This window comes from Ruegeria sp. AK4 (assembly GCF_056541025.1).
On sequence record NZ_JBQFXS010000015.1, the window covers coordinates 1 to 57671 of the forward strand.

Genomic DNA, 57671 nt, shown 5'->3' on the forward strand with positions numbered 1-57671 from the left:
CAAAGGATACTGAACAGGCATCTCCCAACCCGCAAAATCAACCAGCTTGCCACCCAACTCAACATGCAAAGCGTAGAGAGGCGTGCGTTTCAATTCGGTCATTTTCTCAACCTTTCATTCAGCGGGATCGGTCGCGAACGACCATGACGGTGCAATGCGCGTTGCGCACGACACGGGCCAGGTTCGGACCAATCTCATAATTCGGGAAATCGCCCTTGGTCGACGCCATGACGATCAGATCAAAGCCTTCCTTGTAGGCAAGCTTCAGGATTTCGCGGTAAACGCTGCCTTCTTCGACATGAACCGGCACGTCCGAGGCATTGGCATGGTCCAGAATGGCCTGAACCGCACCCCGCACGTGGTCTTTGGCGCCAGCGCCATAGTTGGCGGGCAGGTTCGGCAGTTGGATGATCTCGGGGATGACGGCAACCGCATGCAGTTCGGCACCATAGAATTTTGCCTGTTCCAATGCGACCGGCAGGGCCAGTTTCCACGAGCGGTCGTCGGTGTGATCGATGGGCAGCAGGATTTTCGTGGCCATCACGTCTCTCCTCGAAATATGGAATTCTGTTTCAAAGGCGGGGGGCCGGGTTGGCCCCCCGATTTTTTCAGGACCGAATTATTCGGCTGGTGAGCCACCCGGTTCCTCGGATTGGCCGCCCGAGGCAAAGAACTCTTTCGTCAGTTTGAAGACGATGGGGCTCAGCAGGGCCAGGGCAATCAGGTTCGGGATGGCCATCATGGCGTTCAGCGTATCCGCCAGCAGCCAGATGAAGCCCAGATCCGCCGTCGCGCCGAAGTAGATCGCAACGATCCACAGCACGCGGTAGGGCATCAGCGATTTGACACCCAGCAGGAACTCGACGCATTTCTCGCCATAGAACGACCAGCCCAGAATGGTGGTGAAGGCAAAGATCGACAGCGCGATTGCGATCAGGTGACCACCGCCCGGCAGCGAGTTTGCGAAGGCCAGCGAGGTCAGGGCCGCGCCCGATTCACCCGATGTCCAAGCACCCGAAGAGATGATCGCCAGACCGGTGATCGAGCAGACGATGATGGTGTCAATGAACGTACCCAGCATCGCGATCAGGCCCTGGTTGACCGGACCTTTGGTCTCGGCTGCGGCGTGTGCGATCGGGGCGGAGCCCAAACCGGCCTCGTTCGAGAACACACCGCGTGCCACACCAAAGCGGATGGCGGCCCAGACGGCTGCGCCCGCAAAACCACCTTCGGCGGCCGAGGGGGTGAACGCGTAGGTGAAGACCAGCGACAGTGCGTGGCCGATATTGCCGATGTTGATCAGCAGAACCAGCAGACCGGCGATGATGTAGGCAATCGCCATGAACGGAACCAGCTTACCGGCAACCGCGCCGATGCGGGTGATGCCGCCCAAAATAACGGCAGCGGTCAGGACCATCAGGACCACGCCGGTGACCGAGGTATTGACGCCGAAGTTCGATTCCAGAACCTGCGCCACACCGTTGGCCTGCACACCGTTGCCGATGCCGAAGGCCGCAATTGCGCCGAAAAGGGCGAAGGCCACGCCCAGCCATGCCCATTTCGCGCCGAGCCCGTTCTTGATGTAATACATCGGGCCGCCGACAAAGTTGCCCAGCTCGTCCTTTTCACGGTACTTCACCGCGCAGACAGCTTCGGCATATTTGGTGGCCATGCCCACCAGGGCGGTCATCCACATCCAGAACAATGCGCCCGGACCGCCCAGGAAGACAGCAGTGGCCACACCGGCGATGTTGCCCGTACCGATGGTCGCCGACAGCGAGGTCATCAGCGCGTTGAACGGGCTGATCTGCCCTTCGCCCTGACCCTCGCGGCCTTTGAACAGCAAGCTGAAGCCCGTGCCGATGCGCAGGATCGGCATGAATTTCAGCCCCACCTGCAAGAAGAAGCCGACGCCCAGAATGAGAACCAGCATCAGCGGCCCCCATACGACGCCATTGATGGCCCCTACGATTGAATTTAACGCTTCCATGGTATCCCTCCCATTTGCGTTTGGTTATGCCCCGGTCGCGAGCGCCCGCTGGCGGGCCTGCTTGAGGGCGGCAAAGTCTTCGTCCGCGTGGAACGACGAACGGGTCAGCGGGGTTGCCGACACGTGCAAAAAGCCCTTGGAGCGTGCGATCTGCTCCAGCTGGGCGAATTCTTCCGGTGTCCAGAACCGGTCGATCGGGTGATGTTTCGGGGTCGGTTGCAGGTATTGACCGACGGTCAGGAAATCGACCTGTGCCGCTCGCAGGTCGTCCATCACCTGCCGCACATCATTCAGGCTTTCCCCCAGCCCCACCATCATGCCGGATTTGGTGAAAACCTGTGGATTGGCGCGCTTGGCGTCGTCCAGCAGCCGCAGCGAGGTGAAATAGCGCGCGCCGGGCCGCACTGTCGGATAAAGATGCGGGACGGTTTCCAGATTGTGGTTGAATACGTCCGGGGCGGCGTCGAACACGATGTCCGCCGCGGCGCCCTTGCCCAGAAAATCGGGGGTCAGAACCTCGACCGTGGTGCCGGGGTTCTGGTGGCGCACGGCGCGGATAGTCCGGGCGATATGGTCTGCGCCGCCATCGGCCAGATCGTCCCGGTCCACGGATGTGATCACCACGTGACGCAGGCCCAGTTTCCTGACCGCCGCCGCGACGCGGCCCGGTTCGAACACATCCAGCGCGTCCGGACGGCCCGTCGAGACGTTGCAGAAGGAACAGCCGCGGGTGCAGACCTCGCCCATGATCATCATGGTGGCGTGGCGCATGGACCAGCATTCGCCGATATTGGGGCAGGCGGCCTCTTCGCAAACCGTCGCCAGATTGTGGTCGCGCATCAAGCGGCGGGTCTCGTAATACTCGGCGCTTTCGATCTTTTTGCGACGAATCCACTTCGGCTTGCGCGGTATGGCGCTGTCGGCCTTTTTGGCCTTTTCCGGGTGGCGGGGGCGCAGCTGGAGGGTCATCTGGCTGGTCCTTTACGCGTGGATGGCACGGCCCATGGCATCAAGGCAGGCTTCCTTGACCGCCTCGCCCATGGCCGGGTGTGCATGACAGGTGGCGGCCACATCAGCGACGGTTGCGCCTTTGGTCATGGCCAGAACCAGTTCGGCGATCAGGTCGCCGCCATGGGCACCGCAGATATGGGCGCCCAGAATCGTGCCGTTCGGATCGGCCAGAACCTTGACCGCGCCATCGGTTTCGCCAGTTGAACGCGCGCGCGAGTTCGCCATGAAAGCGAATTTGCCGACCGCGTATTCGGTGCCAGCCTCTTTCAGAGCCTCTTCAGTCAGGCCGACCGAGGCAACTTCGGGGTCGGTATACACAACCCCCGGCACAGTGTTGTAATCGACATGGCCACCCTGCCCCGCCAGCATCTCAACGCAGGCGACACCATCTTCTTCGGCCTTATGCGCTAGCATCGGGCCGGGGATGCAGTCCCCGATTGCATAGATGCCGGGAACCGATGTGCGGAACCTGTTGTCCACCTGAACAAAACCGCGCGGGTCCAGGGCTATCCCCAATTCCTCCAGCCTCAGCCCGCGCGATACGGGTCGGCGACCGACAGCGATCAGGACCTTGTCAGCCTCGATCACCTCTTCCTTGTCTTTGCCAACCCGATCCAGAGCAAGCGTCAATCCGGCCTCGGTCTTTTCGATAGCCTTCAGCGCGCGGCCCAACTGGAATTTCAGCCCGCGTTTCGCCAGCGCCCGTTGCGCCAGCTTTGCAATCTCACCATCGATGCCGGGCAGGACGCGATCCAGATATTCGACGACAGTGACCCTGGCCCCTAGACGCGCCCAGACCTGACCAAGCTCGAGCCCGATGACCCCTGCCCCGACGACGACCAGATGCTCGGGCACCGTCTCAAGCTCAAGCGCGCCGGTGGAACTAAGGATGTCACGCTCGTCAATCTCGATCCCGTTCAGCGGTGTCGGTTCGGACCCGGTGGCGATCAAGATGTTCTTGGCCTCATAGATGTCGTCACCGACCTTGACCTGCCCATCCGCCGGGATGCTGGCCCAGCCTTCGATCAACTCGACCCCATTTTTTTTGAACAGGAATCCGATCCCCTTGGTCAGATCGCCGACGATCTTGTCCTTGCGCCCCATCATTGCGGGCACGTCGATGCTGGCCCCTTCGACCGCAATGCCATGGGAGGAGAGATATGCAAGTTCGGCATATTTGGCCGAAGAGGTCAGCAACGCTTTCGAGGGGATACACCCCACATTCAGACAGGTTCCGCCAAGCGCCCCGCGCCCTTCGACACATGCTACTTTCATGCCCAGCTGGGCCGCGCGAATGGCCGCGACATAGCCGCCCGGACCACCGCCGATGACGATCAGGTCATAGATGTTCATGACTTTTCTCTCAGTAGATGGGGTGTGCCGCACACAGGGCGCGAACCTTGTCGCGGGTCTGCGCTTCGATGGTTTCATCACCCTCGGGCGTTCGGGCCAGCGCATCCAGCACATCGCCGATCATATGACCGATCTGGCGGAACTCATCGGGGCCGAACCCGCGGCTGCACCCGGCGGCGGTGCCCAGACGAATACCGCTGGTGACGGTCGGCTTCTCGGGGTCGCCCGGAACACTGTTCTTGTTGCAGGTAAACCCTGCCCGTTCCAGCGCCGCTTCAGCATCCTTACCGGTGACGCCAAGCGGCCTCAGATCCACCAGCATCAGATGGTTCTGGGTTCCACCCGATACGATGTCGCATCCGCGCGCGATCATCACCCCGGCCAGTGCCGAGGCGCTGTCCACCACGCGCTGCATATAGGTTTTGAACTCGGGCTGCAGCGCCTCGCCAAACGCCACGGCCTTGCCTGCGATCACATGCATCAGCGGGCCGCCCTGCAGGCCTGGAAACACCGCCGAGTTGATCTTTTTCGCCAGCGCCTCGTCATTGGTCAGGATGATCCCGCCGCGCGGGCCGCGCAGGGTCTTGTGGGTGGTTGACGTCACCACATGCGCGTGACCGACCGGCGACGGATGCAGGCCCGTGGCGACCAGACCTGCGATATGGGCCATGTCAGCCAGCAGCCAGGCCCCGACCTCATCCGCGATTGCGCGGAAGCAGGCAAAGTCAATCTGCTGCGAATAGGCCGATGCGCCTGCGATGATCATCTTGGGCTTTTCCGCCCTCGCCAGCGCTTCGACCTGATCATAGTCAATCAGCCCGGCATCGGTCAGACCGTATTGAACCGGGTGAAACCATTTGCCCGACTGCGCCGGTTTGGCACCATGTGTCAGGTGCCCGCCCGCATCCAGCGACATGCCAAGGATCGTGTCACCGGGGCTGAGCAAAGCAAGCTTCACTGCCCCGTTGGCTTGCGCGCCGGAATGCGGCTGTACATTGGCGAAGGCGCAGCCGAACAGCTTTTTCAGACGCTCAATCGCCTCGGCCTCGACTTCGTCCACAAATTCGCACCCGCCGTAGTAGCGGCGACCGGGATAGCCTTCGGCATATTTGTTCGTCAGCACGGATCCCTGTGCATCGATCACGGCCTGCGAGACGATGTTCTCGGACGCGATGAGTTCGATTTGTTCCGCCTGGCGCTTGCCTTCACGCGCAATCGACGCAGCAATGATCGGATCAGTCTTCGTGAGTGACGTTGTGAACATGATTTCCTCTCGCGGCATATGTTACGTACAAGGGATTTTGTTTCCTATAGTGGAATTATGTCCATTATGGCAACACAATTCTCGGAAATGTGAAGTTGTGCACGACAGGGGAATTAGCTAACCTACAGCAAAGAATGGAGATTTTAATGCCAGACGAAGCTCCGAACGATGTTTCCGGGCCGGCAGATCACGACGATGGGGCGGCTTTGGGCCGGTCGATCCGCGACGCGCGCCGCGCAAAAGGCTGGACTTTGGAGGAAGCCGGACGTGCTGCGGGAATCGGGCGGTCCACCCTTTCGAAGATCGAAAACAACCAGACGCGGCCCAGTTTCGACATCGTTCGGCGGCTGACACAGGCCCTTGATCTGAGCACTCCGCAACTGTTCCTGCAGTCGGGCCAGACGGGCATTTCGGGACGCCGCGATTACACTCCGGCGGGTGCAGGCGAGATACGGGATACATCCACTTACCTGCACGAACTGCTTTGCCCCGAGTTGACCAGCAAACGGATGCTGCCATACATCGCCACGATCAAAGCGCGCGACGTGTCCGAATTTGAAACCTGGATCCGCCACAGCGGCGAAGAGTTCTTGTATGTGATCAGCGGAGAGTTGATCTTTGTTTCCGAACACTACCGACCCTTGCCGATGAAAGCGGGTGACTCGCTGTATTACGACAGCAGCATGGGGCACGGTTGCATCTCGACCAGCAAGGATGACGCCAAGGTTCTGTGGGTTTCACTGGAATAGTCCAAGGACGGCTTCCGCTCGGAAGGGTCTGAGAGACGAGCGCTTTGTCACAACAGACGTCGTGTTTCTTTCAACAAACATGTCCGCGATGCGGCCCCGGTTGGAACAATATCACTACCGGGACGGAGGTTTGAACAAGTCCTTGCGCAGGGTCGTCAGAGCACCCGGATCGATCTTGGCCTGAATCACCGTGGTCTGATTTGCAACGATGGCCGCGTTCAGCGCCGGACCCAGTTCGCCGGGACAGCCGACCCAGATACCTTTGCCGCCGCACAGCGCGGCGAATTTGTCATAGCGGGGCGATGTGATCTCGGCCCCCAACAACCGCCCACCATAAAACTCTGCCTGATAGGCTTTTTCGGCCCCCCATGCTTCGTTATCCAGAACCACGATGACAATGGGCAATCCGTGCTGAATGGCTGTCTGAATCTCGATCATGGTATACCCCACCGCGCCATCGCCCATCACGGCAACGACAGGCCGATCCGGGGCAGCCGCTTTTGCACCGATCGCGGCGGCCAGACCAAATCCCACCAGGCCGAAGTCCAGCGGTGTGATCAGCGACAGGGGGTCGTAATGCGCCAGCCGGTCCGCGGCTTGCAGGCATGTGTTGCCTGTGTCCAGCGTGACGATGGCGTTTTCCGGCAGCGCCGCCCGAATCTCGGCCAAGGCGCGGCGCGGGTGCATCGGTAGGGTGGCGATCTGTGCCTCTTCCGCGCGCTCGGCGGCAAGGCTGGCCATGTCTGCCCTGAATGCGCTGCGCCATCCCTCGGCATCGGGCTTCGTAGCGGCTTTGGTCAAAGCCTCTGCCGTCAGGCGGGCATCGGCCTGCACCGCGATCTCGGCCGGGAAGTAGCGACCCACCGCGGACCCATCAATGTCGACATGGGCTATCCGGGTTTCCGCCCCGACATAATCATTGCTGTGGAAGGTCGAATTGAAGCCAAGCCGCGCGCCCAGCGCCACCATCACGTCGGCCTCTCTGGTCAGACGGCTCGCAACACGATTGCCACGGGGTCCCGCCTGACCGGCAAACCACGGATGACCATGGCGCATCACATCCGCATGACCGGTTGAGGCCACAACCGGCACCTCTAGTGCCTCGGCCAAAGCGGTCAGGGCATCACGCCCCTTGCCCCATTTGAAACCGCCACCGGCAAAGATCACCGGACGCTTCGCCCCGCTCAGAAGCGCGGCAATCGCCGCTACGTCTTCCGGCGCGGGCGGACCGGGCCGGGCTATGTTGACCGAAGCCGGGTCAATCGCCGGCAATTCGGCCGCAAAGAGGTCACGTGGAACATGCAATACCACCGGCCCGCGACGGCCCGAATTTGCAAGCCGGATCGCATCTTCCAGCATCGGCACCAGCCGTGACGGGTCGGAGACCATGACCGAGCGTTTGCAGATCGGCGCAAACAGCGCCACCTGATCGACCTCCTGAAACGTGTCCTTGCACTGATCAGCCCGCGTGATTGCGCCCGCGATGACCACCATCGGAGAATAGGCCAGATGCGCCTCGGCCACGGCGGTGACGATATTGACCACGCCCGGCCCGGCCTGCGCGCCCAGCACAACGCCCGGTTTGCCGGTCATCCGGGCCCATGCATCGGCCATATGCCCCGCCGCACGTTCATCGCGCGCACCGACATAGGCGACCTCGCCACCCTGATACATGGCGTCGTAGAGCTCGAGCATCGAGCCCCCGAGCAGACCGAACACGGTGTCGATCCCGTTGGCCTTGAGCACGCGATAGACGGCCTCGCCGCCGGTGATGTTGGTCATGGGTCTAGTCCTCGGATCGGGGTCTCAGGTTCTGCGGGTCAAACGTGGCGGCGTCGTGAACGGTCACGGGAATGGCACGGTTCAGGATCTGCACGCTTAGACCCTGGCGCGGGGTGTCTTTGCGCACGAACAGCCACCCCAACGATTTGCCCACCGTGTAGCCGTACCCGCCCGAGGTGGTCAGACCGACGGGCGTGCCATCCAGCAACACAGGCTCGCGGCCGTGAATGTCGACGTCATCTGCATGGAGTTCCGCATAGAATAGCTGCCAGGCCGGGTCGCGGCCCAAAAGCGCGTCCTTGCCGATGAAATACCGCCCTTCGGCGCGTACGAACCGATCGAGCCCAACGTCGAACGGACCGACATCCGTGGTCAGTTCACCGCTTGCGCGATAGGCCTTTTCCATCCGCATCCCGTTGAACGCGTAAGAGCCCAGATCGACCAGCCCATGCTTGCTGCCCGCTTCGAACAGAGCATCATAGAGCGCGCCGATCCGGCCCAGCGGCGCGTGCAATTCCCAGCCAAGCTCGCCGACGAAAGACACGCGCAGCGCATAACAGGGTATGCCCGCCACGGTGATCTCTTGCCCGGACAGCCAGGGGAAGGCAGCGTTGCCAAGATCAGCCCGCGTCAGTTCCGCCATGATCCGGCGCGAGGCCGGGCCGGACAAGGCCAGCATCCCCCAATCCGCGCTGCGGTTGATCATCCGCACGTCTTCACCGGGCCGGATATGGGACCTGATCCAATCAAAATCCGGGTTCGCCCGTGCGATGGCGGAGCCTGTAAAGTATCGATCCTGAGCGATGCGCCAGATTGTGATCTCGGTCTCGAACCGTCCTTTTGGCGTCAGCAAGTGGTTGAGGCTGATCCGCCCGTCCCGCGCCGGGATCGTGTTGGCCGACAGCCGGTCGAGCAAAGCCCCTGCGTCCTTTCCCGTAATCTCGAACTGCGCAAAGGCGCAGAGATCGATCACACCGGCAGTGGCGCGTGTGGCCCTGGCCTCGGCCATGGCGTTTTTGTGCCAAGTCTGACGGCCCCAGCCGATCTGTTCAACTTCGCCCACCTCACCGAAATAGCGCGGGCGTTCCCAGCCCGCCACCTCGCCAAACACCGCGCCCTTGGCGGCCAGACGGTCATAAAGCGGGTGGCGCCTCAGGGGGCGCAGGCTATCGAATTGTTTGCCGGGGCATGGCGTATCATGGCGGCGCATGAATTCGTCCTTAGTACGCTCGACAATGAACTGGTCGGTGCTGAAATCGCCGTAACGGCGTGGGTCCATGCCGCGCGTGTTGATCGGGGTTTCGCCATGCACCATCCAATCGGCCAGCACTTTGCCGGCCCCACCGCCCCACGCCAGCCCTATCGAAGACCCGCAAGACAGCCAGACATTCGGCGCGCCCGACGGCCCCACCAACATACCCCCGTCCGGCGTATGGGTGATCGCGCCGCGCACCACACGCTTGATCCCCAACTCGGCCAGAACGGGCATCTTGTCGAACGCCACCATCAGGAAGTCGCCAATCGAGTCGTAATCGGCCTCGAACAACTCATTTTCGGCTGCCCAGGGCGCGCCTTGCGGCATTTCCCAGATGGTGGGGCAGACATGGCCCTCGTATATCCCGATCAGACCCGATTTCTGCTCCTGCCGGATATAGCCGCCAAAGGCATTGTCGCGCATGACAGGTAACTCGGGGCGGTCCAGGAACTCGGGTACCGTATCGGTGACCAGATAATGATGCAGGCACGAAACGCTGGGGATTTTCAGCCCGAACCATTCGCCCACCTGATTGGCATAGGAACCTGTAGCGATCACCACATGTTCGGCCATCACATCGCCCTTTTCCGTCGCCAGACGCCACATGTCGCCCCGGCGCGCCGCCCCCGTGACGCGGTTGTGCCGCTCGATCCTGGCCCCGCGTGCGCGCGAGGCAGCGGCCAGCGCCATGGTGACACCGGATGGATCGATATGCCCGTCTTCAAAGGTCTGAACAGCCGTCTTGATGTCCGAGGTTCGGTAGAACGGATTGCCCTTGGCCACGTCATCCGGCCCGACCAGTTCCATCGGCAGGTCGAGCAGTTTACCGACGCCCATGATCGACTTCATCCAGTCGACCTCATCATCCGTCGTCGCGATCCGGAATCCGCCAACCTCGTGCCAGCCGATGCTTTGCCCGGTCTCCGCCTCAACGCGCTTGTAGGTTTCAATCGAGGTCTTGTTGATCCAACCCGCGATCCGGCTGCCCACCGCATGCGCGATCTGCCCGGCCGCGTGCCATGTCGACCCGCTGGTCAGTTCCGCTTTTTCGAACAGGATCGTATCGGTCCAGCCGTTTTCAGCCAGTTGGAACTGGGCTGCAACGCCCATGATCCCGCCTCCGATGATGGCGACCTGAGTGGTGCGGGTTGTGTCGCTCATCGGAACGCCTCTTTGGCGGGTTTAAGCGCCGCGCGGGCGGTGTAACGGGTGCAGGCGATTTCCACCTCAACCGGCCATGTGCCATCAGCGGTGGAAGATTTTTCGTCGAAAAATCCCGGCGTGCCCGAGATCATCGCCAGCGCGACAGAGCGGCCAAATCGATAGCTCCATGCGGCGGACGTGATTTGGCCCACAACCTGACCCTCGTCGTAGATTGGCTCATCATGGATCGGGATGGCGTCGGGGTCGTCAAACAGCAGCGAAACGATCCGGCGCGCGGGTGTGTGATCCTGCAGCGCCCTTTCGCCCACAAACCCGGAGCCCATGGCGCAGAACGCAGCCAAACCGGCCTCATGCGGTGTGGTGCCGGGGGTCAGTTCATGCCCGAAAGCGCGGAACCCGCTTTCGATCCGCAGGCTGCCGCTGGCGTATAGCCCTGCATGGCTGGCCCCTGCGGCCAGCAAAGCCTCATACGCGGCCATGGCCATATCGGCGGGAATGTAAAGCTCATAGCCTTCTTCGCCGGTGAAACTCAGCCGCCCGGCCCAACCGCGTGCCAGACCGATTTCGACCGGCGCAAAATGAAAGCGTTTCAGGTCGTGAAAAGGGGTGTTGGAAGTCGCTTGCAAAACCAGACGGGCCTGTGCCCCGGCCAGCCCCAGAATGGCATAGCCGCTGGTCACGTCAGTGAATTCAACCCGGAAATCGCCTCGGGTTTCGCGCATGCGCTTTAGGTCACGCACAACCTCTCCCGCGCCGACGATGAGCAAATAAGTCTCGGGCCCGTGACGCTGCACCGTCAGGTCGCTTTCCACGCCACCGCCTGCGTTCAGGATCTGGCTATAGGCAATGCGTCCCACGGCGATATCCATCTCGGCCGCGCAAAGACGGTTGAGAAATGCGCATGCGTCCGGTCCTTGCACCATGATTTTGCCAAAAGCCGATTGATCCAGAATGGCTGCACCCTCGCGGCAGGCCTGAACCTCCTGCCCCACTTGCGCGCGCCACGCGGGCACACCAAAGGTCAAAGGCAGATGCGCCGTGTTGCCGCCGAAATGCACCGCCCGTTCCCAGCCTCCGCGCGGTTCAAACCGCGCCCCCGCCGCAACCAGCCCGGCATGAATGGGGGATCGGCGCTGGCCGCGGGCGCTGGCCATCGCCCGTCCCGGATAGGGGTTGTCGTAATGGCGACCCAGAACCTCGGGGATGCGGGCCTCCAACGCGCCCAATACGTTCATCTCGGGGCTGAAGCGGCGAATGTCGGCCTCGTTCAGCTCCATGGTCGGTTCGCCCGCGATGATCCATTCGGCCATCGCCTTGCCCGCGCCGCCAGCCAGCGCAATACCTGTCGAGTTCATGCCGCCCATCAGGAACAGGCCCGGGACCTCGGGGCTTTCGCCCAGCATGAACTGGCTGTCGAGGGTGAAGCTTTCCGGCCCGTTGAGCAGCATCCGCACCTCGGCCCGTTCCAAGGCGGGTATCCGGCGCAGGGCGTTTTCCATCATCGGCATGAAGTGGTCCCAATCCTCATCCAGCAGATCAAAGCTGAAATCCTTGGGCAGACGGTCCAGCGGCAGGCCCTTGGCATTGGGCTCGAAGCAGCCCACCAGCAACCCCTCGACATCGTCGCGGGCATAGAGGAACGCGTCCTGATCGTTCAGCGTCGGCAGATGAGTGCCTTTGCCAAGCGCCTGCACCTCGGCCAGCGGTTTGGTCAGGATGTAGAAATGTTCGCAGGCATAAAGCGGCATATGCGCGCCCGCCATCGCAGCCACATCGCGGGACCAGAGGCCACAGGCGATCACCACCTCGTCGGTATCGATCACATGGTCCCCAACCGCGACGCCCGAGATGCGCCCGGCCTTCTTTTGCAAGCCCGTCACGACGGTGTCTTCAAAGAACCGCACCCCGCGCGCCCGCGCGCCCTTCGACAGCGCCAGCGCCACGTCCGACGGGTTCACCCGGCCATCCGCCGGGGACCAGACCGCGCCGATCACTTCATCTGTTTCGATCAGCGGCCACAGCTCTTTCGCGCGGGCCGCATCGACGACTTCGGCCTCAAGCCCAAAGGCGCGGCCCAGACTGACCTGCCGTTTGATATTGGTCAGCCGATCCGCATTGGTGGCCAGCGTCAGAGATCCGGTCTGGGTCCAGCCGGTGGCCTGGCCGGTCTCGCGCTCCAATTCCCCATAGAGGTCAATCGAATAGGTGATCAGCTTGGTCAGCGTCGCCGAGGGCCGCAGGCGGCGCACCAGACCGGCGGCGTGCCATGTCGTTCCGCTGGTCAGTTTTGAGCGTTCCAGTACCACGATGTCCGTCCGCCCCTCGCGGGCCAGATGATACGCGATCGAACAGCCGATGACGCCGCCACCGATGACAACCGTGCGGGCGTGCTTTGGCAGAGACCTCATGCGGCGATCACCCCGGTCTGGATCAGATCGCCCAGAACGGCGTCGAAAATCCCGACCGCTTCGTCGATCAGGTCAGGGGTATGGGTGCTCGAAGTCACGCATGAAGTGAAGGACATGAAGTCCACACCCCGGTCCAGCAACCCGCTGCGCAGGCCCTGAACCAGTGCAGGTGGGACGGTGCGGATTTGCGCGGCGCTCAGCCCGTCTATCGACGTGCCTCCGAAATTCAGATGGCAGGTCGAACTGTCGCCATAGGCCAGCGCCGGCACGCCGCGCCGCGCAAACACCGCGTTGAACCCGTCGCGCAAGCGCGCGGCCATGGCGTCGGCGCGGGCCTGCACTTCTCCGGTCGACAGCAGTTTCATCGCAGCAATCGCACCTGCGGCCACCACAGGTGCCGCGTTGAACGTGCCCTTGTGGCTGACCGCCGGGGCAAGCCCGTCAACCGGTTGGCCGGGGTCCAGCAGGTCCATGATATCCGCGCGACCCGCGATGGCCCCGCCAGGCAGACCGCCGGTGACAACCTTGGCCATGGCGGTCAGGTCCGGCACAACGCCATCGCGCGCCTGTCGCCCGCCGGGGGACCAGCGAAAGCCGGTGATCACCTCATCAAATATCAGCACCTTGCCCAGCTCTTCCGCCAGCGCGCGGATACCGGGCAGGAACCCGTCCGGCAGAGGGACCGAGCCATAATTTGCCCCCGACGCCTCGACAAAGATTGTGCCGATGCCGTCATCGGCCTCCAACGCGGCGCGGATCGCATCCAGCGCGGGCGGGACGACCACGGTCAGATCGGCAATCGCCTGCGGCACACCCAGCGAGGGCGGCGTATCGGACCCGGGTTTTGAGCCTTTCAGAAGCAGGTCATGCCAGCCGTGGAAATGCCCGTCGATCCGCAGCACCTTGTCCTTGCGGGAATAAGCGCGGGCAACCCGCAAGGCCAGCATCGTGGATTCCGTTCCCGAACCGGTAAACCGCACCTTATCGGCCGAGGGCACCAGACGGTGAATCCAATCGGCCCATTCGATTTCCAGCGGGTGGCAATCGCCGGTATAGGGCGTTTTGGTCAGTTGCCGCGCGACGGCTTCCATCACTTCGGGGCAGGAATTGCCCAACAGCTGACTGGCTGAACCCAGTTTGAAATCAATGTAGCGTTTGCCCTCAACATCCCATTTCTCGGCCCCTTTGGCGCGGTCGATGTATATCGCATGCGGGGCCTTGTAGCGCAGTTCGTGACTGACGCCGCCGGGCATGATCCGGCGGGCACGCGCCGACAGTGAAGCATTGGTCCTCATGGGGCCCGTCCGATCTGATCCCGGCTGATCCTTATGTTGAAACGTTGGCGAATGGCGCGGTCCATCGCGTCGAGAATATGCGCCGGGAAATGTCCCGCCAGCAGTTCGCGCGTCTTGCTTCGCGCGACATCGCCTATCGGGCGTGCGCCATCCTCCTCCCACTCGCGCGGGGTGCGGCGGTCGCCCAGATGAGGATAGAAGTAATCAGACTTCATCCGCCCGAATGTATGGCGGTGCCCAAGATAATGCCCCTCGCCCCGGCACACTTCGGCAATCACATCGGCGCCGATGTTTTCGGGCGTGACCTCGACCCCGCGCACCGTCCGCAGGATATTGCCCAGCATGTCATTGTCGGTGACATACGCTTCTAGCGCGACGCCCAACAGGCTGGCCTGCATGCCGCAGGATTGCGTGATCAGGTTCGATCCGGCATGCGCCGCCGAGGCGACGGCCAGATTTTTCTCACTGCCATATTGCGCGTCCAGCGTCTTGGAATCGGTGATCCCGGCAATCGAAGTGGTCGGCAGGTCGTAATACCGCCCCATCTGCGCGGCTGAGGCCATCAGGATCGCCTGTTCGCCACCGCCAGCGCACATCGAGCCGGTGCGCAGATCGGCCACAAGCGGCTTGGGACCAAAGAGGGCCGCCACATCCGGATCGACAAGCCGCGCGAACACCAGACCTGCAAGAGTTTCGGCAATCGCCTGCACCAATGACCCCGCAATTGTTGCCGGGCTGGTCGCCCCCGCTTGCCCGGCACTGATCAGTTGCACCGGGAATCCCGCCAGAATGGCGGCCTCCAACGTGTCCAACGCCTCTTCCGCGAAGCGCATGGGCGGGACGACATGGCAGACCATCACGGTCAGGAAGGGCCGGGCTCGGAACGCATCTTCACCGCCGGCGATCATGTAACAAAGCTCGGCCAGTTGCGCGACGTTCTGCGGCTGAGACACCGAAACCGATACGTGTTTCGAAGTGCCCATGAGGCAGGCATAGGCGGTATTGAGGTCCATCTCGGCCACGTCTTCAATATCCGTGGCCACGATGGAGCGGCTGAAATGATGGATGTTCTCCATCGCATCCACAATCCGCGCGGCATCGTAAAGATCCCTGGCGGTGCCATTGCGATAGCGCCCGTCCTCGATATCGAAAACCCCCGGCGCGGCCCCGCCCGAACTCATGTGCACGCGCGACCCCGAGATATCCAGATCGTGCCCGGGGTCCTGACCGTATAGCACTACATCGCGCCGCGCCTCGGCCACTGTGCGCAACACCAGATCCCTTGGAAACAAAAGCCGTTGATCTTCGGTCCAAATCCCGCCCTGCGCGCAGACCTTTTCGATCATGGAAGCCGAAGCCTGGCTAAGCCCCAATGTCTCGAGCAAATGCAAGACCGCTTCGTTTACATCAGCCAGCGCCCGATCATTAAGCGGCCGAAACGCACCCCCGGACAGGCCCGGCCAAACCGGGGGCGAGGCGTCCTCTTCCGGTACGGATTGATCGAGCCTTGAGGCGCGACCGCGGCGGCGGGCTCTGGCGGACATAAGCGATCCTGACGCAAGTTCTTCACCCCCCATGCTAAAGCCTTTGCAGCAAGCGCAACAAAAACAAGATTCTCTTGCATCAGATGAGTAAAACTCATTTATTTCCCATATGGCCGCCCTTCCCTCTCTTTCCGCCCTGCGCGCCTTTGATGCCGCGGCGCGCCTGGGCAGTTTCCGCGCCGCTTCGGAAGAGCTTCACGTATCCCCCACCGCCATCAGCCATCACATTCGCGGGCTTGAGGCGCATCTGAAACTGACCTTGTTCGCCCGGTCCGGTCGACAAGTTGCGTTGACCGACGAGGGCGTACGCCTGGCCGAAGAGGTCACCAAAGCGTTTCGCATCCTGGAACGCGCCATTCTGGATATCTCGGAACAATCCGATCACACCAAGGTTCGCATCGCCATGGGCCCCAGCTTTGCCACCCGCTGGATGCTGCCGCGTCTGACAGAGTTCAATGCGCATTTCCCCCAGATTGATCTTGAACTCGTACAGACCCCGCTGCTGGTGTCGCCACAGAACGTGGACGCCGACATTTTCATCACCTGGGGTGACGGTTTCTGGCCCAACATGGTTGCGGATCGCCTTGTGGGCGTCATGACCGCGCCAGTGGCCAGCCCCGATCTTTTGGATCGCCTAGGCCATCCGGCGGAACCATCGGAACTACTTGGTTTTCCCCTGATCCATCAACGCGACGCTGTCGGCTGGCAATCGTGGTTTGCCTACAACGGAGTTTCGTTCGACGACGCCCTGCCCGGTCCGATGATCGAGGACACGAATGTCTTGCTACAGGCCGCGATCTCAGGCCAGGGCGTGGTGATGGGATGGCGCCCGCTGATTGACAGTGAGCTGGCCAACGGCACGTTGGTCCAGCTTTTCGAGCCCGTCTATAGTGAAATTCGGGCCTATTACCTTGTTCGACACAAACCCGACGCGAGGCAGGACGTCATCGACGCAATATGCCGATGGTTGTTGGGGCAATGTGAACCAGAACGAGGTCTATACTTGGGCGGTTGAGCAATCGGGCACTTTGTCGTAAACGTCAGCTTTCACCAAGAGTATCGTCAAACCTGGCATTATAGCGAATGGCTGCTTCCATCCCCGATTGCCATATGCAACGGCCAACTCTTAGCTACCATTAAAAACAGGATGCGCGCTGCCGTGGCGCGTCTGAACACGCCCAGTTTCGTCAAGTCGCGACGTGAGATACCTCTTTGTCCGGCGAGTATATGTCCAAGATGTTCCAATGCCCGGTCGTTGGTGTCGGGTTGTTGATCATTGGCACATCGAGCACGGTTGGCTTGCCACTGGCGATTGCCGCTTCCAATGCAGGCAACAACTCGTCAGCAGCGCTGAGTCTGTGCCCTTCCGCGCCATAGGCTCGCGCTATGTCTGCATAGCCCGGTCCGTTTGTGGGTGCGGCGGCTGATCCGGGGAACGTGGTTCCATAGGTCAAACCGTAATGCGCTTTTTGAAGGCCGGCGATGGTGCCAAAAGCGTTGTTGTTCATAACCAGCCAGATGATGCCCAGATCAAGTTCGACTGCTGTTGCCAGCATCGACGGGTTTTGACCGAAGCCACCATCGCCGACCAGGCTGAGGACAACGCGATCAGGTGCTGCCAGTTTCGCGCCGACCGCGCCCGGGGGGCCAAAACCCATCGTGGCGAACCCACCCGGGGTCAGGATCGAACCCGGCGTCAAAATATCGAACTGCTGTCCGACGCCGTTCTTGTTCCAGCCTACATCGGTCGTGATGATGGCATCCTCGGGCAGCGCCTTGCGGGTGTCGGCCAGAATACGCTCGGGCATCATTGGAAAGGCCGATGAGGTCGCCATTTCCACGTTGCGCGCTTTGAAGTCGGTCCGGAAGTCAGCGATCTTCTGTTCCAGCGCGGGGCGGTTGAAGCCGTCCGGATAAATTTCGCGGGCGACCCGATTGAGAAAGCGCAAAGCGGCCTTGGCGTCCGCAACGACGCCGATCTCGGTGGGATAGTTCCGGCCGATCTCCTGCGGTTCGATGTCGATATGAATGACCTTGGAGCCGGGAATGTTGAACGTGTAGCCGGGATACCAGCTGGAGCAATCGGCCTCTTTGAACCGGGTTCCCACGGCAAAGATGTAGTCCGCATTCAGGCAGGATTGATTGACCAGTTCAGTGCCCCAAAACCCTGTCATTCCCAGCACCAGCGGATGGTCGTCGCGGAGCGCGCCTTTGCCCATCAGGGAATGCGCGACCGGCAGGCCCATGTGTTCAACGAACGCGCGCAACTCCTCGCTGGCTTGCGCCAGAAGGATGCCGCCCCCGACATAAGCGACCGGGTTTTCGGCTTTAGCCAACGCTTCGACAATCTCTCGCGCGGTTTCATCGTCAATCGACGGTTTCTTGAGCGCGCGGGTGTTGTCGCGGATGCGGTCGAAGCTGTCCGATGGGATCACCTCGGAAAAGATATCCATGGGCACGTTGACCAGTACCGGCCCGGGCTGACCGCTTTCGGCCAGATGGAACGCCTTTTCCAGAATTTCGGCCATCAGGTCTGCCCGATCCACCCGCCAAGCGCGTTTCACGAAGGGGCGGTAAATCTCCCATTGTGCAGCATCCGCGTGCAGGTTCACTTCCTGATGCGGGTGTTTGCCGTAGTAATGCGTGGGAATGTCACCCGCGATCACCACCATCGGGATACAGTCCAGCGCCGCATTGGCGACCCCGGTGGCACAATTGGTCAACCCCGGAGAGAGATGAGACAAAACCACCGAGGCCTTGCCCGTCACGCGAGCATACGCATCCGCCGCGTGGCTGGCGATTTGTTCGTGTCGTACTGTGACAAAATCGATAGGACTTTCCGCCAGCGCAGCCAGAACCGCGATGTTCGTGTGCCCGCACAGGCCAAATACATGCTTGACCTCGCGACGTTCGAGAAAGTCTACGACGTGTTCAGCGACTGTTTTGCCTTCCAGTTTTGCCCCGTCCATCACGCGACCTCCTGCCCGTAGAATTCACCGAACAGGTCCGGCTCCGAGGGGCGATCCTCGGGGATCGGACGGCTGACCCAGGTGTAGTTCATCATGTGTTTCATGGTGACGTTTTCATTGGTGATGTTGCCGCCCCAGATGCCGCAGCCCAGGCTGCTGGTCATGGGCATGCCATTGGTCCAGGCGCCTGCATTGGCCTTGGACTGAGGCTGCCGCACCATCATGCGACTGACCGGAGCCAGACGCGCCAACCGGTCGATGTGATCGTCATTATGGCTATAAATCCCGCAGGAATGGCCCTTGCCCCCGGTGTTGTAGATCTGGCGGACAGTGTCCAGCGCGTCATCGAACGTTTCGAAGTTATAAAGCGCCATCAGCGTGGTCAGCTTTTCCTTCGAGAACTTGTGCTGCGGCCCGATTTGCCCCTGATTTTCAACCATCAGGAATTTGCGATCTTCGGGAATGCTAAAACCGGCGACTTCAGCTGTTTGCTGAGGCGGACAGGCGATGGTCGGGAAGGTGCGGTTGCCCTTCTCATCCCACATAGCAGCTTCGAGCATGGCCTTCTCTTCATCCGAACACAGGTAACCGCCTTCGGCCTCAAGCGCCTTGATCATATCGTCGTAGACCGAACGCTGGATAACGATGTTACCGTCGGCCGAGCAGCCGGACCCAAAGTCAGAGGTCTTGGAAATGCGCGTGTTCTGCGCCGCAATGTCCAGATCAGCCGTTTCATCTATGACGATGGACGAATTGCCCGCGCCGACGCCATAGGCCGGACGCCCTGAACTGTAGGCCGCTTTGACCATCGGCTTACCGCCCGTTGCCAGCGTCAGGTCACAAATCTCCATCAGATGTTGCGTCAATGGGATCGACGGTTTGCGGATCGATTGAAACAGATCCTCGGGCGCGCCTGCTGCTCGACAGGCTGCGCGCATGACCTCGACCATTTCATAGGTGGTATGGGCAGTGCGCGGATGTGGGCTGAAGATGACCGCATTCCGGGCGTTCGCGGCGGAAACGCCGGTCACCGGTGGGGTCATCGCCGGATTGGTCATCGGGATCAGGGACGCGATCACGCCGGCAGGTTTGGCATATTTCACCAGACCTTTTTCCTCATCAACCTCTACAATTCCGGTCGATGGGGTACGCAGGACATCGCGCAAAACCATATGGATTTTGAACCGCTTCGCAGGCCGCCCTTCGCGATCTCCGATGCCGCTTTCGTCCACGCCTTGCTGGGCCAGCCGCGTGAAGGTTTTCTCGTTCCCCGCATACCATGCGATGGCCTGGGACAGGCGGTCCAGCCTGTCCTGATCCCAATCCTCGATCTCGGCCATGGCAGCGCGGGCGCGTGCCAGCATATCACCCGCGAGTTGTCGGTCGTTTTCAGTGAGCTCTTTGCCCATGGTGAACCTCTTGGTGTTTTAGAATGGCTGCATCAGGCATACGGCGCTGTGACCGCGCCGCGCCGAATGTTCGCTTGGCGTGGCTGAGACAGCGACGCGCGTGTTCTTCATATCCCAACTCGGCAACGCGGCTTTGGTTGGGCAGTTCGATGGAATAGTCGACGGGTGGCATCCGTTCGATGATGCCGGTGAAATCAATCCATCCCTCACCGGGATATAGCCGCGCATCACGGGCCAGCTGGATCATGCCCTCGCGCGTATCGGCAATGCCGGGCAGGCAATCAGAGATATGCAGGAAGTGAAACAGGTCCGAGGGGACGTGCAAGAGCTCTCCGAGATCCACACGGCTGAGGTGCAGATAAAGCGTATCGACCAGAATACCGCCATTCGGCTGATCAGAGGCGCGGACAATGTCCAGTGCCTCATCCAGCGTGCGCAGGCGGGAGAAGCTTGGGAACTCCAGGTCCACTGTTAGCCCGTAGGGCGCGGCCAGTTCGCAGGTTTCAGAATAGACGTCGATCAGGAAGTCACGATCATCGCGGGTATTGGTCCACGCGCTCATGATCATGCGCTTGGCACCCAGTTCCCCGCCGATCTCCAGCGAGCGCTCAAAACCGCGCGGGTCCACGTCTTCGGTAATGCGTGCGATCTCGATATCCAGAACCTTCAGGCCGGTGGTCGCAAGCGCCGTTTTGGTGGCCTGCACCTGTGCCATGTCGATCGGGGACTGAGTGAATTCGCCGGGGACATGCATCGGAATGAACCGGGGGCTGACGGCATCGTACCCCGCCCGGGCGGCGATATAGACGAGCTCGGGTGGCGTGCAGCCGATCAGCGTCAGATGCGCCAAGGAATAGAGAGAGGGGCGTGTGCCAACCTCTTCGGGGTTCACCATGAACGGCAGCTCCATGCGTCTGCGAATCTCAATTTCATCACATGTAGTACAAAATATCTGATATTTTTAAAAATATCAACTCTGAATACTGCTCAGCAAACGAAAACGCCCGGGCACTGGCCCGGGCGCGTATAACCTTTGTGTCTGCAAAGCCTTAGATCGCGGCCCAGTCGCCTCCGGCCTGGTGAGAACGCACAGAGGCATCAATAAAACGGACGCCGTCTGCGCCTTGACTGACACCGGGATAGGCAAGCCAATCGGCCGGAACAGCGACACCATCCCGGCGTGCAGCCACTGCCATGGCAAATTCGGTATAGAGATTGGCCCAGGCTTCGATGATCCCTTCGGGGAAGCCGCGCGCGGTACGGATCAGACGTTCCGCGCCGGGGCCGATGCCATGCCCGTGACCTCGGCTTATGATGCGGTCCGGCTCACCGAACCGGTTGAACTTCAGCTGTTCCGAATGCTCTAAATCCCACTCGAGACCTCCTTCGCTCCCGAAAATCCGCAACCGCAACCCACCCCGATTTCCCGGGGCAAGACGTGTCGCAATCAGGGTTCCCGGAACCTCGTTATGATAGCGGGTGAACATGTACACCGTGTCTTCCAACGGCTTAGGCGCACCGCAGACATGAAACTCGGCCCGCAGGTTGGTCATCGGCAGGCCCGAGACAAAACTGGCGAGATGCGCAGCATGGGTGCCGATATCGCCGACACAGCTGGTCGGACCAGAAATCTTGGGGTCCAGCCGCCATTTGACATGAGGCGCATCAGCCACATCTTCGGGCGTCATCCAGTCTTGCATAAACTCAACATGGATCTGGTTGATCTTGCCGATGCCGCCTTCGGCCACGATGTGTTTGGCTTGCCGGATCACTGGAAAACACGACATCGCATATCCGACGGCAAAGACCTGTCCCGTGCGCGCGGCAATCTCTTCAAGCCCCTCGGCTTCGGCGACTTCGTTGGTCAGGGGCTTGTCGCACAGCACGTCAATGCCTGCTTCCAGAAACGCCTTGGCCGCGTCGAAATGAACGTGGTTCGGGGTAGTGATCATAGCGGCATCCACCCCATCCGCGCGCGCTGCCTCGGCCTTTGCCATCTCGTCGAACGACGCATAGCACCGGTCTGCCGGCAGGTACCACTCAGCCCCGCGCGCTTTGCTGCGCGCGGCGTCAGAACTGAGCGCGCCTGCGGCGACCTCCCACCGGTCGGTCATCCGGGCAGCCGTTGCTTGCGTGACCGAGATACGTCCACCACCAACAACGCCCAGCCGCAAACGGCGAGACAGGCGGGGGAAAGGGCCGTCAAAGTTCAGGTCTTCGGGTAAAAGTCTCTCAACCATTCTGAACCTCCATTTCCGGAATCCGTACGCCCTCGGGCAGTATTTCGACTGCCATGAATATGCCGGGGGTGATTGTCTCGTATTGATGCCAGGGATAGATGCCTTCGGCGTCATACATCGGCCTGTGCGTCGTGCCGGGGGCCATGAATTCTTCGAGGTAAAGGGTCTCGACGTCCCGTTCGCGGCATTGCTGCATTTTGCCAAAGCCAACAATTTGCGTATGCACTTCGCGAAACCCCGGTACCGGGCAGAACGGATGATCCTTATGCAATCCGACATTCAGCGGCACCGAGCCGGAATGGTACATGGTCAGCCCAACGTTACCCACGAAGACCTTTGGCGACATGTAGTGGCTGACACCGCGCAGACGCTGCTCTTGGCGAACATCGAAGGCCGACGGCCACGTATCTTTCACCCGCGCGAATAGCTCGCTGTCATCACCATGGGCGTCGAAACCGTGGACAATGACTGCGCGCTCCACGCCGTTAAGCGTGCTGTCTTGCACGATAACGGAGGAGAGCGGTGCAATGTTCTGATCCTCGACAGAGAGATCCAGCCGCCCAAGGTTCAGAACAATTGCGCGACCCTCGACAGATACTCTGTCTTCATCGGTGATGTGCTGGACGCGGAAAAATGGCTGGGCAAAGTCGAGTGTCTCAATCGGCATGAACCAATTCCTTCCTCTCATCGTTAAGGAAATCGACCGGCAGAGGCGCAGGTGCCGCGAAACGGCTTTCTATCGTCTGGTAGGCGCCGAATTTCGGCGCCCGTTCAATCGCGTCCATGACCTCAAACACGTGGTAGGCAAGCGCTCCACTTGCACGGGGTTGGCGTCCTTCTTGCACCGCCAGAGCCAGGTCCAAAAGGCCGAGCCCGCGGCTGTCTTCATTGAACCCGTGTTTGTTTTCGACCACCTTCCAGTCTTCGCGACTGGTTGGACGAGGCTGATGAGACCAGCGCGAGGTGTCCCGCGTTTTCAGCCAGACATCCCCTTGAAAGATATTGGCACCATGAACCGGGTCAGAGTCAGGGATGCAGATGGTGCCGTTTTCGCCGTAAATCTCGAACCGCGGCGTTTCGCTATCCCAAACGTCAAAGCTCATGGTCATCGACCCGATGGCACCGGACGAGAACTGCAACAGGCTTAGCGAATGCGTGTCGACCTTGACATCCATCCATTCGCCGTTGCGTGGGCCGTTTTCGATCATCCGCTGGTCAAATGTCCGCCGCGCCATTCCTGCAACGCGGTCGACGGGACCAAGGCAACAGATCATGGCGGTCAGGTAGTATGGGCCAAGGTCCAGCAAGGGCCCTCCACCGGCCTGATAGTAGAAATCCGGGTTGGGATGATGGCGCTCAGTCCCGTGGGTACCGACATGGGCAAAAACCCCTGTTGGTTTGCCAATGGCACCCTCGTCGATCAAGCGCCGAACGGTCTGCCAGCGACCGCCCAGAAAAGTGTCGGGCGCGCAACCGACCAGTAGCCCCTTTTCAGAGGCCATGTGCACGATCGCCTTGCCATCCGTTCGATTCATAACCAGCGGCTTCTCGGAATAGACGTGCTTGCCAGCCTCCAGCGCACGCAGGCTGATTTCGGCATGGGCCGCCGGAATTGTGAGATTCAGAACGCAGTCAATTGTCGGATCGGCGAACACCTCATCGGGTGTGCAGGCTTTGGCTATTCCAAATTGATCCGCTTTGGCGCGGCTTTCCGAAGGATCAAGGCTTGCACAAGCCACGACCTCGACGCTCGAAAATTTTAATAGTGTTTTTAGATAGATATCGCTGATACGACCACAGCCGATGAGGCCGACCCGGAAGGATTTCGATGTCTCACCTGTCATCATTCCTGTCTTCGTAGAGGGGTAAGTAATTCGGGGGCATGGGACCTTTATTGCGACCGCCCTGGTTCATCTGCTCCCACGCATGGGCGAGAATTCCGACCGAGCGGGACAGGCAGAATAGCCCCCGCGACAAGGGCGCGGGAAAGCCAAGCTCGCAGAAGATCACAGCGGTCGCGCCATCGATATTCATCGCAATCGGCCAACCGCCGCGTTGACGGCCGAGTTCGGCCTGAACCTCTACGCCGATATCGGCAAACCGGCCAGAAACCGTGCCTTCTGCCGCCGCATCTCGAACAAGTTGCATTAATCGTGGTGCGCGTGGATCGACGGGTTTGTGAAACCGGTGCCCAAAGCCCGAGACGATCTTGCCGTAGGTCTCGCGCCAACTGTCCAAGCCATCCCGAACAGCGTCATTCAGCGAAGCTCCCGCATCCATGCGGACTGCGATATCATAGTACAGCTCTGCGCACTGCTCTCCTGCCCCGCCATGCACGTCGCCCAGCATGTTCACCGCAGTCGCCATCGCATTATTTAGACCAACCCCACAGGTGGCGGCCATACGCGCAGCCGCAATCGAGGGGGCCTGCGGACCGTGATCCACGCCTGCGACCAATGCGGCTTCGAACAGGCGCGCTTGCGCGTCGCTGGGCAGATCGCCCCGCACCATCAGCCAGATCATCTGCGGGAAGGATACGTTCCCAATCAGGTCTTCTATGGCGTTTCCGCGAAAAGCGATCTGACCAGGCTTCATGTCGATGATGGAGGTACGCCACCATTGGCGAACGGCGCGCTCATCGCTTGTCATCTGCGCGGTCATTGCGTTTGCACCTCTTTCACCGTCTGGGATTTGCTTTGCGCTGCGAGACGAATGGGCGCGTTGCGCGCGCCGTAACCGGCATAGCCCATGCGGCGCTCAACGATTTCAAAGAAGAAGCCGTTAAAGATGGGGCAACTGTAGATCTGAAAATACTCGGCACCCGCCGCCCGGTCATAAAGGATATTTCCCCCACGCAGTTGAGCGATCAGATCGTCTTCCAATCCGAAAGTCGCTTGCAGATCAGCGTAGTAGTTTTCCGGGATAGGCAGGCTGGGAAAGCCGGACTTGAGTAACTGGGCTGAGGTTTCAAATATATCGCCCGACTGAAAGGCGATGTGCTGAACGCCGGCCCCTAAGCCATCTTCAAGGAATGATGCCGCCAGTGTTCGGCGCCCTATTGCCCCGTTCAGGTTCAGGCGCACTTCGCCTTCGGGACTCTCGATAGCCTGGCTTTGCACGCCGCCGGACGGGTCTGCAACGTTTACGATTGGCGACTTCGCCATCTCAAAAGTAGAAATGTAGTAGAGCAGCCAGCTTTGCATCTCATCGTGACGCATTGTCTGTGCCAGATGGTCGATGCGGCGCAGACCGGCGGGCTGGGTCGCTTTGGTTTTGGCAACCGGCTCGAACTCGATATCCCACACCCGATGCAGATCGGATTTCTCATCGATGAAATGGACAACATTGCCACCAACGCCCCGAATGGCCGGGATATCCAGTTCCCCTGTTCCCACCGGTTGTGAGAAATTCGGCGCGCCCAACGCGGTCGCTCGCTGAACCGTCTGATCCGCATCTTTGACACGCAACCCCATGTCACAAACCGAGGGGCCATGACCCAGAAACGCCGAATGGGCAAAACCTTCCTTTTCGGTATTCACAACGATGTTTATCGCGCCCTGCCGCCACAGCTCGACGGACTTGGTGACGTGCTTGCGCTCCATCCGAAAACACATGGCCGAGAGCATATCGGCCAGCTGCGCGCCGCTTAACTCATCAGCTGTAAATTCGACGAACTCAAAGCCTGAAGCATAGATGCGCTCCGGCAGGTCCGGGATGCCCAAATCGGTTCCCGGCTCGGTCCGCGAAACCTCATACAGAAGGTTCACCAGCGACCTGTAGCTGTCTCGGGCCAGTGTTCGGCCACCGGGCTGCGGTGCCGTTTCGTTGACGCGCGCAATGGACCAGGGCCCCTCGTACCCGGCGCGGGCCAGCACCCGCACGAAGCCCGCAAGGTTCAGCGACCCGAGCCCCGGCAGAAGCCCGAAATGCCGTTTGAGCCTACGAATATCCATCTCAAGCCGGGGTGCATCGGACAGCTGCACATGGAACAACCGCTCTCCGGGAATGTCCCGAAGTCGGGCGGGTTTGGACCCGTCGGCAAGCGAGAAGAAGGAATTCAAGGCCAACCCCAAACGGGGGCTGTCGATGGCTTCAACCACGCGTAACGCTTGCTCATCCGAGTGAACAAGGCCCGACCATGGCAAGCCCATATAGGCCAGACGCAAACCCATCTCTTTCGCGATCTGGGTCGCCTCGCCAAGGTCTGCGACTGCCTGTTCTTCGGTGGCAGCGGCATCGACCTCGAACGCGGACCCGATTAGTAGCAGATCGGTACCAAGCTCGCTCATCAGATCGAGTTTGCGCTTCAGCCGATCAAAGGCGCGCTCTCGCCCACCGTCGGACTGGCCTTCGAGGTTATGAAAGGGTTGCAGCAGGCAAATCTTCAGGCCGAGGTCTGATGCAATGTTCCGGATCTGCGATGGCGGCCCGTCAAAAGCGGTCAAATCCGGTTCGTGTAATTCGACACCCCCGAACCCCGCTTCAGCGATGGCACTCAGTTTTTCAGCCAGATCACCGGGGATCGACGTTGTCGAAACCGAGAGGCACATTATCCCTGATATCCAAACATACGCGGCAACCACAGGACCAGATCCGGCATCAGCATCATGATCACCAAGGCGAAGATGAGAACCGCGAGGAAAGCCCAGATTTCCGAGATAATCTCGCGCAACGGAATGTCCGTCACAGCGTTGATCACAAAGAGTAGAATGCCATAGGGCGGAGTGATCAGACCGATCATCGAGTTCACGACGACCAGCACTCCGAAATGCACCAGATCGATCCCGAGCGCCTCGCAGGTTGGAATGAACAGGGGCACGATCACCAGAATGATCGTTGTCGCGTCCAACACGCAACCCAGCGCGAGGATCAGCAGGTTGACGAGGATCAGGAAAACAATCGGGCTAACATCCGAACCCTCCAGAAGCGCCGAGATAGACTGCGGGATTTGCTCCTGAATGACGATGAAGTTCAGAATGAACGCGCCACCAATGACCACCCCGACGGCAGCGGAAGAGCGCGCACTGTCGACGAACACCTGATAAAGGCCACGGAAGGTCAGCGCGCGGTAGAACAACGCTGCCAGCAGCAGGGCGTAGAATGCAGCAACGGCGGCGGCCTCGGTCGGCGTGGTGACGCCGCCATAAATACCGTACAGCAGGATTGCGGGCATCAGCAGCGCCGGGAACGCGTTGGCGGTTTTAGCCGGCAATTCGCGCAGCGGAACAGGTTCTTCCAATGCAAAGTTCCGCTTTCCGGCCAGATAATAGTTCATCGCCATCAGGACGACGCCCATGATCAGGCCCGGCAGAATACCGGCCAGGAACAGAGACCCGATAGAGGCCTTGGAAACGAGCGCATACAAAACCATCGGGATCGAGGGCGGAATGATCGGGCCAATCGTCGCCGACGCCGCGGTAATCGCAGCAGCATAACCTCGGCTGTAACGACCATCCTTGGTCATCATCTCGATGATGATCTTGCCGATCCCCGCGGCATCCGCGACAGCCGAGCCGGACATGCCCGAAAAGATCAGAGACGCCACCACGTTTACGTGCCCAAGGCCGCCCTTGAAACGCCCGACAGCAGCGACGCAGAAGTTCAACAAACGGTCGGTGATCGACCCAGCGTTCATGATATTCGCGGCGACGATGAACAACGGCACCGCAAGCAGGATCGTGCTTTTGTAAAAACCTTGCAGGATCTTCTCGCCCGCAAGGGCGACGTCCAATCCGGCCGTGCCCAGATAAACCAATGAGGCCAAAAGGATGGAATAACCGATAGGTGTCCCGATGCCTGCCAGAAGAAAGAGAGCGAGCAGGCAGGAAAGAAGTTCAAAACTCATTTGCTTGCGTCCTCGTCGTCTTCGCCGTCAACGCGGGGATGATCGTCGACCACGTTAAATCCCACGACCATTTCAAGTTCGGTTTTAGGTGGGCCGTTGCGCATGATGTCGAAGAACAGCCAGCCATAGCGCGCGGCCACGACCAGCATGAACACGGCATAGATCGAAAACACGGTGCGCAGCGGTATCTTCTCACCCGAGAACGGATTGCGCACAGTCGAGGTTTTGCGGATTTTCATCCAGTCGATGTAGTCCCATGTGGGCAGGAAACTGTAGAGCATCCCGACCACAATCGCCGCGGCCGCCAGCATCGCAAAGACCTGACGAACGCGCATCGGCACCGAAAGGTAAATGATGTCAAACTTCACGTGATCTCTCTCGCGCACGATGAACGCGCAGCTAAAAAAGATCACCCAGACCCAGAGGATGCCGATCAGTTCAAGCGTCCAACCGGCTGGGGTAAAGAAGTACCGCAGAAGAATTTGCAGAAGGAAAATCAGGAAGATTGCCGCCAGCATCCCGCCGGCAATCGCTTCGGTCAGTCGGGAGAACCCCATTATGAAGCCTTTCATCGTGGTTCTCCCTCCCTTGTGTAGATGAGCTTAGTTGCCCAGAGCGTTGATCTGCTCGAGAACGCCGTCCGGCCATGTTCCGGCGAATTCGCTTTCCAGATACATCGACTGTACCTGATCGCGGAACGCCGCCAGGTCGGGCTCGTAGACCTCCATGCCCTGCTCCTTGAGGAAGCTGACAAGGTCTTCTTCCTTCTGAAGCTGCTTCTGGCGACCGGATTCCGCCGCTGCATCCGCAGCTTCCTGAACCTTGGCCTGCTGTTCCGGTGTCAGCCCGTCCCAAACCTCTTTGCCGATGGCGATATAGTTCAGGTCAACCAGGTGCGATGTCAGGATGATCTGATTGGTCACTTCGTAGAATTTGGCATCAACCACGGTCGGCAATGGGTTGTCCTGACCGTCGACGGCACCGGTCGACAGAGCTGTGTAAACCTCTGAGAACGCCATTGGTGTCGGGGCGGCACCCAGCGCTTTGCCAAGGAACTGCCACGCATCTGTGCCTGGCATCCGCAGGTTCACACCCTCCAGATCAGCCGGAGTGCTGACGGTCAGTTCATCCTTGGGCTGGCGCAGGTTCACCTGACGGCGGCCCAGATACATGACCGACAGCAGTTTGACGCCCAGTTCTTCCTCGGCTTTTTGCTTGAAGGCATCCATCAGAGGATCGTTGAAGACAGCCACCTGATGCGCGGCGTCCTGGTGAACATAGCCAGCGGTAAAGATCGAAAACTCGGGGAAGAACTGTGCCAGTTCCTGCGCCGAGGTGATCGACATTTCCAGATTGCCCCGGCTGATAGCGTCCAACTCGGTGCCTTGCGCGAAGATGGTGCCATTATAGCTGGGCTCGTAGCTTGCGAAATCAGCGACCATGGGCGCGAACACCTCGGCCATGGCGACCGAACGCTGATCGGTCTCCGATCCTGATGTTGCGAGGCGAAGTTGCACTTTGTCTTCCGCCAACGCACCACTTGTTGCGCTAAACAGAACACCGGTTGCAACCAGGGCTGATACAGCAGCCCGGCGGGTAAGTTTGGTAATCACTTTGCTCCTCCCTGAGACATCATGATGCATTTTTCCGATTCTGAGTTTTGACCTATTTTGGACATTTTGCAAGATTTTTTACAAAATATCTGATATTTTAAATTGCCGTTACACTTGGCATTGGTGTCTGTGGAAAGCTGCTAACCCTGATCGTTTCGCCAGTCCTGCAGGAATTCTGAATGGCTTCAATGACTTGAAGCGTTCTGAAGCCTTCCCAGCCGGACACGATCGGATCTGCTTCGCGCCGAGCAACATCAACAAAGTGCCTGAGTTGATTGACCAGCGGGTCGGATGCACCCTTCTTCAGCGCGGTTGACGAAATTGGGGTCCACCAGTCCCTTTGTTCGCTCCGGTAGCTCCAAAGCCGAAGATCGGGGACGGACAATGACCCATGAGAGCCACCGATCATGTAGCTGCTTTCAGTGGTCGACGGATAGATCGGATATTCCTGAGACGTCATTTCCCAGCTCCACGGGGCGACGATGCTGTCGGACACACTGATTGTCCCGATCGCCCCGCTTTCGAACGTCAACAGCGCGCCGGCGACATCCTCGTTGTCATAGCCGCGTTGCGATGCAGCCGACTGCGCCTGTACGGTCACGACCTCTCCGGCCAGATACCGCAGAAGATCGACATCATGGACCAGATTGACCGAGATCGGCCCCGCACCGGGCTTCTTGCGCCAGGGCGCGGCATCAAAATATTCGTCGGGCTTGTAGAACCAGCAATTCGCATGAATTGCGCGGACATCCCCTATCTTCCCATCAACAATGGCTTCCTTGGCTGACTTGATCAGGGGATTGTGGCGACGATGATGTCCGACCATCAGCGGCACATTGGCGTTCTCCGCTTCCTGCACAAGCTCCAATGCTTCGGCGGCCTCCACGGCAATCGGTTTTTCGACAAGAACGGGACAACCATGTCGAACACAGGCTAAGCCTTGTTCGACATGAAGCGTGGTCGGAGTCGCAAGCACAGCACCATCCGGCGTCTGATTTGCAAACATATCCTCGAGGGTCTCGTAACATGCGATCTCGTGCTCAACGGCGTAAGCACGGCCTTCGTCGCTGGGATCGACAACTGCAACAAGATCGACATGACGCAACGCTCTGATCGCGTCTGCGTGGCGGCGTCCAACAAGGCCAATGCCGACAATAGCAATGCGAAAGTTCTTAGACACTTTGCTTCCTTCCGGAGGGTTCGGAATATCCCGAAACCTGAATCTGCGATTGAGCGGCAGCGCCCAACTTTGCCACGACCGTATTGGGGTTCTTGCGATTCCGCAATAATGTATGGTATTTTTATTTTTACCATACATCAGTTTGGATTGCTGATACCTCCGAAAAATGCTAATTGAACGAAGAAACCAGGAATATCGGGTGAAACGCATGGCGAAACAGCCGTCTACGATAGGGGCAAGCACCTATCAGCGCATCAAGCGGGATATCATCTTCGGCGAGTTGAAGCCCGGCTCCAAACTGAAGCTGGACGCCTTGAAGGAACGCTATTCGGCAAGCCTTTCGACACTTCGTGAGACCCTGAACAGGCTGGCCAGCGACGGATTTGTCGAAGCGCCGGAGCAGCGCGGTTTCCTTGTAACACCGGTTTCCCGCGAAGACCTGACCGAGATTTCAGAGCTGCGGGTCCTGTTGGAATGCCACGCGCTGGAGCTTTCCATTGCGAACGGCGACACGGATTGGGAAGGCAACCTGGTTGCCGCACACCACAAGCTGCACCTGATGGAACAGCAACTTCTCAAGGGCGACGAGTCCGAGAAAGAGACCTGGAAACGATATGATTGGGAGTTTCACCAGGCGATGATCGCGGCCTGCAACTCCAGGAACCTGCTGTCTCTGCACGCGATCATCTACGACAAATACCTGCGCTATCAGATGCTCGTGCTGACCTATCGCGGCGAAGAGGCCGTCAAGGAGCACAAGGGCATGTTCGATGCCGCGCTGGCCAGAGACGCGGACACGGCGAAACGGCTGTTGGAAGATCACATTCGAAATGGTCTCGAGCATACCTTGGAGGCTATGTAGGATATTCTCCCTTACGGTAGTTCCGGCGCGTTCAACCTAGGGCAACGCACTGAAACCCCTGTCTCGATAGATCGAATTCGCCGGGCAGCGTGCCGCTACGAGTACCAGCCTTTCAGTTTACCCCGCAAAGGTCGCGGGACACCTATATTTCAGAGAGTTACTGTGTGGGGTTTTGTGTCCCAGGCGGACCACCAATACCAGATTCCCCCAGATCGGCTTTCACCTTCATATTGTTATCTGCAACAATCCTCCTGAGAATGTGGGATTGTATCCCCCTCACTAAACAGCTGGGCGTTTCGATTGTTGAAGCCTGAAGAGCACGTTAGAGATTTACCTAAAGTTATCGTTCAAGGCATTGGAAAATAGTAAGGTATCGGGCGAATGCGAATTGCGACACTGACTTTGCCCGTGTGGGTGAAGTCCCTGCTCAAGCCGGTGCCGGTCGTTTTGGGGGTGCTGGCAAGTATCGCCGGGATCGTTGGAGCCAACTACGATTTCGACCACGCGACCATTTACGTTTCGGTTTCCGAATATCCGTCGGAAGAACAAAAGGAGCAAATCGTCAGGTCCGTCTTTTTGCAGTCACGCCTCCAAAACGGGACAGAAGCAGAGAAACTGAGTTGGGCGCAGGAAATGCTACTGCCCAAGAACTATCCGCAGGACATGCTGTCTTATCATGTCGTGGTCAAAAACACCTCTGATTACGATGCCAATGAACTGACGCTGAAACTGGCGCTTTACGATGATGATGAACTGTTGCTGGAAGACGTGTTTGCCGGTGAGCATGACTTGAAAGCAAAAGATGGAGAGATCGAAGGCGCAATTCCCATCACGGACGAGATCGCCAACGCGGACGAGTTCGCCTTTTGCCTGGCTTTCAGGGGCAGGTTCTACATCAACTTTGTCGAACAGAGGATCAGGCTGGCGACCACTGCACTCAAAAATGACGACTCTGATTGGCGCTTCTGGGCGTCATATGTGCAGCGCGAGAAAAACCTCTTTGTGTTCAGCGAACCCTGTCAGGACTGGCCGCGATAGGCTTCGCAAAACCTGAAAAGGACAGCCATTGCGAAGCCGTGTGCACGAAACACGAATGAAAATCTCTCAAATAGGCTCCCAACTGGTCTAACCTGGCCCGAGGGACAACACTGTAAGTGATTGATTTTAAATGGCAGGGGCAGCAGGGTTCGAACCCGCGACCTACGGTTTTGGAGACCGTCGCTCTACCAACTGAGCTATACCCCTGTGGTGAGCCCCCAGATATGCCAGCGGCGCGGCGGACTCAAGAGGCTTTTTTAAATTCCTGTGCGGCGGCTCCGGGGACAAACAAGTTGCGCATGGCGCGCAGTCGGTTAAGACAAGTTTCTGTCATCACAAGGAACCTCGGGTGAGCATACGCAAAAAGATTGCAGACAGCGAAGCCGTCCTGAACTGGACCGCGCGGCGGATTGCCAGCTACATCCGGATGGTCAACCGCAATACCCGCTGGCAACGCATCGGGTATGAGGAACTGGATCGGCTGGTCGAACAAGGTGAGCCGGTGATTGTCGTTCTGTGGCACCAAAGGTTGGCGCAATCCCCGTATTTCTTCCCGCTGGACAGGGGGCGTATCTGTTCGATCACCTCCTCGGCACGGGCGGGCAGCATGGTGGGGCGCGTGCAGAAGCTGTTCGGCATGGATACCATCGCCATGGCCAGCAAAACCCGCCACGTGGCCCTGTCGCGGCAGGTGCTGGGGAAGATGAAACAGGGTATTTCCATCGGCATCGCCGCCGACGGGCCGCGCGGGCCGGAACGGGTGCTGTCGACCGTGCCTTTGGTCTGGGCGCGAACCTCGGGCAAGCGGGTGTTCGGGATCACCTTTTCGGCCAGGCATGGGCGCGAAGCGGGCACCTGGGACCGCCTGCTGATGCCGCGACCCTGGCGGAATGAGGGTGTGTTCCTGTGCTGCGAGTGGACCGAAACCGTACCGCGCAAGGCCAGTGAAGAGGAAATCGAGGCGCTGCGCCAAAGCCTTGAGCACCACATGAACGATATCACGGCCGAGGCCGACCGTATGGTCGGGCGCGCGCCGTGGTCGCCCCGTTAACCGCCCCGCAAGCGCTGCATCAGATAGACTTCACTGCCTTCGGGGATCGGTTCGGTCAAGCCCGTGGCGATGACGCGCCCGTCGATAGCGACGGACACGCCCGCATCAATCGGCCCTTGCAATTGCGGATGCGCACGCACGAGGGCGCGCAGCAGTTCGCCGGTGGTCTTGGCCTCAACCTCCACCACCTGCTGGCCCCCGGTCAAAGACCGGAGACCGGACCAGAGGTGGACCTCAACCATTATCCTTGAGCGCCGCCAGAATGCGCGGCGGCGACATTGGCAGTTCCTTCATCCGCACGCCCGCCGCATGCGAGACCGCGTTGGCGATGGCGGCAAGCGGCGGCACGATGCCCGTTTCGCCCACGCCGCGCACACCAAACGGGTGGCCGGGGTTGGGAACTTCGACGATCACTGTGTCGATCATCGGCAAGTCGCTGGCCACCGGGATGCGGTAGTCGAGAAAGATCGAGTTCTGCAGACGGCCATCCTCGCCATAGATATATTCCTCGTTCAGCGCCCAGCCGATGCCCTGCGCGGCGCCGCCCTGATACTGGCCTTCCACATAGGTCGGGTGGATCGCCTTGCCGGCGTCCTGAATGACCGTATAGCGGGTGATGCTGGTCTTGCCGGTTTCCGGGTCGACCTCGGCATCGACGATATGGGTGCCAAAGGATACGCCCGCGCCTTCCGGAGTGGCTTCGAAATGGCCCGAGATCGGGCCGCCGGTCGCGCCCATATGGGCGGTGATATCGGCCAGCGGACGGGGATCAAAGTCGCCCGCATTCGGCCCCGAGGGCACCGCGCAGCCGTTTTCCCATTTCACCGCATCGACCGGGATGCCCCAACTGGCCGCCGCCCGTTCGCACAGCTTCTCAACCGCGTGACGCGCCGCCTTGATGGTGGCAAGACCGCTGGCATAGGTCACGCGCGAGCCGTGGCTGACATCGTTATAACCCAGCGAGGCGGTGTCGGCGATGGTCACGCGGATGTTCTCGTAGGGAATGCCCAGCACCTCGGCCGCCATCAGCGCCATTGACGCGCGTGAGCCGCCAATGTCGGGCGTGCCGACCATCACCTGCGCCGAGCCATCCTCGGACAGCGCCAGCGTCACCGAGGTTTCGCCGCCGTGGTTGAACCAGAACCCGCAGGCGATCCCGCGCCCCTGCCCCGGTTTCAGCGGGGCCGAGTAATGCGGGTGCGCCTTGGCAGCTTCCAACGTTTCGACCAGACCGATGCGTTCGTAGCGCGGGCCGTAACTGGCCCTGGTGCCTTCGTGCGCCGCGTTTTTTAGGCGCACGTCAATGGGATCAAGCCCCAGCTTCTTGCACATCTCGTCAATCACCGACTCGACCGCAAAGGCCCCCATCGGCGCGCCCGGCGCGCGATAGGCGGCTTGCTTGGGACGGTTGGCCATGACGTCATAGCCGATCTGCTTGACGTTGGTCAGGTTGTACGCCGCAAAAGCGCACATCGCCGTCATGTCGCCCGGAGCCCCGGGGAACGCCCCGCCCTGCAGGCGGAATTCGCCCCGCGCGGCGGTGATCGTGCCGTCCTTTTTCATGCCGATCTTGATGTCCATCGAGGCCGAGGCGGTTGGGCCCGTGGCCCGGAACACCTCGGACCGCGACATCACCAGCTTGACCGGACGATTGGCCTTGCGGCTCAGCGCCAGTGCGACGGGTTCGATGAAAACGGTCGTCTTGCCCCCGAAACCGCCACCAATCTCGGATGCGGTGACGCGCAGCTGCGAGGTTTCGATGCCCAGCAGGGCCGCACAGGTTTTCTGCGCAATCCAATGGCCCTGGGTGGTGCACCAGAGCTCTCCCTTGCCGTCATTTCCCAGCATCGCCAGACAGGCATGCGGTTCGATGTAACCCTGATGGGTCGCCTCAGTGACAAAGCTGTCTTCCATGACCAGATCGGCCTCGGCAAACCCGGCCTCGACATCGCCGTGGCCGCTTTCGTGGTAGCGCACGACGTTTGGGTGCATTCCTTCGGGCACGGAATAGTCCGCAGCGCCTTCGCGGATCACGGGGGCATCCGGAGCCATCGCCTTGTCCACGTCGGTGACATGGGGCAGGACCTCGTATTCCACTTCGATCAGCTTGAGCGCATCGCGCGCTGCCAGCGCCGACGTGGCCGCCACAGCCGCCACCGCGTGGCCATCATAGAGGGCCTTTTCGCCCGCCATGACGTTTTCCAGAACGTTGTAAAACTCGCCCTCCAGACCGGGCTTGAACGGGACATCGGCGAAATCCGCGCGTGTCACCACGGCTTTGACGTCCTTCATCGCCTCGGCCCGGGACGCGTCGATCCTGACGATCCGGGCGTGGGCATGGGGCGAGCGCAGAATTGCGCCGTGCAGCATGCCGGGGGCTGACATATCAGCGCCGAACTTGGCGCGGCCTGTGACCTTGTCCAAACCGTCAGGGCGGTTCGGGCGGGTGCCGACAAAAGTGAATTCCGATTTACGGTCGTCCAGTGCCATTACGAAGCCTCCCGCAGGTCTTCCGCCGTTTCCATCACGGCGCGAATGATCTTGTCATAACCGGTGCAGCGGCACAGATTGCCTGCCAGCCAGTACCGGGTTTCTTCCTCGGTCGGGTTGGGGTTCTTCTCCAGCAGCGACTTTGCGGCCACCAGAATGCCCGGCGTGCAGATGCCGCATTGAAGGGCGGCATGTTCGATGAACTTTTTCTGCAGCGGATGCAGAATGTCACCGTCCGCGATTCCCTCGACGGTCTCGATGGTCTTGCCATCCGCCTCGACCCCCAGCATCAGGCAGGAGCAGACCAGACGGCCATCAACGGTGACCGAGCACGCGCCGCAATCGCCGGTGCCGCAGCCCTCTTTCGCGCCGGTCAGGTTCAGCTTGTCGCGCAGACAGTCCAGCAGGGTTTCGCGCGGGTCGCACAGGTATTCGACCGCGTCCCCGTTGACGGTGGTGGATACGTGGAACTTGCTCATACGTGTTCTCCCTTCGCGCGGGCATAGGCGATTTTGGCGGCGCGCTTGACCAGAACGCCAGCGACCTCGGTGCGGAACGCGATGGTGCCGCGCTTGTCGTCGATCGGGTTACAGGCGGCCGAGGCCGCTGTCGCCAGCGCCTCCAGCGCGGCATCGTCCAGCGTGCTGCCGATGATGGCTTTGGCGCAGTCTTCGACCAGCAGCACGGTCGGGGCGACGGCCCCCAACGAGACGCGCGCCTCGGTGACCGTATCCCCGTCCAGCCGCAGGCTGACGCCGACGCCGACCACGGCGATGTCCATCTCGGTACGCGGAATGAAGCGCAGATAGGCGTCGCCCGCATTGTCGCCGCGCGCAGGGATGTTGACCGCCGAAATCACTTCGCCCTTGGCCAGCGAGGTCTTGCCCGGCCCGGTTGGAATATCTTCGACGGCCACCTCGCGGTCGCCATCCGGGCCGGTCACGGTGACGGTCACACCAGCTGCAACCATCGCAGGCACCGAATCCGCCGCCGGAGAGCCGTTGCACAGGTTGCCGGTCAACGTCGCGCGACCCTGTACCTGAGTCGAACCGATCAGGTCCATCGCCTCGACCACACCGGGCCACTCGCGGCCCAATTCAGCGTGTTCGCTCATCTCGGCACCGGTGGCGGCAACGCCCAGCGTCCAGCTGCCATCGGCATTGCGGGTGATGTCGCTGACGCCGTCGATCTTCTTGATGTCGATCAGCGTATCGGGCGTCACCAGATCCGAGCGCAACTGCACCAGCACATCCGTTCCACCGGCCAGAAACCGGGTGATGCCCGTTGCGTTTGCAGCCAGTGCCGACGCCTCGGCAAAGCTGGCGGGGCTGTGATACTCCATGAAAATACCTCGCACCTGTTGATCAGGGTTTATTGGGGTTCGCAGGGGACGTTAGTGCAGCATGCAGGCGGCGTCCATGGCTGGAACGACCAATTTTTGCGATTCAAAATGTCGTTTCCAGACTTTGCATCACAGATCGATCTCGACCACACCGCCCGGTTGCGCGGCCCGGCTTTGGCACAGGATGATAGCGCTCTCGCGTTGTTTGTTGGACAGCACGAAATCGCGGTGCTCGATCTCGCCCGAGATCACGCCGCATTTGCACACGCCGCAGATCCCGTCCGAGCATTTCACATCCACGTGAATGCCTGCTTCGTTCAGCACCTGCGCGGCGTCCTTGTCGGCGGGGACGGTCAGGTCGCGGCCCGATTTCGCCAGTCTCAGGGTAAAGGGATGGTTTACGTAGTCGGGCTGTTCGGGGACCGAGAAATACTCCAGATGCCGCGCCTCTTCCGGGAATCCCTGCTGTTCCGCCGCCTGTATGACGCCGTCCATATAGCGGTCGGGTCCGCAGGTGTAGACGTGCCAGCCATCCTGATAGCCCGAAAGGATCGCATCCAGATCGGCCCGCGTGCCTTCGTCCGAGAAATGATAATGCACATGGTCCGCCCACGGCATCGCGGCGAGATCATCCAGATACCCGGCCCCTGCGCGGGAGCTGGCGGAGTAGTGCAGTGCAAACGGTTTGCCCAAAGCGTGCAACCGGTGCGCAAAAGCGATCATCGGCGTGATCCCGATGCCGCCGCCCATCAGGAAGGTCTTGGTCGCGGTCTCATCCAGTTCGAAAAGATTGATCGGTTTCGAGATGAACACCTTGCGCCCTTCGCTGAAGATGCGATGCAGCAGGGCCGAGCCTCCGCGCCCTTCATCCTCGCGCAGCACGCCAATTTGATAGGTGGCGCGGTCGGACGGGTCGCCAGACATCGAATATTGCCGCAGGAACTCAGGCGCGACCAGCACGTCCAGATGCGCGCCCGCAGTCCATTCCGGCAGCGGCGCGCCATCCAGCGTCGAGAATTCGTACTTGCTGACATCCGCGGTCATCTTGTCGACGCTGGTCAGTTCCACCCGCATCACCGGCGCGTCTCCCGCGATCTGGTAGCGGTGAATGACGGACATGTCGCCCGCCGCCTTGCGGGCCTTGTAGTCATCCGCCGTTACCATCGCCTCATAGGCGGCGATCCCGGCTTCGCGGTCCATCGCAAAGGGATAAGGCCAGGGGTGCGGCGCAAGCGGGGCGGGATAGACGGCCAGCGTCTGATCCTCGTATTTCAGGTCCAGATCGGTTTGCAGGTCGCGCCGGTTCAGCGCGTGTTCCGAAGGGCGATAGGCCCCGTCCGCCTGCAACTCGATATCCCACCACCATTTCTTGGTGTCGTTCAGCCCGCCATTGCCCACCGCATCGTCCAGCTTGGCCAGTGCAGGGGCCGCCGAGGGTATGTTCATCGCGGCCCAGCGGAAGGGGCGTTCCTTGAAGATCCCCTCCAGATTCCACGGGCAGGTTTTCATGCACCGCCCGCACATCGCGCCGCCGGGCGTGGTCACCCGGTAGGTGGCGCATTTCTGGCTGTCGGATTTCCAGATTTCATAGCCGTTGAACATCAGCTTCGGCCCGGCGGTGATCGCGCCCGAGGGGCATTCGCGGGCGCATTTGTTACAGGCCTCGCAAAAGCGCTGCAGGCCGAAATCGATGGGCTTGTCATGCGCCATCGGCATATCGGTTGTCACCACGCCCGACTTCAGGCGCGGGCCCAGATAGGGGTTCAGGATGACCTCGCCGATCCGGCTGACCTCGCCCAGCCCCGACAGCAGCAACAGCGGCGGCTGCAGCACCTCGCCATCCATCACCGTGTGCGCCTTGGCCTTGTAGCCGAGGTTGCGGATCTGCTGCGCGATCACACCGCCCAGCAGGGAAAACCGCAGATAGGCGCGCATCGACTGGGCGACGCTGATCCAGTCGTCGCCGCTGGCACCCTCCATCGTCTCGTAGCCCTGATCAATGATCATGCTGACGGCCTGATCGTGGGGCGGAATGATCTCCTCGCCCGTCGCATCATGGGAATACCACGCCCAGTCTGGACAGCGGCTCAGGCCCACCGCATCGACCCCAAGAAAATACGTCGCTGCCTTGATATTGGCGGCGTTGCGGGCTGCATCGGTGGGTTTGGCGACATCCGCGATTTCCCCATCCTGCAGCAGCACAAACGCCCCCAACGCGCGCCGTTGCGCGAAACTCGGGGCGGATTTGCGGACGTAATGCCCGCCCTTCGCCGCATCCTGCAGGTTCTTGCCCATATCGCCAAACTGCGCCCGCGCGAACATGTCGGCCCGTTTGGGCACCCGGGCGACATTTTCTTCGTCGATATAGGTGGTCGGATCCTCCACGCGATTGAGGGTTTCAAACGGATGCGCCCCGTCCACATAGCGCCGTTTCGCATAAGGATCGCGGTTCAGCGCGTTCTTGGCGAACCCCGCCCCAAGCCACCACGCCGGGCCTTGTGTCCGAAACCACGGCTGCTGCGCCAGTGGCTGCAGCGGCCCGTCATGGGCAATCGGCATCTCAGTGGTGACGGCCGCCAGCCCAAACCGCGATCCCAGCCACGGCGCGACAAGCTGGCCTATTTCGACCGAGGCCAACCCCGCCGCCACGGCGAGTTTGCCCAGATCAACATCCGAGGACATGGCCGTATGCGCCCGCGCATCAAAGCCCAGCAGGCGGATGTAATTGGCAATCACCACAGCGTTTTCCGAGGCCAGCAGACAGGCCCGGTGGTCCTGCGCATCCAAAATCCACTCCGCGCCGGGTTCATCCGGATCGGGATCGCGGTTGTGTTCATAGAGGAAGACAATGGCATGGCGATGCGCATCCAGCGGTCCGGGTGTCGCCTCCATACTATCCTTCAGATCGGCCATGATCAGGTCGATGCCCGAGGCCAGCGTTTTGGTCTGCCGCGTACGCAGGGCATGGGCCAGCCGGTCGATATCGGGGTTGCGGCGCGGCTGATCCAGCAGAGCCTCGGGCGGCAGGGGGCCGCAGCCCATCATCGAGGCGTCGTTGAAATAGCCGAACGCTTTCAGATGGTTGGCGCGCTCTTGCGGGTCAGACGGAATCTCGGACGCCACAGGGTTCACGAGCCCGTCCCGGATCGTGTCCAGCATGGCCTGAAACTCTCCCATCGCGTTCACGATGCTTTCGGGTCGGTCGGGCCTGTGAAAGCTGAGCACCGGCATCGCGGGCACGCCGGACAGATCAGGCAGATGATCCTGCCGCGCCAAACGTTCCAACGGGTATGGCCCCATATGAACCGGGCGGTTCTTGTCCGAGAAAAAGCGGATCCCCATCCTGCGCCTCCTGTCCTTCCTAATCCCCTAACCTGCCGTGCTGAGCAAATCCATTCACAAAAAACGCGACGGGACCGTCGTGCAGTGATTTCAGTTAATTACTGATTTTGTGCCGCCTTCAGGCCTGGGATAGCAGCCAGTCCCGCATCTTCCCGACAAGTTCGGGATGGCGCGGTTTCCTAGGCGCGACCACGTAAAAGCCCAGATCATCGACCAGAACCTGATCGAACGGCCTGACCAACCGCCCGCTCTCCAGTTCCGACGCCACGAGGGCAGCATTGGCCAGCGCAAAGCCTTGCCCCGAAACAGCGGCATCAATCGCCAGTCCGGTCTGGTTGAACGTCATCATGCGCGGCTTGCCCGTCACCCCTGCATGTTCAAGAAACAAAGGCCAAAGCCCATGAGAGTCGCTGAGCAACACATGCGGCATCAGGTCAGCAGGGCCCGAGACCTGCGCCGCCAGATCAGGCGCGCAAACCACCATGAACTCGGTCGAGAGCAGCGGCTGGGCCTGCAAACCTGCCGCAATAGGCCTGCGGCTTTGACGTACGGCGATGTCGACCCCGTCCCGGTTGAAATCCGCCAGCGCTTCGCGCGCGTCCACACGCACTTCAATATCGGGGTGCCGGGTGGTGAATTCGTGCAAGCGCGGGACCAGCCATTTCGAGGCAAAGCTCGGGGTGACGGAAATCACTATCTGGCGCAGGCCCGAGAACTCTCCGACAGCCCCTTCGATCAGGCGAAAGGCGCGGCGCAGCGGGGCATGAAAGCGCCGCCCTGCCTCGGTCAGGCGCAACCCGCGCGGCAGGCGGTCGAACAGCGGTGCGCCCAATCGCGCCTCAAGCCCGCGCACCTGCTGGGCGACGGCGCCTTGGGTTACACCCAGCTCCTCGGCAGCAAGGCGGAAATTCAGGTGCCGGGCGGACGCCTCGAAAGCGCGCAGGGCGTTGAGCGGGGGAAGGGCGGGCATGGCGCTACTCAGTAGATTTTCTACAGCATAAGGGCAGAAGAACTGATTGGTCAAATTCCGGCTCTGGCGCCATGTTGTCCGCAGACTGGAAACGGAGATTGGAAAGATGGCAGACAAGGTGGCGCTGATAACGGCGGGTGGCAGCGGGATGGGCGCGGATGCGGCCCGGCGGCTGGCGGCAGACGGGTTCAAGGTGGGGATATTGTCCTCATCCGGAAAGGGTGAGGCACTGGCCCGCGAACTGGGCGGCGTTGGCATCACCGGATCGAACCAGTCGAACGGTGATCTGCAAAGGCTGGTGGATGCGGCAATGGCCCATTGGGGGCGGATCGATGTGCTGGTCAATTCCGCTGGGCACGGCCCCCGCGCCCCGGTTCTGGAACTGAGCGACGACGACTGGCACACCGGCATGGATGTCTATTTCCTGAACGCCGTCTGCCCGACCCGGCTGGTCACGCCGATCATGCAGGCGCAAGGTGGCGGGGCCATCATCAACATCTCGACCTTCGCCGCCTTCGAACCGGACCCGGTTTTCCCCACATCCGGTGTGTTCCGCGCAGGACTGGCCGCCTTTACCAAGCTGTTCTCGGACAAATACGCGGGCGACAACATCCGCATGAACAACGTGCTGCCCGGCTTCATCGACAGCCTGCCCGAGAAAGAGGAATTCCGGTTGCGCATCCCGATGGGTCGCTATGGAAGAAGTTATGACGAGATCGCCTCGGTCATTTCCCTGCTGGCCTCAGACGGCGGCGGCTACATCACCGGGCAGAACATTCGGGTGGACGGCGGCATCACCCGCGCGGTCTGACCGGCTATCCGGTCACAAGCGCCCTTTGGTCGTCGCGGCCCATGGCGACCAGCAGGGGCGCGGTCTCCTGCTGCGCTGCAAACGCGGCCTTGTCCGTCATGCCGCGCCACTGGGCCAGAACCAGCGACTGCGCAACTGCCCCGCCAAGGGTCGCGCCCGGACCGGTCACGATGAAAAGGTCCGGCGCAAACTCGCGCGCCGCCGTTTGCACGGCGCGGGTGAAATCATAGGGCTCCGTCACCTGATGGCCCAGCGTGTAATCCCACAGCGCATCCGTGTCGGTTGCGTCCGGCCACCAGATTTTGCCCCGCCCGTCGATCATCGGATGGCGGGGCTGTCCGAACAGACCCGCCGCCAGTTGCGCCCGGCCTTCCGCCGCCACGGGGGCCTGCAGCCGGGTGTGGAACGCGGCGTGGTTGGGCAGGCGCATGGGAAAACGGTCCTGAACCACGGGCTGAGACGCCTCGAACGCGGCCAGCCCGGCATCGTTTCCGGCCAGAACCAGCATGCCGCCCAAATCGATCGACAGTGCCAGATCCTGCCCCTCGGTCGCGTCGATGCGCGCAACGTCCTGTATCAGTGCCTGTTTCCGACCGGGATCGTTGACCCAGGTGTCGTCGGTAAAGGGATAGACCAGTTGGCCGCCGATCAGATGCTGCTGCATCAGGGTTCCCATCGTATTCACAACCCGGAACCCGTTTTCCGCACTCAACGCCCCGGCCACGGCCAGCGCGATGTACCAGCCCATCGAGTTCCCGGTGACGGCGACCACCTCGATATCCTCGGCCAGCGCCTGCGCATCGGCCAGCGATGCGGCATAAATCAGGGGTGAGGCGACATCGCCGCGCGAGTATTTCCCGACCGTAAGGCGATCTGCGGCATCCAGCGCCGTCACGGGTTCTTGCCCGGTTTCTTCCCGAATGGCGTCGAAGGCGCGGAACATCGGCAATTGGTCCGCGTGGTGCCAATGCAGATAGCCCAGTTCGGGCTTGTTATAGGTGCCCCGACCGGGGCAAATCACGACGGCGGTACGGGTCATGTGCTGGCTCCGGTTAGTTGCAATGCGGCAGCGACGATACCGTCTTTCGAGGGCAAAGGCGCGGCATAGGCAGGCCCGGTTGGGATGAAACAGTCCTCAGCCACCACGCGGGCAGTCGGGGTGGCGGGACTTTCTTCGTCGAAGAAAGTCATCAGCGCTTCGGACTGGCTGCCGGTGCGGCGGCATTCGTCGACGATCAGCACATGTTTGCAGCCGTGCGTCGCCTCAAGCAGCGCTTCGGCCGGCAGCGGTGCCAGCCAGCGCAAATCGATGATGCGGGTCTTGATGCCTGCCGCCTGCAGCTCGGGCAGTGCCTGGTGCGACAGATAATGGCCGTTGCCATAGGTCACGACGGCCAGATCGTCGCCATCGCCATGCACCCCGACCTCACCCAACGCGATCCGCTGGTCCGGAGAGGGATAGGTCGTCATCCACCCCCCATCCTGCGCCTGATGCAGATCGCGCATGGGATAGAGCGCGATGGGCTCCAGAAACACCACCACCCGCTGTTCTTCCCGCGCCAGCCGCACGCATTCGCGCAGCATCTGCGCCGCATCCGCACCGGTCGAGGGGCAGGCAATGATCACCCCCGGAATGTCGCGCAGAACTGCCAGCGAGTTGTCATTGTGAAAATGCCCGCCAAAGCCTTTTTGATACCCAAGGCCCGCGATCCGCAGCACCATCGGATTGGTGAATTGGCCGTTCGAGAAAAACGGCAGCGTCACCGCCTCACCCCTGATCTGATCTTCGGCATTGTGCAGATAGGCGAGGAACTGGATTTCCGGGATCGGCACAAATCCATTATGGCCCATGCCGATGGCCAACCCCAGAATGGACTGTTCATCCAGCAAAGTGTCGATCACCCGGTCCGGGCCAAAACGCTGCTGCAGTTTCTGGGTCACGCCATAGACGCCCCCTTTGCGGCCCACGTCTTCGCCCATACAGACGATTTCACCATGCTCTAACATCAGATCGGTCAGCGCCCAGTTGATCAGGCGGCTCAGGGGCTGCGGGTCCTGCATGGCCCGCATGTCACCACCGAAAGCGGTGGCGCGGGCGTCGGCGGTCGGCCCGTTTGTCGGCTTGCAGGCGCGCCTGGGCGGGATCAGGCTGGCCATCACCTCTGCCGCGTTTGCCAGATGCGGGCGGGTCGCGGCCTCGGCAGCGATGCGGTCGGTGCGGGCGCAGGTGTCCTGATAGATCCTCAGCGCCGCATCCGGGGGCAACGCCCCGGCGTGATCCAGCAAACGGACCGAATGCAGCAGCGGATCGTTGGCCTCATCGGCTTCGACTTCGGCCTTGCTCAGATAGGTTGTGGGCACATCCGCCCCGGCATGCCCATAAAGACGCACGGTTTTCAGATGCAGAAAGGCCGGTTTGCGGCGCGTGCGGACATAATCGGCCGCCTCTTGCGCCACAGCGTATGTCTCATAGATATCCAGCCCGTTGGCCTGAAAATACTTGATCCCCGGACGATGCTCCATCGAGGCCTGAATCCAACCCGTGGGCGTTTTGACCGAAATGCCGATGCCGTTATCCTCGCACACGAACAACAGCGGCAAAGGCGTGGACTGCACGCTGGTCCAACCCGCCGTGTTGATCGCCCCCTGCGCGGTCGAGTGGTTGGCCGAGGCATCCCCGAACGAGCACATGGCGATCCCGTCCAAGGGCAGTTCCCGATGTTCGGGATCATGCCTGCGCGCAGCCCCCAGCGAATAAGCGGCCCCGACGGCCTTGGGCAGATGGCTGGCGATGGTCGAGGTTTGCGGCGGAATATTCAGCGCTTTCGACCCCAGCACCTTATGCCGCCCGCCCGAAGTCGGGTCCTCGCTGGAACAGGCGAAGCTCAGCAGCATATCCCAGGCGATCTGCTGGCCCGGCACCTGCTCGGCCCGCGCGATCTGAAACGCGGCGTCGCGGTAATGCAGAAAGGCGATATCGGTCGGGCGCAGGGCATGGGCGACGGCGGCCATGCCTTCGTGCCCCGACGATCCGATGGTGTAGAACCCCTGCCCCGCCTTTTGCATCGCCCGGCTTGTGCGGTCCAGCGCCCGGCTCAGAACCTGCGACCGGAACAGGGACACGGCATCCGTATCCCTCAGGCCCTCACATGGCGGCCGCCCGTCCGGAAAGTCGCGGTTTGCCACACGAGACAGGAAGTTTTCATGAACGATCTGGGCGCGGTCCATAGTCTGGCCTTTTTCAAACGGGGTGGGGCATGCCCGATATGTGGGCGCATCCCTGCACCAAACACCCCCTGTATCCCGCTGGCGCAGGGAAAAAGCCAGTGATAATCAGAAGCAAAGGTATGAGGAAATGTCATATGATCGCGCCCCGCCGTTTTCTGCCATCCATATCGTCCCTGCTGGCGCTCGAAGCGGTGGACAGGCTCGGCAGCGCCTCGGCCGCCGCCGAGGAACTGTCGCTGACGCAAAGCGCGATCAGCCGTCAGTTGAAGGCGATGGAGGAACAGCTGGGCGTCGATCTTATCCAGCGCACGCAGATGCGGCTGCAGCTGACCCCTGCGGCCAAGGATTATGTCCAGACGGCGCGCGCGGCACTGCAGCAACTGGCGCAGGCCTCGCTGAAGCTGAAGGCGAACCCCACCGGCGGGTCCCTGCATCTGTCGATCCTACCGGCCTTCGGGATGCATTGGCTGGCGCCGAGGCTGCAGGATTTCGCTCGCCGCCACCCGGAAGTGACCGTCATTCTGAACACGCGCCTGAAGCCGTTCGACTTTGACACCGAGCCCTTCGACGCCGCGATCCATTTCGGCCAGAAGAACTGGAGCGGCGTGAACTACATGAAGATCATGCAGGAAGAGGTGCTTCCGGTCTGCGCGCCGGAACTTTTGCCGGACCAGCCCTCAGGCATCGAGTGGCTGACACAGGCCCCTCTGCTGCATCTCGAAACGCGCCCGGATGGCTGGGACCGGTGGTTCGCCGCCCAAGGACACCCGGCCAGCGGGCAGCGCGGCATGATGTTCGACCAGTTCTCGACCATGATCCAGGCCACCATTCATGGGCTGGGTGTGGGGTTGCTGCCCGGGTATCTGGTGGCCGAAGACCTGCAGAACGGTCGGCTTGTGCCGGCCTGCGATGGGCCAGAGGTCAGTCTGGGCGACTATTACCTCGTCTGGCCGACCGGGCGGGCAGAGACGGAACCGCTGAAATCGTTTCGGGTCTGGCTGGAAGAACAGCTGTCCTCATAGTGCGAAAACTGCGCGGCCTTCGGCCTTGCGTCTTGCGGACGGCTGGGGGCCGGGCAGGTGCGGGAGCGCCCGTTTCAGACGTCAATCGACCGCGCGATCAGTTCCTTCATCACCTCGTTGGTGCCGCCATAGATCATTTGCACCCGCGCATCCGCGTAAAGGCGGGCAATCGGGTATTCCATCATGAAGCCATAGCCGCCAAACAATTGCAGGCATTCATGCACAATCTCGTTCTGCACGTCCGAGCCCCAGTATTTGACCATCGACGCGGTGGCTGCGTCCAGTTCGCCCGCCTCAAGCTTGCCGATGCAATCGTTGACGAAGCTGCGCAGAACCTCGGCCTTGGTCTTGCATTCCGCCAGCTTGAACCGGGTGTTCTGAAAATCCATGACCCGTTGCCCGAAGGCCTTGCGCTCCTGCACGTATTTGACCGTCTCGGCGATGGCGAAATCGATGGCGCCCAGCGCCATCAATCCGATGGTCAGACGCTCCCACGGCAGTTGTTTCATCAACTGGTAGAACCCCTGCCCTTCCTCGGGGCCCAGCAGGTTGGTCATCGGCACTTTGACGTCCTCGAAGAACAGCTCGGCCGTGTCGTTGCCCTTCATCCCCAGCTTCTTGAGGTTCCGCCCCCGGCGAAACCCGTCCGCGCCTTCGGTCTCCACAGCGATCAGGGATACGCCTTTCGCGCCCAGTGACTTATCCGTTTTCGCGGCCACGATGATCAGATCCGCCGTCTGGCCATTGGTGATGAAAATCTTAGACCCGTTCAGCCGGTAGGAATTGCCATCACGGTCCGCCGTCGTGCGCACCGCCTGCACGTCCGATCCGGTGCCGGGTTCGGTCATGGCCAGCGCCCCGACCATCTGACCCGAGGCCAGTTTCGGCAGCCAGCTCCGCTTTTGATCCTCGCTGCCATAGGCAGTGATGTAATGGGTCACGATGGACTGGATGCCATAGCCCCACCCGGCATCCCCCCGCGCGGCCTGTTCGTAGATCGTGACCGAGTCGAACCCCATGCCGCCGCCGACCCCGCCATATTCTTCGGGGATCGCCCCGGCCATAAGCCCGGTTTCCCCTGCCTTGGTCCAGAAATCGCGATCCACGACGCCATTGTCGACCCAGCGCTCGATATTGGGGGTCAGCTCATCATCCATGAACCGGCCTGCCATTTCGGCAAACATCCGGTGTTCGTCTGTGACCCAGGCGGCGGTAGAGGTAAAAAGCGACATGAAGGGCTCTCCGAAACTGTTGTTACGGAAAAGCTATCTTCGGATTTGATCCCTGCCAATCCGGGTGACGCGGCGTTCCCGCCCTGCGCTACGCAACGTTTCTTGTCATCAATGCGTTAGCCGCTGCCGATCAGTCGAGCGCCGCCGTGATCAGCGCCCTTGCCGCCTCTTTCCCGTCAGTGGCGGACTCGCAATTCTTCAGCATCACCGCGGACACGATGGCCCCTTCCTGCAGCAACTGCACCTGTCGGGCCAGCTTTTCAGGCTCGCGCGCGCCGGCTTTGCAGGCCAGGGTCGTGAAATAATCCAGCACCAGGCGCTTATTCTCGGCCGCCTGAATGTGGATGGGATGATCGGGGTTCTGATATTCCGCGCCTGCCTTGACAAAGATGCAGCCGCGAAACCCGTCTTCTTCGAACCATTCGCGGATGACGTCGAATCCGGCGATCAACTGGTCTGTCGGGCTGTCGGCAATCTCTTCGACGCGCTGCAGGAACCAGTCGCGAAAGCTTTCATCCCGCAGGCGCAACACTGCAAGGATCAGGTCCTCTTTGGTGCGGAAATGCTTGTACATTGAGGTTTTGGACACACCCGTTTCCACAACAAGCTTGTCCATGCCGGTGGCGTGAAACCCGTCCCGGTAGAACACGTCCAGAGCCTTCCGAACCAGCTGATCCCGTTTGTTTGGACGCATTAACCCCTCCGAGGTGTACTGATTGGTACATAATTCCTGCGGTGCATGAATGCAATCTGACTGCCACAATTGCATGCCGCGCTTCGGAACAATTCTCACCTTCCCGTGTGTTGGGCAGTTCCGCTGCACATTTTCATTGATTGGGCGGACAGATCGGTACACCCTGAGATAAGTTTACCGATCAGTCCACTAAAGGAGCCGAGAAATGCAACGCCGCGCCAGCCCGTTTTCGCCCCAATACGTGCCTTTCCTGCTGACACTCGCCCTTCTGGCCGCAGCGCTGATCTGAGCGCGGCAGGGTGATCGCCCAGCCCTGCTTTGTCAGGGCGACAGGCGATGCCCAGCGCCGGGCCTCTGAAAGGACCACTCATGCCGCGTGCTTTTGCTGAAGTAACCTTCACCCCGAAAGTGCGCGCATCAGGAACGGATGGGGTCGGCGCAAACCTACGCCAAATTCATCAAAGGCGGGTCGCAGCAGGGTCAACTGATCGGCGACCCCATCTGAACGCCTTGGCCAGCAACCGGCGACCTGAGCCCGTGCGGAAATTTTGACGCACCCCTCTTGACCTTCCCGTCACTGGAACCCCCATCTGAGGGGCAACGAAATTGCCCGGACCGAGTCGGATGGCGGACCCTCAGACATATCACCTTAGAATCGAAGGCATGCACTGCGCCTCATGCGTCGCCCGCGTCGAAACCGCATTGCGGGTCGTTCCGGGCGTGGAAAGCGCGGCGGTCAACTTTGCCACCGAAACCGCGCAGGTCGCGTTTGACGGGCCTGTAACTGCGCTGACCGACGCGCTAAAGGCCGCAGGCCATCCGGCAGCCGCGCGACACGCCGTTCTGGCGGTCGAAGGCATGAACTGCGCCTCATGCGTCGCGAAAATCGAACGGGTGCTGAAAGCGAACCCAGGCGTGGTCGAGGCCACTGCGAACCTTGCCAATAAAACGGCAGCGGTGACGTATATCGACGGTGCGACCGATCCCGCAGCGCTGGCGCAGGTTGTGACCCGGTCCGGCTATCCCACGCAGCCGGCTGGGGCGACAGGTGCAGACCCCGATACCAAGGCGGATGAAATCGGCCACCTGACCCGCTTGACGCTATTGGCCGCGGCGCTGGCGCTGCCGGTTTTCATTCTGGAAATGGGCGGGCACCTGATCCCGGCGTTTCATCACTGGGTGCATGCCACCATCGGCGCGCAGACCAGCCAGGTGATCCAGTTCGCGCTGACCTCGGCCTTGCTGATCGGGCCGGGGCGGGTGTTTTACGCCAAGGGCATTCCGGCGCTGCTGCGCGCTGCGCCCGATATGAATGCACTGGTCGCCTTGGGCACCGGGGCGGCCTATTTCTATTCGGTCACGGCGACCTTCGCCCCTGATCTGCTGCCCGCAGGCACGGCGAATGTGTATTTCGAAGCCGCCGCCGTCATCGTCGTTCTGATCCTTCTGGGACGGCTGATGGAGGCGCGCGCCAAGGGCAAAACCGGCGCTGCGATCCGCAAGCTGGTCGGGCTGCAGCCCAAGACGGCGCGCGTCGAACAGGATGGCGCAACCGTGGACCGCGCAATCGCCGAAATCGCGGTGGGCGACATTCTGCAGATCCGTCCGGGTGAGCGGGTGCCGGTGGACGGAGCGGTTCTGGACGGAACCTCTTACGTCGACGAAAGCATGATCACGGGTGAACCCGTGCCGGTCGGCAAATCCACAGGCGATCAGGTCGTCGGTGGCACCGTGAACGGCACAGGGGCCTTGCGGGTACAAGCCAGCCGCGTTGGCGCGGATACCGTGCTGGCGCAGGTCATCCAGATGGTCGAGCAGGCGCAGGGCGCGAAGCTGCCCATTCAGGGACTGGTCGACAAGATCACCTACCGATTTGTGCCGGCTGTGATGGCGGTGGCCGGTCTGACCGTTCTTGTCTGGCTGATCTTTGGGCCCGCCCCTGCCCTGCCGCTGGCGCTGGTCGCCGGGGTCTCGGTCCTGATCATCGCCTGCCCCTGCGCCATGGGGCTGGCCACTCCGACCTCGATCATGGTGGGCACGGGCCGCGCGGCAGAGCTGGGTGTGCTGTTCCGCAAGGGCGACGCACTGCAGCAATTGCAGCAAGCGCAGGTCATCGCGCTGGACAAGACCGGCACGCTGACACAGGGCCGCCCGGAACTGGACAATGTGACCCGGGCAAACGGTTTTGACCGGGCCGAAGTTCTGCGGCTGGCCGCCGCGCTTGAGGCGCGGTCCGAACACCCCATCGCCACCGCAATCACCCGCGCCGGTCCCCCGGACCTGCCTGTGGTGTCGCAGGTTCAGTCGCTGACCGGCCTCGGCCTGCAAGGGCGGGTCGAAGGCAAGGACATCCTCATCGGCTCGCACAAGCTGATGCAACAGCAAGGGATCGATATCGCCGGTCTGCAAGCTGACGCAGACGCCCGCGCCGCTGCAGGGGCGACCCCTCTGTTCATGGCCATAGACGGCCAGGCGGCGGCGAGTCTTGCCGTCTCGGACCCGGTCAAGCCCGGCACGCGTGCGGCCTTGGCGGCGTTGCACCAGATGGGGGTGAAGCTTGCGATGATCACCGGCGACAATGCCCGCACCGCCCGCGCTTTGGCCGACGCTCTGGGGATCGATCATGTCACTGTCGAGGTGCTGCCGGACGGCAAGCTGGAGGCTATTCAGGCCCTGCGCGCCCAATACGGAACGGTGGCCTTTGTCGGCGACGGGATCAATGACGCGCCTGCCCTGGCGGCGGCGGATATTGGCGTTGCCATTGGCACCGGCACGGATGTCGCCATCGAAACGGCGGATGTGGTTCTGATGTCGGGCGATCTGCGCGGCGTGGTAAATGCGGTCGAAATCAGCCGCCGGACCATGCGCAACATCCGCCAGAACCTCGGCTGGGCTTTTGGCTACAACACACTGCTGATCCCTGTGGCGGCGGGGGTTCTGTATCCGTTTGGCGGTCATCTGCTGTCGCCCGCTCTGGCCGCCGGTGCGATGGCCTTGTCCAGCGTCTTTGTCGTCACCAACGCCCTGCGCCTGCGCCGCGTCCGCGCCAGCGCGGCCGAGACCACCCTGCCCGCAACCGAGGAGGCCCCCGCATGAATATCGGAGATGTCGCCACCCGCACCGGCCTGCCCGCCAAAACGATCCGCTACTACGAGGATATCGACCTGATCAAACCCCTGCGCGACGACAACGGCTATCGCTGGTTTCGCGAGCAGGACGTGCACAAGCTGACCTTTCTGGGCCGCGCCCGCGCGCTTGGGTTCACCATCGAGGACTGCCGCACCCTGCTGGCGCTTTATTAGGATGAAACCCGGGCCAGTTCGGATGTGAAACAGGTGGCAAAGGATCATCTGGCGCAGATCGAGGCCAAAATCGCCGACCTCAACGCCATGCGCGATACGCTGGGCCATCTGATCGACGCCTGTGCAGGGGATGACAGGCCGGATTGCCCCATCCTGCAGGATCTGGGCGGTAAGGCATAGGGGTTGCCCTTTAAGCCCAGCTTTGCTTTCTCTGCACTGAACAGCGGAGAGAAACCCCGAATGGTACATTCCCCTATTGCTGGCTTTGGCGGACGGTGGAACATATCGTTCCGGATCGCGTTAGGGTGACGGCAAAGGGGGGCTGTCTGCCCCCCATCGCGCCTGACGGCGCGATTCCCCCCGAGGATATTTTTGGCCAGATGAAGGGGATCCATTTGGCATCTGGACAGGGAAACATATGAGCGATTTGACTGCATTCTGGGCCGGGGCCGTGCGCGGGCACTGGGGGTTCGACGTCAAGCTGACGCGGCTGGACGGGGAATATGACCTTAACTTTCTGGCGCAGGCTACCAACGGGCAGGACTATGTTCTGAAGGTCATGCGTGCAGGCTGCGAGACAGAGCTGGTCGATCTACAGATTCGGGCGCTGGAACATATCGCGTCCGAGGCTCCGGGCCTGCCCTTTCCCAAGGTCATTCCCGATCTGGACGGTGCGCTGTTGCCAGAGATTGCGGATGCGGCAGGTGAAGCCCGGTTGGTCTGGCTGCTCGAACGGTTGCCGGGAACCTGCTACGCCAAGGCCGCGCCGAAAAGTGAGGAACTGATCCTGAAGCTGGGCCGCGTTCTGGGCGCAACCGACCGGGCGCTGCAGGGGTTTTCGCATGATGGTCTTCACCGGCCGGAGTTCAAATGGGACATGATGCAGGCCGGGTGGATCGGCGAGCAGTTGGACGCGATTTCAGACCCGGGTCGGCGCGATCTGCTGGCGGGCATTGTGGCGGGCTATGACCGCATCTCAGATGTGTTGGAGGCGTTGCCGAAGCAAGCCATTCACAACGATGCCAATGACTACAATATTCTGGTCGAGGGCGAGTTGGGTCGGCAATCGGTGTCCGGGCTGATCGATCTGGGGGACATGTGCGCCGCCCCGCGCATCTGTGATCTGGCCATTGCAGGGGCCTATATCGTGCTGGACAATCCCAAGCCCGAACGTGCGCTGGCGGCCTTGGTCCGTGGTTATCACGCGGCCAATCGCCTGCGGGCGGAAGAGGTGGATCTGATCTGGCCCCTGCTGCGCATGCGGCTGGCGGTGTCGGTGGTGAACTCGACCCTGATGGCAGTCGACAATCCGGACGACCCGTACGTCACCATTTCGCAGGCGCCCGCATGGCGGTTTCTCGAAAACGCTTCCGTCAATGGCGGGCTGATGTCGGCGCGGTTGCGGGCGGCTTGCGGGTTTCCGGTGACCAAGGGAGCCGAGCGGGTACAGGCCTATCTGCAGGATCATCGCGGCCACTTCGCGCAGATGTTCGGGCAGGATCTGAGCGATGTACAGATGGGCTCTCTGTCAGTGGAAAACTCGCTCTGGCCGCAGAACCCGTTTCACATGCCCCTGGAGGAAGCCGCACGCGTGGGTGAGGAATTCGGCAAAGGCCTCTGGCTGGGGTATTACAACGAACCGCGCCTGATCTATGCCGAGCCGGGGTTTCGCAAGGGGCCATGGAAAGCCTCGGATCGGCGCACGGTGCATCTGGCGGTGGATGTCTTTGCCCCTGCCGGAACCGTGCTGCATGCCCCGATGAGCGGCCGGGTCGAGGCGGTTGAAAACCGGGATGCGCATCTGGATTATGGCGGCGTGGTGATCCTGCACCACGAAACGCCCGGGGGCGACCCGTTCTACACCCTCTATGGCCATCTGGACCCTGAAGTCAGTGACCGCCTGAAACCCGGCGACCCGGTGGCGCAGGGCGCGGCCTTTGCGCGGCTGGGGGATGCCACGCAGAACGGCGGCTGGGCCCCGCATGTTCATTTCCAGCTGGCGCTGACCACGGACGGGATGCAGGCCGACTGGCCCGGCGTGGCCGACCCCGATGAGTTGGAGCTGTGGAACGCGGTCTGCCCCAACCCGGCGGCGCTGCTGAACCTGGCCGACGACAAGGTGGCCTATCGGCCGACCGACAAGCGGGCGATCCTGCAAGGCCGGCGCGATCATTTCGGCGGCAATCTCAGCCTGACCTATGACGATCCGGTGATGCTGGTGCGGGGGTGGAAACATCACCTGTTCGACGAATGGGGCCGCCCCTATCTGGACGCCTACAACAACGTGCCCCATGTGGGCCACGCACATCCACGCATTCAGGCTGTGGCGGCGGATCAGTTGAAGCGGATGAACTCGAACACCCGCTATCTGCACCCGGCACAGACCGCCTTTGCGGATAAAATCCTGTCAAAACTACCGGATCACCTGCAAGTGTGCTTCTTCGTCAACTCAGGGACCGAGGCCAACGAACTGGCCCTGCGGCTGGCCCGCGCGCATACCGGGGCGAAGGGTATCGTGACGCCGGATCACGGCTATCACGGCAATACCAATGCCGCCGTTGCGATCTCGGCCTACAAGTTCAACAAGTCGGGCGGGGTCGGTCAGGCGGATTGGGTCGAACTGGTCGAGGTGGCGGATGACTATCGCGGATCGTTCCGGCGCGACGACCCCGAGCGAGCCAAAAAGTTCGCGAATTTTGTCGACCCCGCGATTGCAGCGCTACAGGGCAAAGGCCACGGGGTTGCGGGGTTTATCGCCGAGACCTTCCCCTCGGTCGGCGGTCAGATCATTCCGCCCAAGGGCTATCTGCCTGCGGTCTACGAAAAAATCCGCGCCGCTGGTGGCGTTTGTATCGCGGACGAGGTGCAGACCGGGCTGGGGCGACTGGGCGACTGCTATTTCGGTTTCGAACATCAGGGCGCGCTGCCGGATATCGTGGTCATGGGCAAGCCCATCGGCAACGGGCATCCGCTGGGTGTGTTGGTGACGACCAAGGAGATCGCGCAGAGCTTTGACAACGGGATCGAGTTCTTCTCGACCTTCGGCGGCTCGACCCTGTCCTGCCGCATCGGGAAAGAGGTTCTGGACATCGTCGATGACGAAGGGCTGCAGCACAACGCCCGCGTGATGGGCGCGCGACTGATGGGTGGGCTGCGCGGGATCGAGGCCGATTTCGGCTGTGTCGGCGATGTGCGCGGCATGGGGCTGTTTGTCGGGGTCGAACTGGTCAATCCCGACGGCTCGGAAGGCACCGAAATCTGCAAATACGTCAAGAACCGGATGCGCGATCACCGCATTCTGATCGGCAGCGAAGGGCCCAGGGACAACATCCTGAAAATCCGCCCGCCCCTGACCATTGAGGCCGAAGACGTGGATATGATCCTGTGGGCGCTGCGCGAGGTTCTGGCCGAAATTGGCGATTACGCCCCGGAACCGGCCTGCGACCACAATCACCACCATCACGGCTGCGGCTGTTGCTAGCAAATGACCCCGGCTGCGCGGGCCGGGGTCCTGCTTTGCCAATCAGTGAAATACGGTCGCGGGGGTCATGTGACCGGTTGTTGGCAAAGGGATGGCTTCCGTCATTCTGCGCAGGGCCAGGCCCAGTTCTTCGGACAATGAGGCCAGCGCGGGGGCAAAATCCGGGCGTACGATGAGCGAGGCCATCATCATCGCATCCTCGCGCGCACCTTCCGAGGCCGCCGCGATCATCTGGGCAAAGCAGTTCTCATCCGCGCCCAGACACGAACATCCCAAACCATGCCGTATCAGCGGGCGACGCCCGTGATGGGCGCAAAGCGAGCACAGGCGGTCCAGCGCCAGCATCGCGGTGCGCCCTTGATCCTTGCCCAGCGCGATATCGAAATCGCTGGCGGCATCGGCACGCCCGCCCGGTCCATCCGCCCAAAGCCGCAGATACATCACCGCGCCCGCTTCGATAGGGTCGAGGTCGGACAGGCGACCCACCGCTGCACCGCCCCGCGAAGACGGCGCGCTCATTTCGTCAGGATCAGCTTGCCGGCGCGGGTGATGCGCAGCGTGTAAAGCTGGTCGCCCAGTTCGATATGGGCCAGATTGCCGCCCTTGGTCAGGTCTTCGGCCTTGTGTGCGGGCAACATGGAAACGGCATAGGATTGGGTGGCGGTCGGGGTCTGCGCGTTCATCGGACAACTCCAGAGGTTTTCAGGCAAATGGCCTGTTCTGTTCGCTTTTCTATCGATCTGGCTGACCCAAAGCTGGGTTGGCTGATGACTTCTGCCCTTAATCTGATTATTTTAGTAAGGTATGTCAAGCCCGGCTTTCCGGACGCGCGGTATTGGCGCAATTGCGCCACAGGGAAACCCGCGTTAGGTCTTGGGAAACAAGGCAGGAAGGCAGGAAATATGACCGCGGCGATTGTGTTTGATCTGGACGGAACTCTGGTGGACAGCATCGGTGATCTGGCCGGGGCGGCGAACCGGATGCTGGCCGATGTCGGGCACGGCCCGTTGCCGTCCGAGGTGATCCGGGGATTCGTGGGGAACGGCCTGCCCAAGCTTGTCGAACGGGTCATGCGCCATTGCGATCTGCCCATGGACCGCCATGCCGATCTGACCCGAACCACGCTGGATCACTACAATGCCGCCGCCTGCGACACGACCCGGCCCTATCCCGGCATTCCCGAAGCTCTGACCAAATTGCAGGACATGGGCTGCGTTCTTGGCGTCTGCACCAACAAACCCGAAGCCCCGGCCCGCCATGTGCTGGAAGCGCTCGGTCTGGACCGGCACTTCAAGGCCGTTCTTGGCGGAGACACCCTGCCCGTCCGAAAACCCGATCCGACCCATTTGGCAGAGAGCTTTCGCGCACTATCCGCTCAGGGGCCTTGCCTGTTTGTCGGCGACAGCGAGGTTGACGCCGAAACGGCGGCGCGCGCGCAGATCCCGTTTCTGCTGTTCACCGAAGGGTATCGGAAATCACCCGTGACCGACATTCCGCATCATTTCAGCTATAGCAGCGCCGGGGATTTACCGGCGCTTGTCACCCGCATCGCGGGGCAGCCTGCCTGAGGTCCGATCCATTGCTGTCCCCAAAAAATTAGTGAGGGGCCGGCCGAGGGGGTATGGACCAGCCCCTCATGGGGGAAAATGTTCGGCCATCGAAGGCCGGGTGGTTGTACTCTTTCTACCGAATCCCCTTGGGCGGCGAAATTGGGGGTTTCCCGTAGAAAGACAAA

At 61.2% G+C, this 57671-nt stretch carries 44 protein-coding genes, 1 tRNA gene and 1 pseudogene; 11 read left to right on the forward strand and 35 right to left on the reverse strand.

Translation table 11 applies throughout. The features are described from left to right. Nucleotides 1-118: 118 nt before the first annotated feature. From ACR0EZ_RS19705 to glyA, 5 genes are all read right to left on the reverse strand, one after another. Nucleotides 119-541: a universal stress protein gene (locus ACR0EZ_RS19705; protein ID WP_480616340.1), complete on the reverse strand. Its 423-nt coding sequence runs from the start codon at nt 539-541 to the stop codon at nt 119-121. A gap of 78 nt (nt 542-619) precedes the next feature. Continuing rightward, a complete protein-coding gene (locus tag ACR0EZ_RS19710; protein ID WP_480616341.1) occupies nt 620-1990 on the reverse strand; it encodes an alanine/glycine:cation symporter family protein in 1371 nt (456 codons plus the stop codon). A 24-nt stretch (nt 1991-2014) separates the two neighbouring features. Next, nucleotides 2015-2959 (reverse strand): lipoyl synthase, encoded by a 945-nt coding sequence (gene lipA / locus ACR0EZ_RS19715; RefSeq protein ID WP_480616343.1) that lies wholly within the window; start codon nt 2957-2959, stop codon nt 2015-2017. 12 nt (nt 2960-2971) lie between these two features. Then, nucleotides 2972-4354 (reverse strand): dihydrolipoyl dehydrogenase, encoded by a 1383-nt coding sequence (lpdA, locus tag ACR0EZ_RS19720; RefSeq protein WP_480616345.1) that lies wholly within the window; start codon nt 4352-4354, stop codon nt 2972-2974. A gap of 10 nt (nt 4355-4364) precedes the next feature. Beyond that, nucleotides 4365-5618 (reverse strand): serine hydroxymethyltransferase, encoded by a 1254-nt coding sequence (gene glyA / locus ACR0EZ_RS19725; RefSeq protein WP_480616347.1) that lies wholly within the window; start codon nt 5616-5618, stop codon nt 4365-4367. Nucleotides 5619-5764: 146 nt separating this feature from the next. Here glyA and ACR0EZ_RS19730 point away from each other — a divergent pair, with 146 nt between their 5' ends. Further along, complete coding sequence (locus ACR0EZ_RS19730; protein ID WP_480616349.1) at nt 5765-6367, forward strand: helix-turn-helix domain-containing protein; 603 nt, start codon at nt 5765-5767, stop codon at nt 6365-6367. A gap of 114 nt (nt 6368-6481) precedes the next feature. Here ACR0EZ_RS19730 and ACR0EZ_RS19735 read toward each other — a convergent pair whose 3' ends face one another. The 5 genes from ACR0EZ_RS19735 to ACR0EZ_RS19755 are packed head-to-tail and all read right to left on the reverse strand — an operon-like array spanning nt 6482 to nt 15815. Next, entirely contained in the window at nt 6482-8149 is a 1668-nt protein-coding gene (locus ACR0EZ_RS19735; protein WP_480616351.1) for a thiamine pyrophosphate-binding protein, read from the reverse strand. A 4-nt stretch (nt 8150-8153) separates the two neighbouring features. Continuing rightward, nucleotides 8154-10565, reverse strand: coding sequence for a GcvT family protein (locus ACR0EZ_RS19740; RefSeq protein ID WP_480616353.1), 2412 nt, complete (start codon nt 10563-10565; stop codon nt 8154-8156). Then, nucleotides 10562-12976 carry a GcvT family protein gene (locus tag ACR0EZ_RS19745; RefSeq protein WP_480616355.1) on the reverse strand — a complete coding sequence of 805 codons (2415 nt, stop codon included), beginning with the start codon at nt 12974-12976 and terminating at the stop codon, nt 10562-10564. Before ACR0EZ_RS19745 ends, ACR0EZ_RS19740 begins: the two co-directional genes overlap by 4 nt. Beyond that, the gene (locus tag ACR0EZ_RS19750; protein WP_480616357.1) at nt 12973-14271 is read right to left on the reverse strand and encodes an aspartate aminotransferase family protein; all 1299 of its coding nucleotides are present in this window, start codon (nt 14269-14271) and stop codon (nt 12973-12975) included. The genes ACR0EZ_RS19745 and ACR0EZ_RS19750 overlap by 4 nt, the downstream gene beginning before the upstream one ends. Then, complete coding sequence (locus ACR0EZ_RS19755; protein WP_480616359.1) at nt 14268-15815, reverse strand: trimethylamine methyltransferase family protein; 1548 nt, start codon at nt 15813-15815, stop codon at nt 14268-14270. The genes ACR0EZ_RS19750 and ACR0EZ_RS19755 overlap by 4 nt, the downstream gene beginning before the upstream one ends. A 109-nt stretch (nt 15816-15924) precedes the next feature. Here ACR0EZ_RS19755 and ACR0EZ_RS19760 point away from each other — a divergent pair, with 109 nt between their 5' ends. After that, a complete protein-coding gene (locus ACR0EZ_RS19760) occupies nt 15925-16830 on the forward strand; it encodes a LysR substrate-binding domain-containing protein (protein WP_480616360.1) in 906 nt (301 codons plus the stop codon). Between the two features lie 172 nt (nt 16831-17002). Here the strand turns inward: ACR0EZ_RS19760 and ACR0EZ_RS19765 are convergent, their stop codons facing one another. The 12 genes from ACR0EZ_RS19765 to ACR0EZ_RS19820 all read right to left on the reverse strand — a co-directional run bounded on the left by ACR0EZ_RS19765 (nt 17003) and on the right by ACR0EZ_RS19820 (nt 31071). After that, on the reverse strand, nt 17003-18784 hold the full coding sequence (locus ACR0EZ_RS19765; protein WP_480616362.1) for a thiamine pyrophosphate-binding protein: 1782 nt from the start codon (nt 18782-18784) through the stop codon (nt 17003-17005). Next, nucleotides 18784-20193, reverse strand: a complete 1410-nt coding sequence (locus tag ACR0EZ_RS19770) for an aldehyde dehydrogenase family protein (RefSeq protein WP_480616364.1) — start codon at nt 20191-20193, stop codon at nt 18784-18786. The genes ACR0EZ_RS19765 and ACR0EZ_RS19770 overlap by 1 nt, the downstream gene beginning before the upstream one ends. Then, a complete protein-coding gene (locus ACR0EZ_RS19775; protein WP_480616366.1) occupies nt 20174-21103 on the reverse strand; it encodes a sugar phosphate isomerase/epimerase family protein in 930 nt (309 codons plus the stop codon). Before ACR0EZ_RS19775 ends, ACR0EZ_RS19770 begins: the two co-directional genes overlap by 20 nt. A 139-nt stretch (nt 21104-21242) precedes the next feature. Beyond that, nucleotides 21243-22433, reverse strand: a complete 1191-nt coding sequence (locus ACR0EZ_RS19780; RefSeq protein WP_480616368.1) for a Gfo/Idh/MocA family protein — start codon at nt 22431-22433, stop codon at nt 21243-21245. Then, complete coding sequence (locus tag ACR0EZ_RS19785; protein WP_480616370.1) at nt 22426-23100, reverse strand: hypothetical protein; 675 nt, start codon at nt 23098-23100, stop codon at nt 22426-22428. The genes ACR0EZ_RS19780 and ACR0EZ_RS19785 overlap by 8 nt, the downstream gene beginning before the upstream one ends. Further along, nucleotides 23090-24277, reverse strand: coding sequence for a Gfo/Idh/MocA family protein (locus ACR0EZ_RS19790; protein ID WP_480616372.1), 1188 nt, complete (start codon nt 24275-24277; stop codon nt 23090-23092). Before ACR0EZ_RS19790 ends, ACR0EZ_RS19785 begins: the two co-directional genes overlap by 11 nt. Beyond that, nucleotides 24267-25094: a citryl-CoA lyase gene (locus ACR0EZ_RS19795; RefSeq protein ID WP_480616374.1), complete on the reverse strand. Its 828-nt coding sequence runs from the start codon at nt 25092-25094 to the stop codon at nt 24267-24269. The genes ACR0EZ_RS19790 and ACR0EZ_RS19795 overlap by 11 nt, the downstream gene beginning before the upstream one ends. Then, nucleotides 25091-26983: a bifunctional sugar phosphate isomerase/epimerase/4-hydroxyphenylpyruvate dioxygenase family protein gene (locus ACR0EZ_RS19800; RefSeq protein ID WP_480616376.1), complete on the reverse strand. Its 1893-nt coding sequence runs from the start codon at nt 26981-26983 to the stop codon at nt 25091-25093. The genes ACR0EZ_RS19795 and ACR0EZ_RS19800 overlap by 4 nt, the downstream gene beginning before the upstream one ends. After that, nucleotides 26983-28278 (reverse strand): TRAP transporter large permease, encoded by a 1296-nt coding sequence (locus ACR0EZ_RS19805; protein WP_170328647.1) that lies wholly within the window; start codon nt 28276-28278, stop codon nt 26983-26985. Before ACR0EZ_RS19805 ends, ACR0EZ_RS19800 begins: the two co-directional genes overlap by 1 nt. Then, nucleotides 28275-28850, reverse strand: a complete 576-nt coding sequence (locus ACR0EZ_RS19810; protein ID WP_480616378.1) for a TRAP transporter small permease — start codon at nt 28848-28850, stop codon at nt 28275-28277. The genes ACR0EZ_RS19805 and ACR0EZ_RS19810 overlap by 4 nt, the downstream gene beginning before the upstream one ends. A gap of 30 nt (nt 28851-28880) precedes the next feature. Next, nucleotides 28881-29891, reverse strand: coding sequence for a TRAP transporter substrate-binding protein DctP (gene dctP / locus ACR0EZ_RS19815; RefSeq protein WP_480616380.1), 1011 nt, complete (start codon nt 29889-29891; stop codon nt 28881-28883). Nucleotides 29892-29988: 97 nt separating this feature from the next. Continuing rightward, entirely contained in the window at nt 29989-31071 is a 1083-nt protein-coding gene (locus ACR0EZ_RS19820) for a Gfo/Idh/MocA family protein (RefSeq protein WP_480616382.1), read from the reverse strand. 208 nt (nt 31072-31279) lie between these two features. On the opposite strand from ACR0EZ_RS19820, the gene ACR0EZ_RS19825 reads away from it, so the two are divergent. Both ACR0EZ_RS19825 and ACR0EZ_RS19830 read left to right on the forward strand, forming a co-directional pair. Continuing rightward, complete coding sequence (locus tag ACR0EZ_RS19825) at nt 31280-31933, forward strand: GntR family transcriptional regulator (protein ID WP_480616384.1); 654 nt, start codon at nt 31280-31282, stop codon at nt 31931-31933. A gap of 381 nt (nt 31934-32314) precedes the next feature. Next, a complete protein-coding gene (locus ACR0EZ_RS19830) occupies nt 32315-32971 on the forward strand; it encodes a hypothetical protein (protein WP_480616386.1) in 657 nt (218 codons plus the stop codon). A gap of 131 nt (nt 32972-33102) precedes the next feature. Here ACR0EZ_RS19830 and ACR0EZ_RS19835 read toward each other — a convergent pair. Continuing rightward, nucleotides 33103-33178: transfer RNA gene (locus ACR0EZ_RS19835), tRNA-Trp, on the reverse strand. A gap of 142 nt (nt 33179-33320) precedes the next feature. Between ACR0EZ_RS19835 and ACR0EZ_RS19840 the strand changes: the two genes are divergently transcribed. Next, the gene (locus tag ACR0EZ_RS19840) at nt 33321-34022 is read left to right on the forward strand and encodes a lysophospholipid acyltransferase family protein (RefSeq protein WP_480616388.1); all 702 of its coding nucleotides are present in this window, start codon (nt 33321-33323) and stop codon (nt 34020-34022) included. On the opposite strand, the gene ACR0EZ_RS19845 is transcribed toward ACR0EZ_RS19840, so the two are convergent. From ACR0EZ_RS19845 to ACR0EZ_RS19870, 6 genes are all read right to left on the reverse strand, one after another. Then, entirely contained in the window at nt 34019-34264 is a 246-nt protein-coding gene (locus ACR0EZ_RS19845; protein WP_480616390.1) for a MoaD/ThiS family protein, read from the reverse strand. The genes ACR0EZ_RS19840 and ACR0EZ_RS19845 overlap by 4 nt on opposite strands. Further along, nucleotides 34257-36512, reverse strand: coding sequence for a xanthine dehydrogenase family protein molybdopterin-binding subunit (locus ACR0EZ_RS19850; RefSeq protein ID WP_480616392.1), 2256 nt, complete (start codon nt 36510-36512; stop codon nt 34257-34259). Before ACR0EZ_RS19850 ends, ACR0EZ_RS19845 begins: the two co-directional genes overlap by 8 nt. Continuing rightward, nucleotides 36512-36991 carry a (2Fe-2S)-binding protein gene (locus ACR0EZ_RS19855; protein ID WP_480616394.1) on the reverse strand — a complete coding sequence of 160 codons (480 nt, stop codon included), beginning with the start codon at nt 36989-36991 and terminating at the stop codon, nt 36512-36514. Before ACR0EZ_RS19855 ends, ACR0EZ_RS19850 begins: the two co-directional genes overlap by 1 nt. Further along, nucleotides 36988-37854, reverse strand: a complete 867-nt coding sequence (locus ACR0EZ_RS19860) for an FAD binding domain-containing protein (RefSeq protein ID WP_480616396.1) — start codon at nt 37852-37854, stop codon at nt 36988-36990. Before ACR0EZ_RS19860 ends, ACR0EZ_RS19855 begins: the two co-directional genes overlap by 4 nt. A 129-nt stretch (nt 37855-37983) precedes the next feature. Further along, nucleotides 37984-41196 carry a reductive dehalogenase gene (locus tag ACR0EZ_RS19865; RefSeq protein WP_480616398.1) on the reverse strand — a complete coding sequence of 1071 codons (3213 nt, stop codon included), beginning with the start codon at nt 41194-41196 and terminating at the stop codon, nt 37984-37986. Between the two features lie 118 nt (nt 41197-41314). Further along, entirely contained in the window at nt 41315-42166 is an 852-nt protein-coding gene (locus ACR0EZ_RS19870; protein WP_480616400.1) for a LysR substrate-binding domain-containing protein, read from the reverse strand. A gap of 106 nt (nt 42167-42272) precedes the next feature. Here ACR0EZ_RS19870 and ACR0EZ_RS19875 point away from each other — a divergent pair, with 106 nt between their 5' ends. Further along, complete coding sequence (locus ACR0EZ_RS19875) at nt 42273-42977, forward strand: SDR family oxidoreductase (RefSeq protein WP_480616402.1); 705 nt, start codon at nt 42273-42275, stop codon at nt 42975-42977. 4 nt (nt 42978-42981) lie between these two features. On the opposite strand, the gene ACR0EZ_RS19880 is transcribed toward ACR0EZ_RS19875, so the two are convergent. Together ACR0EZ_RS19880 and ACR0EZ_RS19885 are read right to left on the reverse strand one after the other, a co-directional pair. Next, the gene (locus tag ACR0EZ_RS19880; RefSeq protein ID WP_480616404.1) at nt 42982-44016 is read right to left on the reverse strand and encodes an ACP S-malonyltransferase; all 1035 of its coding nucleotides are present in this window, start codon (nt 44014-44016) and stop codon (nt 42982-42984) included. Then, nucleotides 44013-46205, reverse strand: coding sequence for a dehydrogenase E1 component subunit alpha/beta (locus tag ACR0EZ_RS19885; RefSeq protein ID WP_480616406.1), 2193 nt, complete (start codon nt 46203-46205; stop codon nt 44013-44015). The genes ACR0EZ_RS19880 and ACR0EZ_RS19885 overlap by 4 nt, the downstream gene beginning before the upstream one ends. Nucleotides 46206-46339: 134 nt before the next feature. Between ACR0EZ_RS19885 and ACR0EZ_RS19890 the strand changes: the two genes are divergently transcribed. Then, nucleotides 46340-47227, forward strand: coding sequence for a LysR substrate-binding domain-containing protein (locus ACR0EZ_RS19890; protein WP_480616408.1), 888 nt, complete (start codon nt 46340-46342; stop codon nt 47225-47227). A 74-nt stretch (nt 47228-47301) separates the two neighbouring features. Here the strand turns inward: ACR0EZ_RS19890 and ACR0EZ_RS19895 are convergent, their stop codons facing one another. Together ACR0EZ_RS19895 and ACR0EZ_RS19900 are read right to left on the reverse strand one after the other, a co-directional pair. Further along, the gene (locus ACR0EZ_RS19895; RefSeq protein WP_480616410.1) at nt 47302-48459 is read right to left on the reverse strand and encodes an acyl-CoA dehydrogenase family protein; all 1158 of its coding nucleotides are present in this window, start codon (nt 48457-48459) and stop codon (nt 47302-47304) included. A gap of 130 nt (nt 48460-48589) precedes the next feature. After that, nucleotides 48590-49153, reverse strand: coding sequence for a TetR/AcrR family transcriptional regulator (locus ACR0EZ_RS19900; RefSeq protein WP_480616412.1), 564 nt, complete (start codon nt 49151-49153; stop codon nt 48590-48592). A 624-nt stretch (nt 49154-49777) separates the two neighbouring features. Here ACR0EZ_RS19900 and ACR0EZ_RS19905 point away from each other — a divergent pair. The 3 genes and pseudogenes from ACR0EZ_RS19905 (at nt 49778) to ACR0EZ_RS19915 (ending at nt 55936) form a co-directional block, all read left to right on the forward strand. Beyond that, nucleotides 49778-52249, forward strand: coding sequence for a heavy metal translocating P-type ATPase (locus ACR0EZ_RS19905; RefSeq protein ID WP_480616414.1), 2472 nt, complete (start codon nt 49778-49780; stop codon nt 52247-52249). Continuing rightward, nucleotides 52246-52635: pseudogene (cueR, locus tag ACR0EZ_RS19910) on the forward strand (Cu(I)-responsive transcriptional regulator). Before ACR0EZ_RS19905 ends, cueR begins: the two are co-directional and overlap by 4 nt. Before the next feature lie 238 nt (nt 52636-52873). Further along, nucleotides 52874-55936 (forward strand): aminotransferase class III-fold pyridoxal phosphate-dependent enzyme, encoded by a 3063-nt coding sequence (locus ACR0EZ_RS19915; RefSeq protein WP_480616416.1) that lies wholly within the window; start codon nt 52874-52876, stop codon nt 55934-55936. A 42-nt stretch (nt 55937-55978) separates the two neighbouring features. Here the strand turns inward: ACR0EZ_RS19915 and ACR0EZ_RS19920 are convergent, their stop codons facing one another. Then, on the reverse strand, nt 55979-56455 hold the full coding sequence (locus ACR0EZ_RS19920) for a hypothetical protein (protein ID WP_480616418.1): 477 nt from the start codon (nt 56453-56455) through the stop codon (nt 55979-55981). Then, complete coding sequence (gene hemP / locus ACR0EZ_RS19925) at nt 56452-56619, reverse strand: hemin uptake protein HemP (protein ID WP_480616420.1); 168 nt, start codon at nt 56617-56619, stop codon at nt 56452-56454. The genes ACR0EZ_RS19920 and hemP overlap by 4 nt, the downstream gene beginning before the upstream one ends. A gap of 219 nt (nt 56620-56838) precedes the next feature. Here hemP and gph point away from each other — a divergent pair, with 219 nt between their 5' ends. Beyond that, entirely contained in the window at nt 56839-57504 is a 666-nt protein-coding gene (gene gph / locus ACR0EZ_RS19930) for a phosphoglycolate phosphatase (RefSeq protein ID WP_480616421.1), read from the forward strand. The last annotated feature ends 167 nt before the right edge of the window (nt 57505-57671 follow it).

Excerpts from the sequence above, each read along its gene's own strand:
- ACR0EZ_RS19705 (WP_480616340.1), bottom strand. The coding sequence starts at position 541 with ATGGCCACGAAAATCCTGCTGCCCATCGATCACACCGACGACCGCTCG.
- ACR0EZ_RS19710 (WP_480616341.1), bottom strand. The coding sequence starts at position 1,990 with ATGGAAGCGTTAAATTCAATCGTAGGGGCCATCAATGGCGTCGTATGG.
- lipA (WP_480616343.1), bottom strand. The coding sequence starts at position 2,959 with ATGACCCTCCAGCTGCGCCCCCGCCACCCGGAAAAGGCCAAAAAGGCC.
- lpdA (WP_480616345.1), bottom strand. The coding sequence starts at position 4,354 with ATGAACATCTATGACCTGATCGTCATCGGCGGTGGTCCGGGCGGCTAT.
- glyA (WP_480616347.1), bottom strand. The coding sequence starts at position 5,618 with ATGTTCACAACGTCACTCACGAAGACTGATCCGATCATTGCTGCGTCG.
- ACR0EZ_RS19730 (WP_480616349.1), top strand. The coding sequence starts at position 5,765 with ATGCCAGACGAAGCTCCGAACGATGTTTCCGGGCCGGCAGATCACGAC.
- ACR0EZ_RS19735 (WP_480616351.1), bottom strand. The coding sequence starts at position 8,149 with ATGACCAACATCACCGGCGGCGAGGCCGTCTATCGCGTGCTCAAGGCC.
- ACR0EZ_RS19740 (WP_480616353.1), bottom strand. The coding sequence starts at position 10,565 with ATGAGCGACACAACCCGCACCACTCAGGTCGCCATCATCGGAGGCGGG.
- ACR0EZ_RS19745 (WP_480616355.1), bottom strand. The coding sequence starts at position 12,976 with ATGAGGTCTCTGCCAAAGCACGCCCGCACGGTTGTCATCGGTGGCGGC.
- ACR0EZ_RS19750 (WP_480616357.1), bottom strand. The coding sequence starts at position 14,271 with ATGAGGACCAATGCTTCACTGTCGGCGCGTGCCCGCCGGATCATGCCC.
- ACR0EZ_RS19755 (WP_480616359.1), bottom strand. The coding sequence starts at position 15,815 with ATGTCCGCCAGAGCCCGCCGCCGCGGTCGCGCCTCAAGGCTCGATCAA.
- ACR0EZ_RS19760 (WP_480616360.1), top strand. The coding sequence starts at position 15,925 with ATGGCCGCCCTTCCCTCTCTTTCCGCCCTGCGCGCCTTTGATGCCGCG.
- ACR0EZ_RS19765 (WP_480616362.1), bottom strand. The coding sequence starts at position 18,784 with ATGGACGGGGCAAAACTGGAAGGCAAAACAGTCGCTGAACACGTCGTA.
- ACR0EZ_RS19770 (WP_480616364.1), bottom strand. The coding sequence starts at position 20,193 with ATGGGCAAAGAGCTCACTGAAAACGACCGACAACTCGCGGGTGATATG.
- ACR0EZ_RS19775 (WP_480616366.1), bottom strand. The coding sequence starts at position 21,103 with ATGGAGCTGCCGTTCATGGTGAACCCCGAAGAGGTTGGCACACGCCCC.
- ACR0EZ_RS19780 (WP_480616368.1), bottom strand. The coding sequence starts at position 22,433 with ATGGTTGAGAGACTTTTACCCGAAGACCTGAACTTTGACGGCCCTTTC.
- ACR0EZ_RS19785 (WP_480616370.1), bottom strand. The coding sequence starts at position 23,100 with ATGCCGATTGAGACACTCGACTTTGCCCAGCCATTTTTCCGCGTCCAG.
- ACR0EZ_RS19790 (WP_480616372.1), bottom strand. The coding sequence starts at position 24,277 with ATGACAGGTGAGACATCGAAATCCTTCCGGGTCGGCCTCATCGGCTGT.
- ACR0EZ_RS19795 (WP_480616374.1), bottom strand. The coding sequence starts at position 25,094 with ATGACCGCGCAGATGACAAGCGATGAGCGCGCCGTTCGCCAATGGTGG.
- ACR0EZ_RS19800 (WP_480616376.1), bottom strand. The coding sequence starts at position 26,983 with ATGTGCCTCTCGGTTTCGACAACGTCGATCCCCGGTGATCTGGCTGAA.
- ACR0EZ_RS19805 (WP_170328647.1), bottom strand. The coding sequence starts at position 28,278 with ATGAGTTTTGAACTTCTTTCCTGCCTGCTCGCTCTCTTTCTTCTGGCA.
- ACR0EZ_RS19810 (WP_480616378.1), bottom strand. The coding sequence starts at position 28,850 with ATGAAAGGCTTCATAATGGGGTTCTCCCGACTGACCGAAGCGATTGCC.
- ACR0EZ_RS19825 (WP_480616384.1), top strand. The coding sequence starts at position 31,280 with ATGGCGAAACAGCCGTCTACGATAGGGGCAAGCACCTATCAGCGCATC.
- ACR0EZ_RS19830 (WP_480616386.1), top strand. The coding sequence starts at position 32,315 with ATGCGAATTGCGACACTGACTTTGCCCGTGTGGGTGAAGTCCCTGCTC.
- ACR0EZ_RS19845 (WP_480616390.1), bottom strand. The coding sequence starts at position 34,264 with ATGGTTGAGGTCCACCTCTGGTCCGGTCTCCGGTCTTTGACCGGGGGC.
- ACR0EZ_RS19850 (WP_480616392.1), bottom strand. The coding sequence starts at position 36,512 with ATGGCACTGGACGACCGTAAATCGGAATTCACTTTTGTCGGCACCCGC.
- ACR0EZ_RS19855 (WP_480616394.1), bottom strand. The coding sequence starts at position 36,991 with ATGAGCAAGTTCCACGTATCCACCACCGTCAACGGGGACGCGGTCGAA.
- ACR0EZ_RS19860 (WP_480616396.1), bottom strand. The coding sequence starts at position 37,854 with ATGGAGTATCACAGCCCCGCCAGCTTTGCCGAGGCGTCGGCACTGGCT.
- ACR0EZ_RS19865 (WP_480616398.1), bottom strand. The coding sequence starts at position 41,196 with ATGGGGATCCGCTTTTTCTCGGACAAGAACCGCCCGGTTCATATGGGG.
- ACR0EZ_RS19870 (WP_480616400.1), bottom strand. The coding sequence starts at position 42,166 with ATGCCCGCCCTTCCCCCGCTCAACGCCCTGCGCGCTTTCGAGGCGTCC.
- ACR0EZ_RS19875 (WP_480616402.1), top strand. The coding sequence starts at position 42,273 with ATGGCAGACAAGGTGGCGCTGATAACGGCGGGTGGCAGCGGGATGGGC.
- ACR0EZ_RS19880 (WP_480616404.1), bottom strand. The coding sequence starts at position 44,016 with ATGACCCGTACCGCCGTCGTGATTTGCCCCGGTCGGGGCACCTATAAC.
- ACR0EZ_RS19885 (WP_480616406.1), bottom strand. The coding sequence starts at position 46,205 with ATGGACCGCGCCCAGATCGTTCATGAAAACTTCCTGTCTCGTGTGGCA.
- ACR0EZ_RS19890 (WP_480616408.1), top strand. The coding sequence starts at position 46,340 with ATGATCGCGCCCCGCCGTTTTCTGCCATCCATATCGTCCCTGCTGGCG.
- ACR0EZ_RS19895 (WP_480616410.1), bottom strand. The coding sequence starts at position 48,459 with ATGTCGCTTTTTACCTCTACCGCCGCCTGGGTCACAGACGAACACCGG.
- ACR0EZ_RS19900 (WP_480616412.1), bottom strand. The coding sequence starts at position 49,153 with ATGCGTCCAAACAAACGGGATCAGCTGGTTCGGAAGGCTCTGGACGTG.
- ACR0EZ_RS19905 (WP_480616414.1), top strand. The coding sequence starts at position 49,778 with ATGGCGGACCCTCAGACATATCACCTTAGAATCGAAGGCATGCACTGC.
- ACR0EZ_RS19915 (WP_480616416.1), top strand. The coding sequence starts at position 52,874 with ATGAGCGATTTGACTGCATTCTGGGCCGGGGCCGTGCGCGGGCACTGG.
- ACR0EZ_RS19920 (WP_480616418.1), bottom strand. The coding sequence starts at position 56,455 with ATGAGCGCGCCGTCTTCGCGGGGCGGTGCAGCGGTGGGTCGCCTGTCC.
- hemP (WP_480616420.1), bottom strand. The coding sequence starts at position 56,619 with ATGAACGCGCAGACCCCGACCGCCACCCAATCCTATGCCGTTTCCATG.
- gph (WP_480616421.1), top strand. The coding sequence starts at position 56,839 with ATGACCGCGGCGATTGTGTTTGATCTGGACGGAACTCTGGTGGACAGC.